Below are 44,211 nucleotides of genomic sequence, written 5' to 3'. Positions count from 1 at the left end.
CGGCAGGTCTGCGGTGCGGCTGTCCGCGGGAGGGGCGGCAGGTCTGCGGTGCGGCTGTCCGCGGGAGGGGCGGCAGGTCTGCGGTGCGGCTGTCCGCGGGAGGGGCGGCAGGTCTGCGGTGCGGCTGTCCGGGGGAGGGGCGGCAGGTCTGCGGTGCGGCTGTCCGCGGAACGCTCAGTCGGACTCAGGGCCCGCCTGGACGGAAGGTTCGCCCAGGCGGGCCAGGGCATCCTTGGCCTGACGCACCCGCGGTGGTGAGAACCACGGGTTGATCTGAAGCGCTTCCCTCAAGTGCCGCCGGGCGGACCCGTACCGCTCCAGCGACCGCTCGATCATCCCCCGGTGGAACACGTACAACGCACTCCGCACACCCCCGCCCTCCGTCCCCTCGGTCGCCCGCACGGCGAAGGGCAACGCCTCCTCGTGCTCCCCCGCCCGGTGCAGCGCCCACCCCAACGCGTCCGCCACCTCCGTCGACGGCCGCCGCTCCCACACCTCCCGAAGCCGCCGCACGGCACCGACCGCATCCCCGTGATCCGCCTCGAACCGCCCCAGCACCAACGACTCGTCACCCCCGTGCGCCGCGGCCACCCGGACCCGCTCCCGCACCACCCCGTACTGCACCCCCGCCGCCTGCTTCAGCCCCAGCGACTCGTACAGCTCACCCAGCTCCAGCGCGTACTCCGGCCGGGGCTGCTTCACCAGCGCCACCCGGTACGCGCTCAGCGCCTCCGTCGTCCGTCCCAGTGCGGCCAGCGCCCTGCCCTGCCCTGCCTGTGCCGCCCGCTGGTCGGGGTCGATCCGCACCGCCTCCCGGAAGTGCCGCAGCGCGTCCTGACGGTCGCCGCGCTCCCAGGCGAGCTGCCCGGCCCGCTCCAGGTACGCCGCCCGCTCGGCCGGCTCCCCGGCGGCCGACGCCGCGTCCGCCAGCTTGGCCGCCGCGTCCTCCCGCCAGCCCCGGTCCCGGTACACGGCCGCCGCCCGCGCCATCACGGCGGGGCCGGAGCGCAGCTCCTTCAGCCTCTCCAGCAGCTTCCCCGTCTCCTCGTCGTCACCGAGCCCGGCGGACGCCTCGATCAGCAGCGGGTACGTCGTCCACCGCTCCGGCTCCAGCTTCCGCGCCGCCTCGCCCCACTTCCGCGCCCCCGCGAAGTCCCGCCGCGCGTTCGCCAGCGCGGCCAGTCCCCGCAGCGCCGGGGCGTTCCCCTTCGCCCGCACTTCCAGCGAGGTGCGCAGCGCCTTCTCGGCCCGCGGCCAGTACGCCGGGTCCGCCAGCCGCAGCCCCTGCTCCACCCGGGCCGCCCCGAGCACCGCCCAGGCCTCCGCGTCCCCCGGACGCTTCCGCACCCGCCGCTCGCGCTCCTCGACCAGCGCCTCCAGGTCGGGCAGCGCGGCCGGCACCCCGCTGGTGACCGCCGCCAGCGCCCGCGCCCCCGGATCCGGCGCGGGCGGCGCCTGCTGCTCCCGGGGCAGCAGCACCAGTACCCCGCCGAGCACCGCGCACCCGGCGACCGAGGCGATCAGCGCCCGCCGGCGCACCCGCCGGCGGGGCTCAGGTGGCTTGTCGTCCGTGGCGCACACAGTCATGGCGCACACTGTGCGTCACACCCCGCGTACGTACGATGATCACACCCCGATGTGACGCACGTGCCTCCGTGGGGTTCACACCGATGGCCCCCGGTGCGACGCTGTGATCATGAGCCGTATCGAAGCGCGACGCGATGAAGACACGGTGGCGGCCGGCCCTCTCGTCGACCGGCTGCTCGGCGGCCTGCCCCCCGAGGCCGTCCTCACCGACCCCGACGTCACGGCCTCCTACGCCAACGACATGGCGAGCTTCTGCCCGGCCGGCAGCCCCGCGGTAGTGGTCCTGCCGCGCACGGTCGAGCAGGTCCAGCACGTCATGCGCACCGCCACCGGACTGCGCGTCCCCGTCGTCCCGCAGGGCGCCCGCACCGGCCTGTCCGGCGCCGCCAACGCCACCGACGGCTGCGTCGTGCTCTCCCTGACGAAGATGGACCGCATCCTGGAGATCAGCCCGGTCGACCGGATCGCCGTCGTCGAACCCGGCGTCGTCAACGCCGAGCTCTCCCGCGCGGTCGGCGAGCACGGCCTGTACTACCCGCCCGACCCCTCCAGCTGGGAGACGTGCACCATCGGCGGCAACATCGGCACCGCGTCGGGCGGACTGTGCTGCGTGAAGTACGGGGTGACGGCCGAGTACGTCCTCGGCCTCGACGTCGTCCTCGCCGACGGCCGTCTGATGTCCACCGGCCGCCGCACCGCCAAGGGCGTCGCCGGGTACGACCTGACCCGCCTGTTCGTCGGCTCCGAGGGCTCCCTCGGCATTGTCGTCCGCGCGGTCCTCGCCCTGCGGCCCAGGCCGCCCGAGCAGCTCGTGCTGGCCGCCGAGTTCTCCTCCTCCGCCGCCGCCTGCGACGCCGTGTGCCGCGTCATGGCCGGCGGCCACGTCCCCTCCCTCCTCGAACTCATGGACCGTACGACCGTCAAGGCCGTCAACGACATGGCCCGCATGGGCCTCCCGGAGTCCACCGAGGCCCTGCTGCTCGCCGCCTTCGACAGCACCGACCCGGCGGCCGACCTCGCCGCCGTCGGCGCGCTGTGCGAGGCCGCGGGCGCCACCCAGGTCGTGCCGGCCGAGGACGCCGCCGAGTCCGAACTGCTGCTCCAGGCGCGGCGGATGTCCCTGGTCGCCCTCGAAGCGGTCAAGGGCACGACGATGATCGACGACGTGTGCGTGCCCCGCTCGAAGCTCGGCGAGCTCATCGACGGCGTCGAGCGGATCGCCGAGAGGCACCGGCTCACCATCGGCGTCGTCGCCCACGCCGGCGACGGCAACACCCACCCGACGGTCTGCTTCGACGCGACGGACCCGGAGGAGTCGCGGCGGGCCCGCGCGTCCTTCGACGAGATCATGGCGCTCGGCCTGGAACTCGGCGGCACCATCACCGGCGAACACGGGGTCGGCGTGCTGAAGAAGGAGTGGCTGGCGCGCGAGATCGGCCCCGTGGGACTGGAGATGCAGCGGGCCGTCAAGCAGGTCTTCGACCCGCTGGGCATTCTCAACCCGGGCAAGCTCTTCTGAACGGGAAGATGCCCGAAAGGGGTGGGGTCCGGCCGGACGGGCGGTCAGGTCCCCGCTCGTCTGATAGATGTGGTTCCCCCCGACCCACCCATCGAGCAGATACGGGACGACGGACATGAGCGCCCCAACCCCGGCCCCCGGCGACGACAGGCCCCGCGAAGGGTATTACCCGGACCCGTCCATTCCTGGATACGTCCGGTACTGGAACGGTGCCTCCTGGGTACCGGGCACGAGCCGTCCGGCACCCAAGGACGGCGAGCTGCCGGCACCGCCGCCCGGCGCGGGCCCGGCGCGGCCCTCCGTCGAGGAGACCGGACCGCACTTCTTCGACGAGGACCCCGTCGGGGAACCGTCCCCGGCCGGGTCCCAGCACGGCAGCCGGCCCGAGCCCGCCTCGGCGTGGGGCGCCGACCGCTCCCACCAGACCGGCTTCGGCGGCGACCAGGACCGCAAGGTGTCCTGGGGCGCCGACCCGAGGGTGCGGCACGCGGCCCCGCCTGCCGCTCCGTCCGCGCCGGAGGCCGGGCCCGCGGGCGCGGACACCCCGGGCGAGCAGGCCGCGGCCGGTTCGGGCAACACCTTCGTGTTCCGCAGACCGGCGTCGGCGCCGAATCCGCGGCAGGAGGCCGGGGCCTCCGACGGAGAACGCGCGGACGAGGGCACGATGACCTTCCGGGCCGTCACCCCGCGCACGGGACAGGGGCCCACGGGGCCGCAGACGGGCTCCGCCGCCTCCGGGCGGCCCGGGTTCGGGGCCGGGAAGGCGGCAGCCGCACGGGCCGCCGCTGCCGCCACGGCGCCGTCCGGACCCCAGCAGACCACCGCCCCGGCCGTACCCCCGCAGACCGTGCCTCCACGGACAGCACCCCCGCAGGCCGTGGGCGCGCTCCTGACGAGCGGTGCCGGCGGGGGGCAGTCCTCCTGGGCGCAGCAGGTGCACCGGCTGGCCGGTGGCGAGGAGCCGCCCGTCGCGCCCTGGAAGCCGCCCGTCGAGGACGTGTTCCAGGCCGCCGCCCGGCGCCAGGCCGCGGCCCGCCCCGCCGCGCTCGGCAGGCGGCTGGCCGCCCGGCTGCTGGACACCGTCGTCCTCGGCGCCGTCACCGCCGTGGCCGCCGTGCCGCTCGGCATCCGGGCCATGGACCACATCGACGCGAAGATCGAGGCGGCCAAGCTGTCCGGCGAGACCGTCACCGTCTGGCTGCTCGACGGCACCACCTCCGTCCACCTCGGCATCGTCCTCGCCGTCCTCCTCCTCGCCGGTGTCCTCCTGGAGGTGCTGCCGACCGTCAAGTGGGGCCGCACGCCGGGCAAGAGGCTGCTGGGCATCGAGGTGCGGGACATCGAGGGGCACGAGGCGCCGGCCTTCGGCGCGGCCCTGCGCCGCTGGCTCGTCTACAGCGTGCCCGGACTGCTCGTCGTCGGGGTCGTCGGCGTCCTGTGGTGCCTGTTCGACAAGCCCTGGCGCCAGTGCTGGCACGACAAGGCCGCGCACACGTTCGTCGCCGCCGGCTGAGCCCTCGTCACCCGTACCGCCGCGGCTGCCGCCGAAGCCGCTACTCCGGACGGCCGCTCGCCGGATGCGGGTCCGGAGGGTTCACGGTCGACTCGGGGGCATGACCACCGAACCGCCCCCCGGCTCCGGCCGGCAGCCGCCGGACGACGACCCGTTCAGGAAACACCCCCCGCCGGGCGGCCCCGACACCCCGGGACCCGGCTCCCCGTACGACACCCCTGGCGGCCCGCCCCCGCCGACCGGAGGCGGCGGGCCCTACGGCGGAGGCGGCGGCCCCTACGGCGGTGGTGGGCCCTACGGGGGACCCCCCGGCCCCACCGACCCCCTCGCCGGCATGCCCCCGCTCGCCGACAGCGGCAGGCGCACGCTCGCCCGCGTCATCGACATGATCCTCGTCGGCATCGTCGTCTGGCTGCTCACCTGGCCGTTCGGGGTCAGCGAGTACGACGTCGACGGCAACGACATCAACGTCGGCAACTCCTTCACGCAGTCCCTCATCGCCGCGGCCCTCTACATCGCCTACGACACCTTCATGACCGCCCGGGGCGGCCAGACCCTGGGCAAGAAATGGCTGCGCATGCGGGTGGCCGACCTCGCCGACGGCTCGAACCCCTCCGTGCAGACCGCGCTGATCCGCGCCCTCGTGCTGTGGCTGCCGTTCGCGTTCTGCTGCGCCTGCGTGTGGACCGCGATCGCGGGCGGCTGGAGTTTCTTCGACCGGCCCTACAAACAGGGCCTGCACGACAAGGCGGCCAAGACCGTGGTGGTCAGCACCGGATGAGGGTCAGGACGCCGCGCGCTCCCGCACCGGCTCGCGGGCCGGAGGGGCGACGGTGGCCCGTACCGGCTGCACCGGCCGGCCCGGCTCCGGGGTGGCGGGCCGGTCCACCACGGCGGGCCGTACCACCGCGACGGGCCGCCGGGGCCCGGGGAGCGGGACCGTCATGGCCACCAGCAGTCCGAGGGCGAGCGCCGAGACGGCGACGATCGCGACGCCCACGACCGAACTCGCTCCGGACAACAGCAGCATGGCGAACGTCGAGAAGATCACGGTGCACGAACCGTAAGCGAGCTGAGCGACAGTCGGACGGGGCATGGCCATCGTGTCCTCGGGAGTCGGGGGGCTGTCCGCCTGGCTTTCCACCGGTTCAGGGCGGTTTTGCCAAACGACTCTAACCGCGAGCGTGCCCGAGGGGAACGGACGGTAAGCGTGACCTGACCGACAGGGCCGGTGCACAGGGGGCGCACGGATTCATGGCGTCCATCAAGTGGACGGTTGTACGCGCCCGTTCGGGTTCGGGCCGGTGTGTCCGGTAAGCGGACCACGACTCCGCATAGTGCAGTTGAACTGTTCAAGTCAAGGTCTGTTTTTTCTGGCGAACCTCTAGTCAAATGTCGTCACTTGACTACACGCGTTGATCACGTGCGTGCGGGACCTTCCACAGACGGAACCTCCTTCGGCCGCGCGTACGCACGCGGGAGGGGATCTCAAGTGATCAGTAGACCCTGGACGTTCAGAGCGGCCGCGACGGGCGTGGCCCTCGCGGCGGTTACCGCCACCTGCTCTGCGTTCACCGTGGCCCAGGCCGACTCGGCTGACAAGGCCGAGCGTCCCAGCGCCGTGGACCGGCACGACCCGGCGGAGCACAACCACGTCGAGCACGACCTCGAGGGGCCGCTCTCCAAGACGCAGGAGGCCCAGCGGGAAGAGGCGCTCAACCAGGTCATATCCGGTAAGGCTTCGGTCAAGAACCGCGACGGTTCGAAGGTCGTCCAGCTCAAGAGCAAGAAGGGCGACAGCAAGTACGTAGAGCTCGGCCGCGAGAAGACCGACAAGATCTTCACGATCCTGGTCGAGTTCGGTGACCAGGTCGACAGCCGCTACGGTGGCGACGCCGGCCCGCTGCACAACCGGATAGCCGAGCCGGACCGCAAGGTGGACAACTCCACGGCCTGGCAGGAGGACTACGACCAGCAGCACTTCGAGGACCTGTACTTCGGGTCCGGCAAGGGCGTCGACTCGGTCAAGACCTACTACGAGAAGCAGTCCTCCGGCCGTTACTCGGTCGAGGGCGAGGTCTCCGACTGGGTCAAGGTCCCGTACAACGAGGCCCGTTACGGCAACAACGCCTGCGGCGACACCAACTGCCCGAGCGTGTGGAACGTCGTCAGCGACGGTCTGAACGCCTGGGTCGCCCAGCAGCAGGCGGCCGGCCGCACCGACGCCCAGATCAAGGCGGACGTCACCCGCTTCGACGAGTGGGACCGTTACGACTTCGACGGCGACGGCGACTTCAACGAGCCCGACGGCTACATCGACCACTTCCAGATCGTGCACGCCGGCGAGGACGAGTCCGCGGGTGGCGGCGTCCAGGGCACCGACGCGATCTGGGCCCACCGCTGGTACGCCTTCGGTACCGACGCCGGCGCCACCGGCCCCGAGCAGAACCGGCTCGGCGGCGCGCAGATCGGCTCCACCGGCATCTGGGTCGGCGACTACACCGTCCAGCCGGAGAACGGCGGACTCGGCGTCTTCGCCCACGAGTACGGCCACGACCTCGGTCTGCCGGACCTCTACGACACCGCGGGCGGCGAGAACTCCACCGGCTTCTGGACGCTGATGTCCTCCGGTTCCTGGCTCGGCACCGGGAAGAAGGAGATCGGCAACCTGCCCGGCGACATGACCGCCTGGGACAAGCTGCAGCTCGGCTGGCTGAACTACGACAAGGCCAAGGCCGGCGTCGACTCCTGGCACAAGCTTGGTGTCGCCGAGTACAACACCAAGCACAAGCAGGCGCTGGTCGTCGAGCTGCCGAAGAAGGCCGTCACCACCGAGATCATCCCGCCGGCCGAGGGCAGCACCCAGTGGTGGAGCGGCAGCGGTGACAACCTCAAGAACACGCTGAGCCGTTCGGTCGACCTGACCGGCAAGTCGTCCGCCGCCCTCACCTTCGACGGCTGGTACGACATCGAGGCCAACTACGACTACCTCTACACCGAGGTGTCCACCGACGGCGGCGCCAACTGGACCGCCATCGACGGCACGGTCGACGGCCAGCCGATCCCGCGCGACGGCAGCGACAAGCCGGCCCTGCACGGCACGCTCGACGGGTACAAGAAGTTCGCGTACTCCCTCGACGCCTACGCCGGCCAGAAGGTCGACCTGCGCTTCCGCTACCAGTCCGACGGCGGCGTGGCCCTCAAGGGCTTCACGGCCGACCAGATCACGGTGACGGCGGACGGCACGCCGGTCTTCTCCGACAACGTCGAGAGCGCGGACGCCGCCTGGACGGCGAACGGCTTCACCCGCCAGGGCGCGTCCTTCACCAAGGACTACGCGCAGTACTACATCGCCGAGAACCGCCAGTACGTGTCGTACGACAAGACCCTCGAGGTCGGCCCGTACAACTTCGGCTACACGTCCCGCCCGGACTGGGTCGAGCACTACGCGTACCAGAACGGCCTGCTGATCTGGAAGTGGGACACCTCCCAGGCGGACAACAACACCAGCGAGCACCCGGGCACCGGTCTGGTCCTCCCGATCGACTCGCACCCGACCGCGCTGAAGTGGTCCGACGGCACGCTGATGCGCAACCGCGTCCAGACCTACGACGCGCCGTTCAGCACGTTCCGCACCGACGGCATGACGCTGCACAAGGCGGACGTGGCGAAGTGGATCCCGTCGTCGAAGGGTGTGTCGGTCTTCAACGACCGCACGAACACCTACTACGACCCGGAGAACCCGCGCGGCGGTGTCAAGGTCACTGACACCAACACGAAGATCAAGATCACCAAGGAGGCCAGGGACGGCTCGACCATCGAGCTCGAGGTTGGCCCTGCGGGTAGGTAAATAGCATCTTCGCAGGTCAGAGCGTGATCGGCGGTGACCCCCTGGCGGGTCACCGCCGATCCGTGTTTAGGTGCCTCCTGTGGCTCTCTTATTGACACCAGTGGACACGGGGGTATGACCGCATGGCCGCAGGAGGTTTCTGCAAACTGCCGAACGGCACGGTGGTGGTGGCACTGAACCTGCCCAGCCCCGCCGCCGACGCACCCGCCGGGGTCCGCGTCCTCGTCCACGCCCGGAACCGCGCCCGAGCCCTGACCAGGCTCCGCAACCTGGGCCTGCGCTCCGTCTACCTGCGAGGCAACGCCGCCCCACCCACCCCCGACGAGATCACCGCGGTCCTCCACCACCCCGACGGCCTCATATGGCGCACGACCCCCGACACCGCCGCCCTGACAGTGGAACTCTGGCACCCCATAAAAGCCCTGCTCAGACGCCCGGCGACCCCCGCGTAGCCGCAGGCAGCCGCACCGCGTAGCCGCGGGCAGTCGTGCCGCGCAGCCGCGGGCAGTCGCACCGCGCAGCTACGGGCAGTCGTGCCGCAGGGCGGCACGGGTGGGCGGTGGGGGTACCTCCCGCTCGAGCGAAGCCGAGAGTGGGGGAGGCACCCCGCAAACGCCGGGCTGCGCGACACCCCCCGGCCGCCCCCCACAGACCCTCACCGCACGACGGGCTTCCCCGACAACTCCACCCCCGCCGAGCGCAGCTCCTCCAGCGCACGCTCAGTGGTCTCCGACGCCACTCCGGCCGTGAGATCGAGCAGCACCTGCGTACGGAACCCCTCCCGCGCCGCATCCAACGCGGTCGCCCGCACACAGTGATCCGTGGCGATCCCCACCACATCCACCTCGTCGACCCTCCGCTCCCGCAACCACTCCGCCAACGGCACCCCGTTCTCGTCGGCCCCCTCGAACCCGCTGTAAGCGGCCGAGTACGCCCCCTTGTCGAACACGGCGTCGATCGCCCCCGAAGTCACCGCGGGGGCGAAGTTCGGATGGAACCCGACCCCCTCCGTCCCGGCGACACAGTGCGCGGGCCAGGACCGTACGAAGTCGGGGTCGTCGGCGAAGTGCCCGCCGGGCGCGACGTGGTGATCGCGGGTGGCCACCACGTGCTGGTACCCGCCGGCCGAGGCGGCCTGTCCGATCAGCTCGGTGATGGCGGCGGCCACATCCGCCCCGCCGGCCACGGCGAGGCTGCCCCCCTCGCAGAAGTCGTTCTGCACGTCAACGACGATCAGTGCGCGGCGCATGGTCGGTGTCCTTCGACTGTGGGATCGGGTGGGGTCGGGTGGGGGGCGGGCCCGGCCGGGTGAACCTCCGAGCCTATTGAATCGCGGACGGCGCGGACAGGGGCGCGGCAGGGCGGGCGGAAGCCCCCGCCCGCGAAACGGGAGCCACGTCCCGCGCAGGGGGGCACGCTTTCAACTACCCGACGGCCCGTGCGCGTACTCCGTCGGAAGGACGGGTTCCCCCCGGGAGAGCTGGGTCGCGGACAGCGGCAGACCCGCGCGGGCCGCCGCGTGCCGGTCGCGGACCACGTCCAGCGGCTCACGCGCGATCACCTCGCCGCCCTCGACCAGCGGTACCAGGAGCTGCCGCCCGGCCAGCCCGTCGGGCACCGCACCGGTGCCGACCACCTCCGCCTCGGCGACGCCGTACTCGTCCAGCCGCCGCGCGGCCCACTTGCGGCCGCCGACGGAGGTCTTCCCGCCGCTGGACTTCTTCGCCACCGGCACCAGCGGGGCCTTCGGGTCGGTGGACTCCGCGCGGGCGACCAGCTTGTACACCATGGAGGCCGTCGGGTGCCCCGAGCCGGTCACGAGCTGGGTGCCCACCCCGTACGCGTCCACGGGCGCCGCCGCCAGCGAGGCGATGGCGTACTCGTCCAGGTCCGAGGTCACGATGATCTTCGTACCGGTGGCTCCCAGCTCGTCCAGCTGCTGCCGTACCCGGTGCGCCACCAGCAGCAGGTCCCCGGAGTCGATCCGTACGGCGCCCAGCTCCGGCCCGGCGGTCTCCACGGCCGTACGGACCGCCTCGGCCACGTCATAGGTGTCCACCAGCAGCGTCGTACCGCTGCCGAGGGAGTCGACCTGGGCCCGGAAGGCGTCCCGCTCGCTGTCGTGGAGCAGGGTGAAGGCGTGGGCGGAGGTGCCCACGGTGGGGATGTTGTAGCGGAAGCCGGCCGCCAGGTCGGAGGTGGTGGCGAAACCGCCGATGTACGCGGCCCGGGCGGCGGCCACCGCCGACAGCTCGTGGGTGCGCCGGGCACCCATCTCGATCAGCGGCCGGTCCCCGGCGGCGGACGACATCCGGGAGGCCGCGGCGGCGATCGCCGAGTCGTGGTTGAGGATCGACAGGATCACCGTCTCCAGGAGCACGCACTCCGCGAAGCTGCCCTCGACCCGCATGATCGGCGAGCCCGGGAAGTACACCTCCCCCTCGGGATAGCCCCAGATGTCACCGGAGAAGCGGTAGCCGGACAGCCAGTCCAGGGTCTCCTCGTCGACGATGTCCTTCTCGCGCAGGAACCGCAGGACGCCCGGGTCGAAGCGGAAGTTCTCCACCGCGTCCAGCACCCGCCCGGTGCCGGCCACCACGCCGTAGCGGCGGCCGTCCGGCAGCCGCCGGGTGAAGACCTCGAACACGCTGCGCCGCCCGGCCGTGCCGCCCTTCAGCGCGGCCCGCAGCATCGTCAGTTCGTACTGGTCAGTGAAGAGTGCCGTCGACGGGACATCCACCGGCAGCCCAAGGTCCGCTGTGTTCATACCGGGGATGCTATCCCCATTTCGTCAGTTTGACGATTTCAGTTCACGGGGCCGGAACAGCGGGCCGGTTTGTGCGACCACCCCCCTGCGGTGGCAGCATGGGCTGTGTGACGTCACCCGCGCCCCTGGAGATCGAACGCACCGAATCGGCGGAGGAGGCCTTCGCCGTACCCGAGCCCGACGTCCCGTGGGTCACCATCGTCCACAACGACCCGGTCAACCTCATGAGCTATGTGACGTACGTCTTCCAGTCGTACTTCGGCTACAGCAAGGACAAGGCCACCAAGCTCATGCTCGACGTCCACCACAAGGGCCGGGCGGTCGTCTCCAGCGGTACCCGTGAGGAGATGGAACGCGACGTCCAGGCCATGCACGGCTACGGCCTGTGGGCCACCCTCCAGCACGACCGGAAGTGACCGATCCGGACATGACCCGCCCCCGCCCGCAGGACCGGAAGCAGCGAATCGCCGCCATGCCAGGAACCTTCGAACCGCTCCCCGGCGGCGGCGCGGCCGTCGCCCTCGACGACGTCGAGATCTCCATCATCCGGTCCCTGGCCGTGCAGATGATGGAGCTCATCGGCCCCGGACCCGCAGAGGACGCCTCCAGCGACCCGCTCGCCGAACTCTTCGCCGAGGGCCCGAGCGAACCCCCGTCCGACCCCGTACTTCGCCGCCTCTTCCCGGACGCCTACGGCGACCCCGAGGGCACCCCGGGGGCCAAGGAGGCCGAGGAGCGGCGGGCCCACTCCGCCGAGTTCCGCCGCTACACCGAGAACGACCTGCGGGCCGGCAAGCGCGACAACGCCCTCGCGGTGATCCGCTCCCTGGACGCGCTCACCCCGGCCGGGGAGGGCGGCGCGGTGCTGGAGCTCTCGCCGGACGCGTCCCGCCAGTGGCTCGGCGCCCTCAACGACCTGCGCCTCGCGATCGGCTCCCGCCTGGAGATCAGCGACGAGGACGACAGCGACCTCCTCTTCCACCTCCCCGACGAGGATCCGCGCAAGCCGATGGTGATGGCGTACCTGTGGCTCGGCGGACTCCAGGAGACCCTCGTCACCACCCTCATGCCGTAAATTTGCCCCATGTATCCGGAAAGATCCTCTGATCTGTTCGCTCAGAGGAACCTCAAGTCCGAATAACGATCCCGTCACCGCCCCTGCGGTTTTGCCCCGCAAGGGCGGTTTCATGTGATCTGCATCACTCGATGTCAGGTAAACGGCGTGGTAAGAATCGGCAACTCGCTTGCGGCCCACCCCTCGCCGTGATCGGGGAAGCCGGTCACCGCCGGTGTGTACGACCAGCACGACAAGAGGACGACGGCCCCGGTTCACGGGCCGCCGCCCAACGCCGTCGCCGAACGGGACGTGGGTCCCGCCCACATCGCCCCCCGCTCCGCTGCGCACGCCAGCACGTCCCCGCGCCACCGAGGAAGTTCGATGTCACTCGACTCCATCACCACCACCATTGACGACGCCGTCAGTGATTTCTTCGACCCTGTCGCGACCACAGTCGGCGACATCGTCTTCTACACCGTCCCGGTCGGAGGCGCGGACCTTCCGCTCATCGTCGCCTGGCTGGTGATCGCCGGTCTGGTCTTCACCGGCTGGTTCGGCCTCGTCCAGGCACGCAAGATCAAACTCGCCCTCGACGTCGTACGGGGCAAGTACGACGAGAAGGACGCGCCCGGCGAGGTCAACCACTTCCAGGCCCTGACCGCCGCCGTCTCCGGCACCGTCGGCCTCGGCAACATCGCCGGTGTGGCCGTCGCCGTCTCCATCGGCGGCCCCGGCGCCACCTTCTGGATGATCCTCTGCGGCCTGCTCGGCATGGCCACCAAGTTCGTCGAGGTCACCCTCGGTGTGAAGTACCGCGAGGAGCACGCCGACGGCACCGTCTCCGGCGGCCCCATGCACTACCTGCCCAAGGGCCTCGCCGAACGCTTCGGCCGCGGTGGCGCCAAGCTCGGCAAGGTGCTCGCCGTCCTGGCGTCCGCCATGATCCTCTTCTTCGGTCTGTTCGGCGGCAACCTGTTCCAGACCAACCAGAGCTACGCGCAGATCTCCTCCACCTTCGGCGGCGAGGACGGCTTCATGGCCTCCTCCGCGGGCGCCGTGCTGTTCGGCCTGGTGGTGGCCGCCCTGGTCGGCCTCGTGCTGCTCGGCGGCATCCGCTCCATCGCCTCCGTCACCAGCCGACTGGTCCCCGCCATGGCGATCATGTACGTCGTGGCCTGTCTGATCGTCATCCTGACGAACATCACCGCCGTGCCCGACGCGATCGGCAGCATCTTCCAGGGCGCCTTCGAGGCGGACGGCGTCGCGGGCGGCGTCATCGGCGCCCTGATCGTCGGCTTCCAGCGCGCCGCCTTCTCCAACGAGGCCGGCATCGGCTCCGCGCCCATCGCCCACTCCGCGGTCAAGACCAAGCACCCCGCCAGCGAGGGCCTGGTCGCCCTGCTCGAGCCGTTCATCGACACCGTCATCGTCTGCACCATGACCGCGCTGACCATCGTCATCGCGGCCCCCGCCAGCTGGGACGAGGCCCGCCAGGGCGAGAGCATCGGCGGCGTCACCATCACCTCCGACGCCTTCGAGACCGTCCTGCCCTGGTTCCCGCACCTGCTGACCGTCGCGGTGCTGCTCTTCGCCTTCTCCACGATCCTGACCTGGGGCTACTACGGCCTCAAGTCCTGGACGTACCTCTTCGGCCGGAGCAAGGTCAGCGAGATGACGTTCAAGGTGACCTGGAGCGTGTTCGTGGTCGCGGGCTCCCTGCTCTCCCTCGACTCGCTGATCAGCCTCGCGGACTCGGCGCTCTTCCTGCTCTCCGTGTTCAACATCATCGGCCTCTACCTGCTGGCCCCCGTGGTCAAGCGCGAGCTCAACTCCTTCCTGGAGTTCGTCCGCCGCCGCAACAGCGGCGAAGCGGCGGACACCCCGTCCGAGACGGCCGACTCCCCGGCGACCAAGTCGTCCTGACCCCCCGGACAGGACCTCTGTCCGTCCCCACCAGGACGCCGGCCGCAGGAAGTGCTCGTGGCACCCCCTGCGGCCACCCGCTCAAAGCGTCCGGCATACGGGCCGTTCCGTACCACCCCTCGGTACGGAACGGCCCGTCTGCTTATCCTGAGCCCCATGCTGACCATCACCCAGGCCCTGTACGACCAGATCGTCGCCCACGCGCGCGAGGACCACCCCGACGAGGCGTGCGGCGTGGTGGCGGGCCCGGTGGGCGCCGGCCGCCCCGAGCGCTTCATCCCCATGCTGAACGCGGCCCGCTCGCCCACCTTCTACGAGTTCGACTCCCAGGACCTGCTGAAGCTGTACCGGGAGATGGACGACAACGACGAGGAGCCGGTGGTCATCTACCACTCCCACACCGCGACCGAGGCCTACCCCTCCCGCACCGACATCTCCTACGCCAACGAGCCCGGCGCCCACTACGTCCTGGTCTCCACCGCCGACACCGACGACGCCGGCGAGTTCCAGTTCCGCTCCTTCCGCATCCTGGAAGGTGAGGTCACGGAGGAGGAGGTCAAGGTCGTGGAGGCCTACTGAAAAGGGCCCGCCGAACCGGCCGACACGGACCCGATCTCGCATCCCGGAAGAAAGGTGTCCGAAGCGTGAGATCACACTCCGGGGACCGGTCCGGGAATCGATACGATGACCGCATGGTTCTCCACGACGTGAGCGAAAAAGCGCCGGGCACACTGCTCGTGGCGCGGCTGCACGTCGACCTGTGCAGGCTGAACAGCGCCATCTGTTGATCTTCCGCTGCCGCCGTGGGCCGTGAGCCGCGGCGAACTGCCGCGCGCCCCCGCGTGCCCTGACGAACCCACGACAGACACTTCCGACAGGAGCCCTCAGCCATGGCCATCGAGGTCCGCATCCCCACCATCCTCCGCCAGTACACCGACGGTCAGAAGGCGGTGGAGGGCACCGGGGACACCCTCGCCGAGCTCTTCACCGACCTCGAGACCCGGCACACCGGCATCCACGCCCGCATCGTGGACGGCGAGCAGCTGCGCCGCTTCGTCAACGTCTACCTCAACGACGAGGACGTCCGCTTCCTGGACGGCATCAACACCAAGCTGTCCGACGGCGACAACGTCACGATCCTGCCGGCCGTGGCCGGCGGTATGGCCTGATCGGCGATGCGTTACGACTCCCCGCTGGCCGCGGTGGGCAACACCCCCCTGGTGCGCCTGCCGCGGCTCTCGCCGTCCGCCGACGTCCGGATCTGGGCGAAGCTGGAGGACCGCAACCCCACCGGCTCGGTCAAGGACCGCCCCGCCCTGTTCATGATCGAACAGGCGGAGAAGGACGGCCGTCTCACCCCCGGCTGCACCATCCTCGAGCCGACCAGCGGCAACACCGGCATCTCCCTGGCCATGGCCGCCAAGCTCAAGGGCTACCGCATGGTCTGCGTGATGCCCGAGAACACCTCGCAGGAACGCCGTGACCTGCTCGGCATGTGGGGCGCGGAGATCATCTCCTCCCCGGCCGCCGGCGGCTCCAACACCGCCGTGCGCGTCGCCAAGGAACTCTCCGCCGAACACCCCGACTGGGTGATGCTCTACCAGTACGGCAACCCGGACAACGCCGGCGCCCACTACGCGACCACCGGCCCCGAGATCCTCGCCGACCTCCCCTCCATCACCCACTTCGTGGCCGGCCTCGGCACCACCGGCACCCTCATGGGCGTCGGCCGCTACCTGCGCGAGAACAAGCCCGACGTGAAGATCGTCGCCGCCGAACCGCGCTACGACGACCTCGTCTACGGCCTGCGCAACCTCGACGAGGGCTTCGTCCCCGAGCTGTACGACGCCTCCGTGCTCACCACCCGCTTCTCCGTCGGCTCCGCCGACGCCGTCACCCGCACCCGCGAACTCCTCCAGCAGGAGGGCATCTTCGCCGGCGTCTCCACCGGCGCCGCCCTGCACGCGGCGATCGGCGTCGCCAACAAGGCACTCAAGGCCGGCGAGAGCGCCGACGTCGCCTTCGTCGTCGCCGACGGCGGCTGGAAGTACCTCTCCACCGGCGTCTACACCGCCACGACGACCGAAGAGGCCATCGACACCCTCCAGGGCCAGCTCTGGGCGTGACACCCCGCGCACGACGAGGGGCCGGAGAGCAGCGTCTCCGGCCCCTCACGCGTTCCCGGAGCCGTCCCGACCGCCGCCCCGCCGCCTCCGGGACCGGTGCCCCCGCCCCCACCCGTCGACGAGCGCGGAGACGAGCGCGAGCAGTACCACCGCGGCGAGCGCGAGCCACCAGGCCGTGTTCATGCCCCGACCGTACCGGCGCGCACCACCGCCGCGCGCCCCTCCCGGCCACGGCGCGCCCCTTCCAGCCGAACCGGTGACAGCACAGGTGAGTTCGCCCACAACGGACCCTGGCGGAGGAGCGACCACAGGTTTCGCGCCTTACGCTCGACAAACCGCACGACCCCCGTCTCTCCACACCCGCCAGCGGAGGTTTCTGCTTCATGAAGCTCACCGTCGTCGGCTGCTCGGGGTCGTTCCCGTCCGCGGAATCGGCCTGCTCGAGCTACCTCGTCGAGGCCGACGGCTTCCGGCTGCTCCTCGACATGGGCAACGGCGCCCTGGGCGAGCTGCAGCGCCACTGCGGTCTCTACGACCTCGACGCGATCTTCCTCAGCCACCTGCACGCCGACCACTGCATCGACATGTGCGCCTACTTCGTGGCGCGCTACTACCGGCACGACGGCGGCCGCTGCGCCCCCCTGCCGGTCTACGGCCCCGAGGGCACCGAGCACCGGCTCACCACCGCCTACGCCGACACCCCCTCGGCCTCCTCCATGAGCGAGGTCTTCGACTTCCACACGGTCAAGCCGTCCACCTTCGAGATCGGCCCGTTCCTCGTCCACACCGAGCGCGTCGCGCACCCGGTCGAGGCGTACGGCATCCGCATCGAACACGGCGGCAGGACACTGACGTACTCCGGCGACACGGGCGTCAGCCCCGCGCTCGACGACCTCGCCCGCGACGCCGACCTCTTCCTCTGCGAGGCCGCCTTCACGCACGGCAAGGAGGACATCCCCGACCTGCACCTCAACGGCCGCGAGGCGGGTGAGACGGCGGCCCGCGCGGGCGCCCGCCGCCTGATCCTCACCCACATCCCCCCGTGGACCGACCCCCGGATCAACCTCACCGACGCCCGCGCGGCGTACGACGGCCCGGTGGGACTGGCGGCGCCGGGGGCGACGTACGAGATCTGAGCACGCCGGGCGCAAAGGTGAGGGCCCCGGAACCGACTCGGTTCCGGGGCCCTCACCGTCGTACGGGGACGGCTCACGCCTTGGTGAGGTCCTCGACCTCCTCCTCGGGCTCGCGGCCCGGGGTGGTCAGGTTGAACTTGACGATGGCGAAGCGGAAGACCACGTAGTAGATCGCCGCGAACACCAGACCGATCGGGATGATCAGCCAGGGCTTGGTCGCCAGGTTCCAGTTGAGGAAGTAGTCGATCGCGCCGGCCGAGAAGCTGAAGCCGTGGTGCACGCCCAGCGCCCAGGTGACGGCCATCGAGATGGCGGTCAGCACGGCGTGGATGACGTACAGCACCGGCGCGATGAACATGAACGCGAACTCGATCGGCTCGGTGATGCCGGTGACGAACGAGGTCAGCGCGAGGGAGACCATCATGCCGCCGACGGCCTTGCGGCGCTCGGGACGGGCACAGTGGGTGATGGCCAGGGCGGCGGCCGGCAGGGCGAACATCATGATCGGGAAGAAGCCCGTCATGAACTGGCCGGCGGTCGGGTCGCCGTGGAAGAAGCGAGGCAGGTCACCGTGCCAGACGGCACCGGCGGAGTCCTTGAAGGAACCGATCTCCTGCCAGGCCACCGTGTTGACGAACTGGTGCATGCCCACCGGGAGCAGCGCGCGGTTGATCGCGCCGAAGATGCCCGCGCCGACCGCGCCGAGCCCGGTCATCCACTCGCCGAAGTCGGTGATGACACCGCCGATGGGCTCCCACACCAGGCCGAACAGGACACCGACGGCGGTGCCGATGAACGCCATCAGGATCGGCACGAGGCGGCGGCCGTTGAAGAAGCCCAGCCAGTCGGGAAGCTTGGTGCGGTGGTAGCGCTGCCAGACGACCGCGGCTATCAGGCCCATGATGATGCCGCCGAAGACCTTCGGGTCGTTGTAGGTGGCGGCGACGTCGGCACCCTTGGTGACCTTGGCCTCGGTGATCGGGAAGGCGGTCAGGACGTTCTTGTAGACGAGGAAGCCCACCAGCGCGGCGAGGGCGGTGGAACCGTCGGCCTTCTTGGCGAACCCGATGGCGATGCCGACGCAGAACAGCAGGGGCAGGTTCGCGAAGACGGCGTCACCGGCGGTGGCGAACACGTCCGCCACCTTGCCCCAGCCCAGGCCGTCCTTGCCGAAGACGTCCGGCTGGCCGAGGCGCAGCAGGATGCCCGCCGCCGGCAGCACGGCGATCGGGAGCTGAAGGCTGCGGCCGACCTTCTGCAGGCCCTGGAACAGGCCGGATCCCCGCTTCTTCGCGGGGGCCGCCGAGGCGGTGGCGGTGCTCATACTTCCTCCATCGGTGGTGGTCTACACCACTAGTGGTGTAGACCTGTTGTAGCACGATGAAGGCCACGTAAGGAACCCGCGAATCCCGCTACCGCCGGGCTACGCACGGTGCCCGCCCGGTACCGTCGGCCGGAACCTTCCGCAGGCACACCGAAGAGCCCCCGGACCGCGAGGTCCGAGGGCACGAACAGCCGCCTCCAGCCTAAGCAATCACGCCTTCGTCGCGTCCTCCACCTCCTCCTCCGGCTCCCGCCCCGGAGTCCTCAGGTCGAACCGCGTGATCGCGAAGCGGAAGACCACGTAGTACACCACCGCGAAGCACAACCCGATCGGAACGATCGCCCACGGCCGCGTCGCCAGGTTCCAGTTGATGACGTAGTCGATCAGCCCCGCCGAGAAGCTGAACCCGTCCTTCACCCCCAACCCCCACGTCACCGCCATCGACACACCCGTCAGCACCGCGTGGACCACGTACAGCACCGGCGCGATGAAGAGGAAGGAGTACTCCAGCGGCTCGGTGATGCCGGTCACGAACGACGTCAGCCCCACCGACAGCATCAGACCGCCCACCTCCTTGCGCCGGTGCGGCTTCGCACAGTGCGTGATCGCCAGCCCGGCGGCCGGCAGCGCGAACATCATGATCGGGAAGAAACCGGTGGTGAACTGGCCCGCGGTCGGATCGCCCGCCAGGAACATGTTGATGTCACCGTGCACCACCGTGCCGTCCGGCTTGGTGTAACTGCCGAACTGGAACCACATCGGCACGTTCAGGAACTGGTGCAGCCCGATCACCAGCAGCGCCCGGTTCGCCACACCGAACACACCCGCACCCCACGCGCCCAGGTCGCTGAGCCAGTCGCTGAAACTCTCCAGCCCGTCACCGATCGGCGGCCACACCCACAGACACAGCGCCGCGAACACGATCGCCACGAACGCCATGATGATCGGCACCAGACGCCGCCCGTTGAAGAACCCCAGCCAGTCCACCAGCCTCGTACGGTGGAACCGCTGCCAGAAATACGCCGCCATCAACCCGATGACGATGCCCCCGAACACCCCCGGATTCTGGTACGTGAACGCCGTCACCGTCCCGTCGGCCACCCGGCAGCCCACCAACGGCACCGCCTTCGAACCCTCCGGACAGTCCTCCGGGAACTGCCGCAGCACGTTGAAGTAGACGAGGAACCCCACCACCGCCGCCAGCGCCGTCGACCCGTCCGCCTTCTTCGCCATCCCGATGGCCACACCCACACAGAACAGCAGCGGCAACCCCAGCGAACCGTCCAGCAGCGCACCCCCCGCGCCCACCATCACCCTGGAGACGTCCGTCCAGCCCAGACCCTCGTCCCCGAACACGTCCGGCTGCCCCAGCCGGTTCAGGATGCCCGCCGCCGGCAGCACCGCGATCGGCAACTGCAGACTCCGCCCCATCTTCTGCAGACCCTGGAACAAACGGTTCCAGCGCTCCCGCGCGGGAGAGACCGCGCCCCCGGCCCCGGCGGCACTCCCGGCACTCATCCGGTCCCCCTCGACGAAAGCGGTGACGACGGGTTTGGCGGCAGTCCACCCGGTGGTGTAGACCAGTCCGAGGGACGGTTCCGCCGTCGTGACGCCATCGTCCGGCACCCACGACAGAACCGCTCGCAAAGATGGGCCAACTGTGGGTTACTGCGACAAAGCGGTTCGGATCAGGGAGAACGAACATGGCCACCAAGGCTGAGAAGATCGTTGCCGGGCTCGGCGGCATCGACAACATCGAAGAGGTCGAAGGCTGCATCACCCGCCTCCGTACCGAAGTCGTGGACCCCGCCAAGGTCGACGAAACCGCCCTCAAGGCCGCCGGCGCCCACGGCGTCGTCAAGATGGGCAGCGCCATCCAGGTCGTCATCGGCACCGACGCCGACCCCATCGCGGCGGAGATCGAAGACATGATGTGAAGCCCACGCTTCACCCAGGGGCCCCACCCCACCGAGGGAGGGGCCCCTTCCCCGTGCGGCGCTTGAGCACACACCGCTGACGCTAGGCTCAACGCCATGTCTCGAATCGACGGCCGCACCCCCGAACAACTCCGCCCGGTCACCATCGAACGCGGCTGGAGCAAGCACGCCGAAGGCTCCGTCCTCGTCTCCTTCGGCGACACCAAGGTCCTCTGCACCGCCTCCGTCACCGAAGGCGTCCCCCGCTGGCGCAAGGGCAGCGGCGAGGGCTGGGTCACCGCCGAATACGCGATGCTGCCCCGCGCCACCAACACCCGCGGCGACCGCGAATCCGTCCGCGGCCGCATCGGCGGCCGCACCCACGAGATCAGCCGCCTCATCGGCCGCTCCCTGCGCGCCGTCATCGACTACAAGGCCCTCGGCGAGAACACCATCGTCCTCGACTGCGACGTCCTCCAGGCCGACGGCGGCACCCGCACCGCCGCCATCACCGGCTCCTACGTCGCCCTCGCCGACGCCGTCGCCTGGGCCCAGGGCAGGAAACTCGTCAAGGCCGGCCGCAAGCCCCTCACCGGAACCGTCAGCGCGGTCTCGGTGGGCATCGTCGGCGGCGTGCCACTGCTGGACCTCCGCTACGAGGAAGACGTCAAGGCCGACACCGACATGAACGTCGTCTGCACCGGCGACGGCCGCTTCGTCGAGGTCCAGGGCACCGCCGAGGCCGAACCCTTCGCCCGCGACGAACTCAACGCCCTCCTCGACCTCGCCGTCACCGGCTGCACCGAACTCGCCGCCGCCCAGCGCGCCGCACTCGACACCGTCCTCGAAAGGTAAAAGAAACACCAAGGCAGCCGGCCGACGCGGGCAACCGCGCCGGCCGCCGCCGCGTCTGAAGGAGTACGGGCGCACGGATCGACCCCGGGCGCCCGGCCAACGACCAGGGCCGCCAGACGGCCCGACAAGGGGAGGAACCGTTCCATGGCCGCGAGCCGCCGACGCCGCACCGCAGCCGTCGCCGCCACCCTGGCGGCCGTCGCGCTGACCGCCGGACTCACCACCGGCTGCGACGCCGTCGACAAGGCACTGGACTGCGTCCAGACCGCCGACGCCATCGCCGACAGCGTCACCGACATGCAACAGGCCGTCGAGAACGCCGGCAACGACGTCACCCAGCTCGAGGAATCCCTCGAGTCCATAGACAAGAACCTCGGCGAAATCGGCGACAAGACCGACAACGCCGACGTCGGCAAGGCCGTCGACGACCTCGAGAAGGCCGTGGACAACGTCCGCACCTCCATCCAGAACGGCGACGAAACCCCCGACATCAGCCCGGTCACCGACGCGGCCGGCGAACTCACCAAGGTCTGCACGCCGTAAGGACCCGTGCACGGGCCCGGGGATACTGGGCCCATGACCCGCCTGATCCTCGCCACCCGCAACGCCGGAAAGATCACCGAACTGCGCGCGATCCTCGCCGACGAGGGCCTGCCCCACGACCTCGTCGGCGCCGACGCCTACCCCGACATCCCCGACGTCAAGGAAACCGGCGTCACCTTCGCCGAGAACGCCCTGCTCAAGGCCCACGCCCTGGCCCGGGCGACCGGCCTCCCCGCAGTGGCCGACGACTCCGGCCTCTGCGTGGACGTCCTGGGCGGAGCCCCCGGCATCTTCTCCGCCCGCTGGTCCGGCACCCACGGCGACGACAAGGCCAACCTGGACCTGCTCCTCGCCCAGCTGTCCGACATCGTGGACGAACACCGGGGCGCCCACTTCGCCTGCGCGGCGGCCCTGGCGCTCCCCGACGGCACGGAGCGAGTGGTCGAGGGCCACCTGACGGGCACCCTCCGCCACACCCCGGCCGGTACGGGCGGCTTCGGCTACGACCCGATCCTCCAGCCGGAGGGCGAGACACGCACGTGCGCGGAACTGACGGCGGCCGAGAAGAACGCGATCAGCCACAGGGGCAAGGCGTTCCGGGCACTGGTGCCGGTGGTGCGGGAACTGTTGGGCTGAGTACGGGAGAGGGGTCGTCCATATGACGACCCCTCTGTGTGTGCGGCCGATGGGAGTCGAACCCACATGGGCAAATGCCCCGAGGCACCTAAAACCTCTGCTTATACCATTCAGCAACGGCCGCGTGCCAGGACATGCTACCCGTGCTGAGCCGATCGTCTAAGCCGGTTCCCGCCCCTGCACCAGGTGCTGGTAATGGCGTGGCAGTTCGGACACAGCAATCGCAGGTTCTCCTGCCGGTCGTCCCGCCAGTCTCCGCTGATGTGATCGACCTCCAGTGTCATCGGCCGGCCATGCCACTTGGGTCCGATGCCGCAGCGGGCGCACTGTTCGGGAACACCGATTTCGAAGAGGGCGTGGCGTAGGAGCTTCGTCGTTGTCCGGCGAGTTCTGTTGTGCAGGACCAGAACCTCTTCAGGACGCTTGGAATTGGCGCTGCGCTTGCCCCGCTGATGCCCCTGGCCCAGAAAGTGCGATGTGGACAGGCCGGCCTCGGTGACCCAACGGCGCAGTTGAGCCTGCTGCGATCCGTTGACCGGTCGGTTCAGGCAACGCAGTACGTCTGCGAGGGAGACCGACTGCGCTACCGCCGTCCGCAGCTCATCCATAGTGGGGCAAGGTCTGCGGGAGTACCGGGAGAGCGCGGTCATTCGGTACCCCGTTGGGTAAGCCGTGCACCACGGCCTCGATAGCTATCGGTCGTTGAGTGACAGTTGGGGCACAGCAGTCGCAGGTTCTCGAGCCGATTGTTCCGCCAGTTGCCGTCGATGTGGTCGACCTCGAGCGGTAGGGGCTCTCCCAGCCACACGGCTTCGATGCCGCACAAGACGCAACGGTTTTCCGTACCTTCCCCGATCATTGCCCGCTTCAGGCGGCTTCCATCGATGCGCCTGGCTCGGGCGGGTGGTTGCTCAATGAGGATGCTCTTCGCCTTCCGGGCGCGACTGGAAGACCCCCTGAAGTGGGATGTGTCGATCCCGTAGGCCTTGATGCGGCGGCTGATGTGGGTGTGGTGGCCGCCGACGACATCAAGACCGAGGTGGCGCAGTACCTCACACATGTTTGTGGACACCGAGACCGCGGCCTGGAGGATGTCTCTGGTCCACTTGACTCCCTCCTGCTCGAAGTGGGACGTGTCCACTCCGAGGCGCTTCATCCGCTCCCGGATGTACGCCCGCGTCGAACTCCTCGGATCCACCCCCAACCGCACCAACGCCTCCGTCAGCGTCCGCGCCCCCCGAGCCGCCTCTTCCAGCCGCTCCCTGCTGTATGCACTGGCCCCCATGGAACCCCTCCGTCTCCCGGCCACCCGTTCGCAGCCTCGTACGGAGTAACGAACCGGATATCGGACAGTCACGCACGAAAAGCGGAACGGCCCGTACCGGGGTTCCGGTACGGGCCGTTCCGCGGGTGGGGTGGAGTCAGATGCCCAGGTCCTTGATGATCTTGGCCACGTGGCCCGTCGCGCGGACGTTGTAGAGGGCGTGTTCGACCTTGCCCTCCTCGTCGACGACGATCGTGGAGCGGATGACGCCCATGTAGGTCCTGCCGTAGTTCTTCTTCTCGCCGAAGGCGGCGTAGGCGTCGAGGACCTGCTTCTCCGGGTCGGCGAGGAGGGTGACCTTCAGCGACTCCGCCTCGCGGAACTTGGCGAGCTTCTCCGGCTTGTCGGGGCTGATGCCGATGACGTCGTAGCCGGCGCCGGCCAGCAGCTCCAGGTTGTCGGTGAAGTCGCAGGCCTGCTTGGTGCAGCCGGGGGTGAGGGCCGCGGGGTAGAAGTAGACGATGACCTTGCGGCCCTTGTGGTCGGCCAGGGACACCTCGTTGCCGTCGGCGTCGGGCAGGGTGAAGGCGGGGGCCTCGTCCCCGGGCTGGAGGCGTTCGCTCATCGGTCTGGTCTCCTCGTACGTACGGCGCTGGATGGATCGGGTGCCGGGATCGAGGGTAACCGGGGGTCCTGACAGTGCGCGGCGGCGTGGAACTGACAGACTGTCCGGCACAGGTACACGGGTATCAGTGGATTTCGGAGGCGGCACGGTGGCGGACACGGCGGACACCAGAACCCCGGCGCAGATCGAGGCGGACATCAGGCGCCGCCGCGCGGTGCTGGCCGAGACCCTGGACGAGATCGGTGTGCGGGTGCATCCGAAGACGATCGTGGGGGATGCCAGGGCCCGGGTCGTCTCGAACGTCGATCACACGCTGGGGCGGGCGTACGTCCGGGTCAACGGCGTGGTGAGTGACGTCAGGGCGCAGTTCGTGGACGAGGAGGGTTCGCCCCGGCTGGAGCGGGTCGTTCCGGTGGCGGTGCTGGTGGTGGGGGTCGTGGGGCTGCTGGCCTTCGGGTCCCGTCGGCGCGGGCGGTGACCCCGAGCGCGTGCGTTCGGGGCGGATGCAGGTAGGTTTCAGGACGTGAGCGCCAAGAGACACGAGCACGGTTCCCAGGACGACAAGCTGCCCATCCGGATGTTGCACGATCGCGTGCTCGTGCGGCAGGACACGAGTGAGGGCGAGCGGCGTTCCGGGGGTGGCATCCTGATTCCCGCGACGGCGGCCGTGGGTCGTCGGCTGGCCTGGGCCGAGGTGGTCGCGGTGGGGCAGAACGTCCGGACCGTGGAGCCGGGTGACCGGGTGCTGTACGACCCGGAGGACCGGGCGGAGGTCGAGGTGCGGGGGACGGCGTACGTGCTGATGCGGGAGCGTGATCTGCACGCCGTGGCCGCGGACCGTTTCGAGGGTTCCGAGGATTCGACCGGTCTGTACCTGTAGTTCGGTGGTGGGAAGGGGCTGGTGACCGTTGTCACCAGCTCTTTTTCCGTTTTCGGGCTAGGGTGGGGGGACCTGAGAGGGCCCCGACGAGACGCGCCGTACCGGGGTGAAGGCAAAGACGACGCACCCCCGTTTCCGTTCGTGTCCCGGAGGTGCCTGTCATGGCCTGGGTTCTGCTTGTCGTCGCCGGTCTGCTGGAGGTCGGCTGGTCGGTGGGGATGAAGTACACCGACGGTTTCACCCGGCTCGTGCCCAGTGTGCTGACCGGCGCCGGGATCGTGACGAGCATGCTGTTGCTGTCGTACGCCGCTCGTACGCTGCCGATCGGTACGGCGTACGGGGTTTGGGTGGGGATCGGTGCGGCCGGGGCGGCGGTGCTGGGCATGCTGGTGCTGGGTGAGCCGGTGACGGCGGCGCGGATCTTCTTCATCTGTTTGTTGCTGGTGGCCGTGGTGGGGCTGAAGGCGACGTCCGGGCACTGAGTGGCGGGCGGGGTGTGCCGGATCTCGCCGTGGGGCCGGAGGCCGGGACGAATGGTGGCGGCGGAGGCGGTGCCCGCGGTCGGCGGTATGGACACGAGAGCGGTACCGAGCGCGAGACCGGCAGCGGCACGAGTGCGCCGGGACTTCATCGGTTTCCCCCCATTCGTCAGGTGAGCTTGAAGGGTGGTTCCGGCGTGGTGGGCTTGAATTCGTGATGTCGTTTTAGGCGATCGGGGTTGCGGGTCCTCTAGTCCCAGCGGCCGTTCTGGGTGAGTGCGCCGGTGAGGCCGTCCGGGACGGGGCTGTCGTCCCCGTTGGCGTCGCCGTCGCCGTCGCCGTCGCCGTCGCCGTCGTCTTCGCCGGTGCCGCCCGTGGTGGCTCCGCTGCCGTCTTCCGTCCCGCCGCCGGTGGTGCCGCCGTCGGTCTGTCCCCGGGGCTGTTCCTCCTCGTCCTGGTCGGTGGACTCCTCGGCCGGTGCCTCGCCGCCGCCGCCGTCGCTGCTGCCGCCGTCGCTCGGGTCCCCGGAGGACGACGGTCCGGTGCTGGAGTCGCCGGGGGGCGGCTGGGTCTTCCAGGCGCCGGGCTGGAGACGGAGGTTGAAGGCCGTGACGGGGACGTCCTTGAGGGCTTCGCGGGTGTACTGGCCCCAGATCTCGGCGGGAGCGCCGCCGCCGTTGACGCGGGGCAGGCCCATGGCGCCGTAGAGGGGTTCGTGGCCGGCGGTGACGGGGTCCTGGCCCATGACGGCGACGACGGTGGCGAGGTCGGGGGTGTAGCCGGCGAACCAGGCGGCGGTGTCCTCCTCGGCGGTGCCGGTCTTGCCGGCGGCGGGGCGGCCCGCGGTCTGGGCGGCGGTGGCGGTGCCGCTCTCGACGACGCCGCGCAGGACGGAGGTGGTGGTGTCGGCGGCCTGGCGGCTGACGGCCTGGCGGGTGCGGCGGTCGGGCAGGTCGATGTCCCGCCCGTTCTGGGTGACCTTCTCGATCATCGTGTAGTCGCCGTGTTTGCCGTGGTTGGCGAGGGTGGCGTACGCCTCGGCCATGTCGAGGACGCTGGCGGTGGCGACGCCGAGGGCGATGGAGGGTCCGGCGTCGGAGAGGCTGGGGGTGTTCTCGGACAGGCCGAGGTCGATGGCGGTCTGCCGGACCTTGTCGGGGCCGACGTCGACGGCCATCTGCGCGTAGACGGCGTTGACGGACTTGTCGGTGGCCTCGCGGACGGTGATGTCGCCGTAGTCGTGGTGGTCCTCGTTCTCGGGGGCGTAGCGGTCGCCGGGCCAGCCCTGGACGGGGCGTTCGCTGGTGCCGTCGTAGACGGTGTTGGGGGTGATGGGGCGGCCGTCGTGGGTGCGGGAGCCGTTCTCGACGGCGGCGGTGAACACGAACGGTTTGAAGCTGGAGCCGACCTGGAAGTCCCGGCGGGTGGCGTTGGGGGTGTACTGCTTGACGTAGTCGATGCCGTTGTACATGGCGACGACCTTGCCGGTCTTCACGTCGATGGAGGCGCCGCCGGCGCGGACGTAGGTGTCGACCTCGCGGTTCTCCTGGTCGAGCCGGTCCATGAGTTTGTCGTTGACGGCGTCGACGAAGGCGTCCTGCTTGTCCTTGTGCAGGGTGGTGGTGATGCGGTAGCCGCCGGCGTCGAGGGCGTCCTCGTCGACGACGTCGTTCTGGACGAGCTGGTTCTTGACGATGTTCACGATGTAGCCGCGCTGCCCGGACAGGCTGGTGGAGACGGTGGTCCGCTGGGGCGTGGGGAAGGTCAGGCCGGCGCGTTCGGAGGCGCTGAGCCAGCCTTCGTCGACCATGCCGTCGAGGACGTAGTTCCAGCGGTCCTCGACGGTGTCGCGGTTCTCGGGGTGGGTGATGACGTCGTACTGGCTGGGGGCGTTGACGAGGGCGGCGAGGTAGGCGGCGCGGCCGGCGTCGAGTTCGGAGGCGTCGATGCCGTAGTAGGCGTGGGCGGCGGACTGGATGCCGTAGGCGCCGCGGCCGAAGAAGCTGGTGTTGAGGTAGCCCTCGAGGATCTGGTCCTTGGTCTGTTCGCGGTCGAGTTTGATGGCGATGAAGAACTCCTTCACCTTGCGGGTGACGGTCTGTTCCTGGCGGAGGTAGTAGTTCTTCACGTACTGCTGGGTGATGGTGGAGCCGGACTGTCTGCCCTTGCCGGTGGCGGTGTTCCAGGCGGCGCGGACCATGGCCTGGGGGTCGATGGCGGACTCGGTGTAGAAGTCGCGGTCCTCGGCGGCGAGGACGGCGTGCCGGGCGTCCTCGGAGATCTGGGAGAGGGTGACGTTCTCCCGGTTGACGTCGCCGTCGCGGGCGATGACGGAGCCGTCGGCGTAGAGGTAGAGGTTGGCCTGCTGGGTGGCGAGGGCGTTGGCGGCGGGGATCTGTACGAGGTGGTAGCCGAGGAAGAAGCCGCCGATGACGACCGCGGCGGCGATGAGGAAGCCGCCGAGGAGCATGCGCCAGGTGGGGAGCAGCCGGCGCCATCCGGTGCGTTCGGGCCTCTTCGTGGCGGCGGTCGCCTGGGGGTTTCTCGGTGCCCAGCCCTTTCCGGGCTGCTTCCCGGGCGGCTGCGGCTGCGGCTCGTCGCTCATGTCGTGCACGGACTCCTGTTTCGCCTGGCTTGTTCCACTACGCCGTGGTGTGTGCCTCTTATTGAAGACTGTCCCATCCGGTGGCGCGTCCCCGCCGACGCCGCGCGTGGCGCGCGTACACGGCTTGTCACACACATGGCCCCAACGAAAATGCGTGGCAGGGGATGTGGCGGGCGCACTAGGCTCCTGCGCTTCGGTGCCGGAGGCGGGAGGAGGGCGGGGCGTGGGCTCGGCGCGGTTGTATCTGGCCGTCGCGGCGGGGGGTTTCCGGCGGTACGCGTCGTACCGGCTGGCGACCGCTGCCGGGGTGTTCACGAACACGGTGTTCGGGCTGATCCTCGTGTACACGTATCTGGCGCTGTGGGACGAGCGGCCGGGGCTCGGCGGGTACGACCAGGCGCAGGCGGTCACGTACGTGTGGCTGGGGCAGTGTCTGTACGCGACGCTGGCGATCCAGGGCGGGGGCGCCGAGAAGGATCTGATGGAGCGCATCCGTACGGGTGAGATCGCCGTGGATCTGTACCGGCCGGTGGATCTGCAGTTGTGGTGGCTGGCGGGTGACGTGGGCCGGGCGGCGTTCCAGATGCTGGGGCGGGGGGTGGTGCCGTTCGCGTTCGGTTCGCTGTTCTTCACGATGGCGCTGCCCACGGAGGTCGCGCCGTGGCTGGCGTTCGCGGTGACGCTGCTGCTGGCGGCGGTGGTGAGTTTCGCGATCCGCTATCTGGCGGCGTTGAGCGTGTTCTGGCTGATGGACGGCAGGGGGGTCGGCCAGGTGCTGATGATCACGGGGGTGTTCTTCTCGGGCATGGTGCTGCCGTTGAACGCCTTCCCGGGCGGGCTGGGTGATGTCGTGCGGGTGTTGCCGTGGGCGGCGCAGTTGCAGGTTCCGGCGGATGTGCTGATGGGGGAGGCGGATCCGCTGGGGGCGTTCGCGTTCCAGGCGGCGTGGGCGGTGGCGCTGCTGGCGGCGGGGCGGCTGCTGCAGTCGACGGCGACGCGGCGGGTGGTGGTGCAGGGTGGGTGAGCGGGGTGTGCTCGTGGAGGGGGTGCGGGCCTACGGGCTGATCGCCGGGATGTGGGTGCGGTCCGGGATGACCTACCGTACGTCCTTCGTCTTCACGGTGTTCGGGAACCTGCTGGTGACCGGGCTGGACTTCGTGGGGATCCTGCTGATGTTCTCGCAGGTCGACTCGTTGGGCGGCTGGTCGCTGCCGGAGATCGCCCTGCTGTACGGGCTGTCGGCGACGGCGTTCGGGATCGCCGACCTGGTGCTCGGTTCGATGGACGTGCTGGGCGGGCGGATGCGGGACGGTTCGTTCGACGTCCTGCTGGTGCGTCCGGTGCCGGTGCTGGCGCAGGTCGGCGCGGACCGTTTCGCGGTGCGCCGGCTGGGCCGGATCACGCAGGGCGTGGTGGTGCTGGGCTGGGCGCTGGTCGCGGTCGACGTCGACTGGAGTGCGGTGAAGGTGCTGCTGGTGCCGGTGATGGTGGTCAGCGGCGCGGCGATCTTCTCGGCGGTGTTCGTGGCGGGCGCGGCGTTCCAGATCTTCGCGCAGGACGCGGCGGAGGTGCAGAACGCGTTCACGTACGGCGGGAACACGCTGCTGCAGTATCCGCCGAGCGTGTTCGGGAAGGATCTGGTGCGCGGGGTGACGTTCATGCTGCCGCTCGCCTTCGTCAACTGGGTTCCGGCCGCCTATGTGTTGGACCGTCCGTATCCGATCGGTCTGCCGGGTTGGGCGGCCTTCGCGTCGCCGTTGGTGGCGGTGGGCTGCTGTGCGCTGGCGGGTCTGGCGTGGCGGACGGGTCTCAGGTCGTACCGGAGTACGGGGAGTTGACGGACGGTGGATGACGCTTTCATCGAACTCGACGGCGTGGAGAAGGTCTTCGACGTCCGCCGGAAGACCGGTTTCCTGAAGCGGGAGCGGCACCGGGTGCGGGCGGTCGACTCGATCTCGTTCACGGTGGCGCGGGGCGAGATGGTCGGCTACATCGGCCCGAACGGTGCCGGGAAGTCGACGACGATCAAGATGCTGACGGGGATCCTCACGCCGAGCGGCGGCCGGCTGCGGGTCGCCGGGGTCGACCCGTCCCGCGAGCGGACCCGGCTGGCGCACCGCATCGGGGTGGTGTTCGGGCAGCGTACGACGCTGTGGTGGGACCTTCCGCTGATCGACTCGTACAAGCTGATGCACCGCATGTACCGCATCCCGGACGCCCGGTACCGGGAGAACCTCGACCGGTTGACCGAACTTCTCGATCTGGGGGAGCTGCTGGGTGTGCCGGTGCGTCAGCTCTCGCTCGGCCAGCGGATGCGCGGGGACATCGCGGCGGCGCTGCTGCACGACCCGGAGGTGCTCTACCTCGACGAGCCGACGATCGGCCTGGACGTCGTCTCCAAGACCAGGGTGCGGGACTTCCTGCGGCAGTTGAACGCCGAGCGGGCCACGACGGTGCTGCTGACCACCCACGACCTCCAGGACATCGAGCAGTTGTGCTCACGGGTGATGGTCATCGACCACGGCCGGCTGGTGTACGACGGTCCGCTCGCCGGGCTGCACGAGGCGGGGGAGAGCGAGCGGACGCTGGTGGTGGACCTGGAGCGGGAACTCCCGCCGATCGAGGCGCCGCCGCCCGCGCGGGTGGTGCGGGTGGAGGGGCCCCGGCAGTGGCTGGCGTTCCCGGCGTCGGCGTCGGCGGCCGAACTGGTGGCGCGGATCGCGGCACGGTACCCGCTGGTGGACCTGTCGGTGCGGGAGCCGGACATCGAGGCGGTGATCGCGAGAATGCTGCGTTCGTTGGGGGACACCCCCAAACCCCCGCAGGAGCGAGCCGGACGGGCCCTCTCGTAGCCGTGTGACGGAGACAACTCGTAGGCTGCTGGTATGACCGACGACGCAGCCGCCCCGGACCTCCGCGCCTCCGACGCCGACCGTGAACGGGTCGCCGAGATCCTGCGGGACGCCCTCGCGGAGGGCCGCCTCGACATGGAGGAGTTCGAGGAGCGGCTGGACGCGACGTACAGGGCGCGCACGTACGGGGACCTGACGCCGATCACCCGCGACCTGCCGGACCAGGGGGCGTCCGCACCGGCTGTGTCCCTCACGAAGCAGCCGGAGCGGGACGGCGCTTGGGGAGACAGGATCGTCGGCGGCGACGACGCGGGCACGTCGTCGTGGGCGGTGGCCGTGATGTCGGGCTTCCAGCGCAAGGGCAGGTGGACGGCGCCGCGCCGCTTCAACTGCTTCGCCTTCTGGGGCGGCGGGGAGATCGATCTGCGGGAGGCGTACTTCGCGGACCGCGAGATCGTCATCAACGCGGTCGCGATCATGGGCGGGGTGGAGGTCGTCGTCCCGCCCGGCGTCGAGGTCGTCGTGCGCGGCATCGGCGTCATGGGCGGCTTCGACCACCGCGAGGAGGGCGTACCGGGTGAGCCGGGCGCCCCGCGCGTGATCGTCACGGGCTTCGCCTTCTGGGGCGGCGTGGGCGTCGACCGCAAACTCCCCCGCGCGGAGAAGCAGCGCCTGCGCGAGGAACGCCGCAGGGAGAAACTGGAACGCAAAGAGGAACGCCGCCGAGAACTGGAGACCTCCCTCCAGGACCACCTGAACCCGCACCCCCGGACCCGCCAGGAGCGACACGAGCCACGCGGACGAGACGACCACTGACTCAGCCCGTCCGGGGCGGTCTCCGTCCGCCCGCCGCCCTCACCCGTCCCATCCCGGGGGCGCTGCCCCCGCTCCTCGGCTGAGACTCAGCCCCTCCGGCGTTTGAGGAGCGGGGTCCGGGGCGGAGTCCCGGGTTCGGGACGGGAAGGGGCGGCGGGGGCGGAAGACCACCCCCGACCCCCCTACAACCGCGCCGGAGCCCCACCCTTCAGGTCATCGAGATCGAAGACCTCCGCCATCCGGGCATACCCCTTGTCACTCGGATGAAGATGATCCCCGGAGTCGTACTCCGACCGGAACCGCCGCGGGTCGTACGGATCGAGCAACCCCTCGTCGAAGTCGGCCACCGCATCGAACACCCGCCCGGCACGAATCTCCGCATTGATCCGCTGCCGCACGACCTCCCGAGCATCCGTGTACCCCCGGTGCCCCCGAAACGGCATGAGCGTCGCCCCCACGACCTTCACCCCCCGCGCATGCCCCCGCGATACCAGCTCCTCCAGCCCCGCCACGATCACATCCGGATCAGCCACCCCCGGATGACGCAGAATGTCATTGATCCCGAGCACGACGACGACGACCTCGACGTTCGTCCGCCCCAGCACATCCCGCTCGAACCGGTTCAGCCCACTGGGATTCGAGGCCGGCCGCCCCAGCCCGTCGGCGAGCACCTGATTCCCGCTGATCCCCTCGTTGACGACGCTGTACCGCGGCAGGTCCCGCCCGTCGGCGACAGCCGACCGCAGCCGGTCGGACAGCACGTCCGGCCACCGGTTGTTCGCGCCGACCGTCGAGGTGACCCCGTCCGTCAGCGAGTCGCCGAGGACGACGACCGTCCCCTCCGCCTCGTTGCTCAGCACGTCCAGCGCGGTCACGTACCGCCAGAACGTGCTCTGCCCGGTGTACGCGGCCCCGGTCGCGTCCCGGGTGTGCTCGCCGTCGGCGACGTACGAGATCTGGCGCGCGTGCGGGTGGTAGGTGACCGGCCCGGACGCGGTGGGGGAGTACGTCGTGATCAGGACGTCCCCGTCGTGCGGGACGGCGATGCGCACGACGTCACTCACCACCTCCCCGCCCGCCGGGATGACGACCGCCGGACTCCCGGCGAAGGCCAGCGGCCGCACGGTCCCCGCGAGCGCCGCCGCCGTGCCCGTACCCGCGGACACCGCGATCGAGGCGTGCGTGACGGTCAGCGGCGACTGGCCGTACAGGTTGGACAGCGTGACGCGGGCGCTCGTACCGCCGGCGCTGGTGTGGACGACGTTGCGCACCGAGCGGCCCGCGAGCCCCGTCATCTCGGTGCCGGGCTCGCCCCCGGCCGGGGAGGTGGCCCAGGAGCCGACCCAGGTGCCGGTGGAGGCGGGCGCGGCCGGGTTGTTCCGGGCGTCACGACCGCCGGCGAGGCCGCCGGGCTCCCGCGCACCGTCGCCGACTCCGACGCCGGCACCGGCGTAGATGGCGGCGGAGACCGCCAGAATCGCGGCGACGACCGCGGCGAGCAGGGCACGCTGCTTGGCGGGAGGCGCCTGCGAGCCCCCGTCACGACCCCGGGTCATGCTCTTCTGTTCTCCTCGGAAGACGGGAGCGAGAGGCTCCGATCTGATGAACCCATGATGATCCACAGGTTGGGAAGGCTGACGCGAGGGACCGCTGCGGAACCCCTGGGTGATCCCCCTGGACGAACCCCCTCCGGACAGACGCCGGGAACTCCTGTCGCGTTCCAGGAGTCGGTCAGGAAGGGACAATGTGTGAGGGATCACCGAACGGGTGGAGCGGATGGAACGGACTGAAACGACAGAGAAGGCGAGAGCGGCGGAAGGTGCCGGCCGGAACGCCGAGGGTCAGCATGCCCGCACCGGAGCCTTCACCAACCGCGCGATGAACACGTTCAGCCCCGCGGACGAGGAGAAGCGGCGCGGAGTGCGCCGTATGAAGCTCACCGCCACCGGACTGCTGCTGTTCGTCGCCGTCGTCTACGTCCTCGCCAAATGGGCCTCCCACCAGGGAGCCGGCCCCTGGGCGGGCTATGTCGCCGCCGCGGCCGAGGCCGGCATGGTCGGCGCGCTCGCCGACTGGTTCGCCGTCACCGCCCTCTTCCGTCACCCCCTCGGCCTACGCATCCCGCACACCGCGATCATCCCCACCAAGAAGGACCAGCTCGGCGTCTCCCTCGGCGAGTTCGTCGGCGAGAACTTCCTCTCCGAGGACGTCGTACGGCAGCGGCTGCGCGCCGTCGGGATCGGCAGCCGGCTCGGCGCCTGGCTCTCCGTCCCGGAGCACGCCGACCGGGTCACCGCCGAGCTCTCGGCCGCCCTGCGCGGCGCGCTGACCGTGCTGCGCGACTCCGACGTCCAGGCGGTGGTCGGCGAGGCCATCACCCGCCGCGCGGACGCCCAGGAGATCGCGCCCGGCATGGGCAAGATGCTGGAGCGGATCGTCGCCGACGGCGGCCACGAACGGGCCGTGGACGTCATCGTCACCCGCGCGCACGACTGGCTGGTGCTGCACAGCGACACCGTGATGGACGCCGTCCACGGCGGTGCGCCCGGCTGGACCCCCAGATTCGTCGACCGCAAGGTCGGCGAGCGCGTCTACAAGGAGCTGCTGCGCTTCATCACCGAGATGCGCGACATGCCGTCCCACCCCGCGCGCGGCGCCCTGGACCGCTTCCTCACCGACTTCGCCTCCGACCTCCAGTCCGACACCGACACCCGCGCCCGCGTCGAACGCCTCAAGAGGGACATCCTCGGGCGGGGCGAGGTGCAGGACCTGATCGCCTCCGCGTGGACGGCCGTACGATCCATGATCGTCTCGGCGGCGGAGGACGAGCGCAGCGAACTGCGCCTGCGCGTGCGCGCCTCGCTGCTCTCGCTGGGCGCCCGCATGTCGCTCGACCCCAAGGTGCAGGGCAAGGTCGACGGCTGGCTGGAGAGCGCGGCGGTGTACGTGGTCACCACCTACCGCAAGGAGATCACCTCCCTGATCACGGACACGGTGGCGGGCTGGGACGCGGAGCACACGACGAAGAAGATCGAGGCCAACATCGGCCGCGACCTCCAGTTCATCCGCATCAACGGCACGGTGGTCGGCTCGCTCGCCGGTCTGCTGATCTACACGGTGTCACGGGCCCTGGGCGCGTAGCGCGTCCCGGTTGTCCACGCAGTTCCCCGCGCCCCTCGGGGGCGGCGGTCTGCCGAGAGCTGCCGCGGGTGCGTCGTGGTTGTTCGCGCCCGCGCGGCGGAGCCGCACGTCGATACAGCCCCGCGCCCCTAGGGGGCGGCCCGCCGTGGGTTCCTGCGGGTCTGTCGTGGTTGTTCGCGCAGTTCCCCGCGCCCCTGGGGGAGTCGCGGTCATCGTCGGCCGAGAACACGAGGGACCCGGGGGGACCCACGGCAGGGCCGCCCCCTGAGGGGCGCGGGGAACTGCGCGACCAGCCACGACGCACCCGCAGGGACACGGCGCGCCGCAAGCCCCGCGGACCACGCCGCACGCCCCGGCGCAAAAGGCGGGCGGGGCGTGAAAATCCCCGCCGGGGGGCATACGGAGGTTCGCTTCGCCAGGGAGGGAGCCCATGACCACCACCCAGTCCGGGACCGGACAACGCACGATCACCACCCGCATCCCCGCCCGCCTGGACCGCCTGCCGTGGTCCCGCTGGCACTGGACCATCGTCATAGGTCTCGGCACCGTGTGGATCCTCGACGGCCTGGAGGTCACGGTCGTCGGCAACATCGCGAGCCGCCTGTCCGAACCGGGCAGCGGACTGCCCATCACCTCCGGCGAGGTCACCGGCATCGCCGCCGCCCTCTACGTCGCCGGCGCCTGCGCGGGCGCCCTGTTCTGGGGCCGCCTGACCGACGTCTGGGGCCGCAAGAGACTCTTCATGGTCACCCTCGCGGTCTACCTCGGCGCCACCGCCCTCACCGCGATCGCCTTCGACACCTGGTGGTTCTTCCTCTTCCGCTTCCTCACCGGCTTCGGCATCGGCGGCGAGTACGCGGCCATCAACTCCGCGGTCGACGAGCTGATCCCGGCGCGCTACCGGGGCCGCGTCGACCTGATGATCAACGGCAGCTTCTGGCTGGGCGCGGTAGGCGGCTCCCTGCTGTCGATCCTGGCCCTGAACACCGACATCTTCCCGGCGAACGTCGGCTGGCGCCTGACCTTCGCCCTCGGCGCCGTACTCGCCCTGGTCATCCTCCTCGTACGCCGTCACGTCCCCGAGAGCCCCCGCTGGCTGCTGATCCACGGCCGTGACGAGGAGGCGGAACGCATCGTCGGCGACATCGAACAACGGGTCGAGGCCGAGCGGAACGAGCCGCTGCCCCGCGCCGAGGGCGAACTGACCATCCACCAGCGCGAGAACGTCACGTTCACCGAGATCGCCCGCACCGTCTTCGCCAAGTACCGCAGGCGCTCGGTCCTCGGCTTCTCCCTCTTCATCGGCCAGGCGTTCCTCTACAACGCCATCACCTTCGGCTTCGGCGCGATCCTGACCACGTTCTTCGACGTCCCGTCCGGCAACACCGGCTACTACTTCGCCGTCATCGCGGCCGGCAACTTCCTGGGCCCGCTGCTGCTCGGCAAGCTCTTCGACACGGTCGGCCGCCGGGTGATGATCTCCGGCACGTATCTGCTCTCGGGCATCCTGCTGTTCGGTACGGCCTGGCTCTTCGACCGGGGTTCGCTCGGCGCGGCGACCCTCACCGCCTGCTGGTGCGCCGTCCTGTTCTTCGCCTCGGCCGGCGCGTCCAGCGCCTACCTGACGGTCTCCGAGGTCTTCCCCATGGAGACCCGCGCGATGTCCATCGCCTTCTTCTACGCCATCGGCACCGCCGCGGGCGGCATCAGCGGCCCCCTGCTGTTCGCGAAGCTCACGGAGACGGGCGTGGTCGGCGACACGGTCCTCGCCTTCCAGATCGGCGCGGGCCTGATGTGCGCGGCGGGCCTGGTCGCCGCGTTCCTCGCGGTGAACGCGGAACGCCGCTCCCTGGAGGACATCGCCAGGCCGCTCACGGCGGCGGCGTCCAAGGCGGGGGCGAAGACGGAAACCTCCTCGGACCCGGACGCGGGCGGCTCGGAACCGGCGACGGCGTAGCAGAGTCGGACGTCACAGGACGCGCGAACCCGCCCGACCGACAGGAGCCACAGTCCGATGACCATCCGCCGGATCATGCCCGACATCCAGGTCGCCTCCGAGGAGGCGATGGACACCAGCCGGACCTTCTACGGCCTCCTCGGCTTCGAGGAGGTCATGGACATGGGCTGGGTCACCACCCTGGCCTCCCCCGCCAACCCCACCGCCCAGATCAGCTTCTTCACCGAGGAACGCACGGCTCCGGTGGTCCCCGACCTCAGTGTGGAGGTGGAGGACGTCGACGCGGTGTACGAGCGGGTACGGGCATCGGGCGCGGAGATCGTCCGCGAGCTGCGGGACGAGGAATGGGGCGTACGCCGCTTCTTCACCCGCGACCCGAACGGCCGAGTGGTGAACGTCCTGACGCACCGCTCCTGACGAGGGCGCCCCGGCCCGTACGACGGACGGCGGATCAGCCGCGCCGGTCGGCCACCGCCCAGGAGGCGAGCGCCACGGCCCCCGCCACCCCGAACACGGCGGGCCAGGCGCCCACCTTCTTCGCCAGCGGATGCGACCCGGCGAACGCGGCGACGTACGCCACCGACAGCGCCCCCGCCGCCCTGCCCCCGGCCCGCTCCCGCCACTGCTGCGCGGCGGCGGCCCCGGCGGCGGCGAGGACGACCCCGCCCAGCTGCCGCTTCCGGGTCCAGCGGGCCACGCCGTACCCGCCGACGAGTCCACTCGCGGCCACCACGGAACTGGGAACCTTCGTCATGCCTGCTGCCTCCTGCCACTGCCCCCGGCCCACCGGGCCGGGGTCGTCCGGACTCCGAGGCTAGCGCTCCGGGAGGCGGGCCCCGCGCCCAGGCCCGCAGCAGACCGTGTGACACAACCTGAGTCCCGGCTTGTCAACTTTCCTCCTCCGGGCTATATAAGAAGGGCAAGACCGTAAGGGCATCGCACCGATGAACCCACGGAAGGAGATGACCGTGATGCTCATGCGTACCGACCCTTCCCCAACTCTCGACTTCGCTCGAGCCCGGGGAGGCCCCTATCGCGAATTCGACCGACTCGCGCAGCAGGTCTTCGGCGCCACCCCCGCCGGCCGCCCCTCGGCGATGCCGATGGACGCCTACCGTTCGGGGGACGACTTCATCGTCCACTTCGACCTGCCCGGCATCGACCCCGGGACGATCGACCTCGACGTCGAGCGCAACGTGCTCAACGTGCGCGCCGAGCGCCGCTCCCCGGCACCCGAGGGCGCTGAGACCGTGGTCGCCGAGCGGCCCACCGGCACCTTCACCCGCCGGCTCTTCCTCGGCGACACCCTGGACACGGAACGCATCGACGCCTCGTACGAGTCCGGCGTCCTGACCCTGCGCATCCCGGTCGCCGAACAGGCCAAGCCGCGCCGCATCCGGATCACCGGCGGCGACAGCCGCAAGCAGATCGGCGGCTGACCCCCTCGCGCGGCCCGCGCACCCCGCTCACCCCGCGCACCTCGCGCACCCCGCGCGGCCCGCACCCCGCTCACCCCGCGCACCCGCGCACCCCGCGCACCCCGCGCGGCCCGCGCACCCCGCGCACCCCGCGCACCCGCGCACCCCGCGCACCCGCGCACCCCGCGCACCCCGCGCACCCCGCGCACCCCGCGGACCCGGACGGTCCGCGGGACGCGCCCCCGCGCACATCCGGCCCTCAGGGCGGCACATGCCCGGGAAGAACCGGGGCATTGGAGAACCGGATACCGGGGCACTGGAGAACCGGAGAAGGAGAGAAGTACCGGATGACCACGCTGACACCGCAGAAGCCCGCGACCGCGAAGCAGGCCGGGGGCGTCCCGGCCCCGGCCGCAGCGCCCCGGAACGACGGCTGGCACCGACTGATCGACGCCGTACGGGAGTCGGGCCAGTACGCGACACGGTCACAGGCGGAGAGCGTCACCCGTGTCGTCCTCTCCGCCCTCGGCGGCCACGTCGTCGGCGACGAACGCGTCGATCTGGCCCGTGCCCTGCCCGAGGAGGCGGCGAGAGCGGTCGCCTCCCAGATCCCGGTGACCCGCGAGCTGACCGCCGCGGAGTTCGTCGACTCGGTGGCGGCCCGCATCGAGGGCGCGACCCCGGCCACGGCCCGCTGGGACGTCAGCTCGGTCCTGAGCGTCCTGCCCGCCCTGGTCGGCGACGCCCTGATCACCCGTGTCCTGGCCCAACTGCCGCCGGGCTACGCCCTGCTCTTCGGCCGGGCGGAACTGTCCCCGGCGTGACGGCCGGGCCGCGCCCCCCACACATGTGAATACCGCCCGACGCGATCCGCCCCCGGACCCGTGGACGCCGTCGCCACATCCACCGGACGCCCGCCAGACACCCGTCTCGGCACCATGGATGGGAGCGTTTCTCCCAGCGAAACACCGCGTAAGCGGCGTCGGGCCGGGAGAAACGCTCCCATCACCGAACGGCGACGGGATCCGCCAACAGCATCCCCGTGTCCGGGGCCGGCTCACGTCCGGATCCCGTCACCGCCCGCCGAACGGTTCGACACCGCCCCTCCCCACCCGCCATCCTGCGGGCCGGAAGCCACACCGCACCCCTCCCGGAGGACCGTTGAACCCCACCATCCGCCACATCACCTTCGACTGCACCGGCGACCCCTACGACCTCGCCACGTTCTGGAGCGCGATGCTGGGCAACCCGCTCGCCGACGACGACAAGCCCGGCGACCCGGAGGCCCTGATCGAGGATCCGGACGGTGGTCCGGGCCTGCTGTTCGTCCGGGTGGAGGAGGGCAGGACCGCCAAGAACCGCCTCCACTTCGACCTGAGGCCGACGGGCCGCACCCGCGCGGAGGAAGTGGCCCGGGCCATCGCCCTGGGCGCCCGCCAGGTCGCCGACCACACCCGCCCCGACGGCAAGGGCTGGGTCACCCTGACCGACCCGGAAGGCAACGAATTCTGCATAGAACGGGGCGAACGGGGCTGAGGAAGCCCCGCCCGGAGTGTACGACCGTACGCTCCAGGGCGTACGATCGTACGCATGCCGACGGACGACCACTTCGCGAACGACCCGCGCACGAACCTCGAGCGCATGCTCGCGGGCGACCTCTACATCGCCGACGACCCGGAGATCGCCCGCCGCCAGCAGCGCGCGATGCGGCTCGCGGCCCGCTACCAGGCCGCCTACCCCGAGAACCCCACCGAGGCGAGGCCGATCCTGACCGAGCTCCTCGCCTCGGTGGGCGAGGACGTCGACGTACGCCCGCCGCTGTACGTCGACTACGGCAGCAACATCAGCATCGGCGCCCGTACCTTCGTCAACTACAACCTGACCGCCCTGGACGTCGCGCGGATCACCATCGGCGAGGACTGCCAGATCGGCCCGAACGTCCAGCTCCTCACGCCCACCCACCCCGTGGAGCCGGGACCCCGCCGCGACAAGCTGGAGGCGGCCCTGCCCATCACCATCGGCGACAACGTCTGGCTCGGCGGCGGCGCGATCATCTGCCCCGGAGTGACCATCGGCGACAACTCCGTCATCGGCGCGGGCGCGGTGGTCACCAAGGACATCCCGGCGAACGTCGTGGCCGTGGGCAACCCGGCCCGCCCGGTCCGCACCCTCTGAGCCCCGACCACGAGCCATGGCCACCGGACACACCGACCCCCACCGCCGCGAGCGCATCCTCGCGGCGGCGCTCGACCTGATCGCCGAGGAGGGCGTGGCGGGCGTCTCCCACCGCAAGATCGCCGCCCGCGCGAAGGTGCCGCTGGGCTCGATGACGTACCACTTCACCGGCATCGACGACCTGCTGCACGAGGCGTTCACCGGCTACGCCGGCCACGTGGTGACCGTCTTCGAGCACCACCTCGGCGGCGCCACCACCCCCGACCAGGCCCGGGAAGCGGTCACCGACCTGATCCACACCCTCTCCGAGGGCCCCCGCCGCGACCTGATCCTCGTCCAGGAGCTCTACACCCTGGCGGCCCGCCACGAGCCGTACCGCGAACTGTGCGCCCGCTGGATGCGCCGCAGCCGAGCCCTCCTGGAACAGCACTTCGACGCCGCCACGGCCCGCCAACTGGACGCCCTCATCGAGGGCCTGACCCTCCACCGCGCCCTGGACGACACCCCGTCCGACCGCGTACTGACCCGCGCGGCGGTCGCCCGCGTCACGGCCGCGCCCTGATCCGTGAAATACCGCTGGAGAAAAGGTGGTTGAGGGCAACATGACTCAACAACCGGCCCCTCGCGCCCTGTCCGACGAAGCACTCTCCACCCTGCTCGGCCGGCAGCGGTTCGGCACGCTCGCCACCGTCAAGCGCGGCGGCCACCCCCACCTGACCACCATGGTGTACAGCTGGGACCCCGAGGCCCGCGTCGCGCGCTTCTCGACCACGGCCGACCGCGTCAAGCTCAAGCACCTCCGCCACGACCCGCGTGCGGCGCTGCACGTGCAGGGCGGCGACGTGTGGTCGTTCGCCGTCGCCGAGGGCGAGGCCGAGACCTCCGGGATCACGACGGTTCCCGGTGACGCGGTCGGCCGCGAACTCCTCGGAATGATCCCGGAATCCGCGAGGCCCGAGGACGAGGACGCGTTCCTGGAACAACTGGTCGCCGAGCGCCGGGTGGTCATCCGGCTGAAGGTGGACCGGCTGTACGGGACGGCGCTCGACATCGAGGGTTAGGCCCGGCCGTCCTTCCTGTGGGTGAGCGACGTGTGCCGCATCGGCACACGTCCGGGTGAACGCGTGCTCTTCGCGCCGGCGCTCGGCGCGGCACCTCGGAAGAGCCCGGGGCAGCCTTGTCGCGGGCCGCGGAACGTCTGGTGATCACGCGAGGGTGCGGACCGCCCGGTACGGAAGCGCCGGACGCTTCGCCCGGCGTCGCTACGATCTGCGCTGCTGTGGGCCGATGCATCCGCACTTACCGCCATGCACGCGGTTGACCTGCTGATATGCAGCGATGCAGGAGGCGTGGACGCCCGGCCGTTCCGCAAGACGAACGGGGAGAGACACATGGCGCACGAGCCGGAGGCCCAGGACCGGGGGCAACGGCCGGGGGAGCGGCTGGCGCGGCTGCTGCGACGCTGGTGGGAGGAGGCCGGGAGCGCCGCGTCCGGCGGCACACGGCCCACACAGCAGGCACTGGCCTCGAAACTGGGCATCGACCAGACGACGCTCTCCCGCTACCTCAACCCGAAGCACGCGTCGACCGCACCACCGAGGGTGGTGGAGGCGCTCCACGCCCACCTGCGTGCTCCGGCGGCGGAACTGGAACGGGCACGGGAGCTGTACCGGGCGGTGCTGGAGGAGAACAGCGGCCAAGTGACCGTCGGCGACGGCCCGGAGCCCACCGGCGCGGCCGATGCCATGGGCGGGCGCGGCACCCCGGGCCGGCCGGGGCGCTCCCGGTGGGCGCTGCCGGCACTGGTGGCCGCGGTGACGGTGCTGGCCTTCGTCGCCGGGGCGGTCGTACGTGACCAGTACGCCCCCCACCCCCGGACCGCGGCCGACGGTGTGGCGGCCGGCGCCGTTCCGGCGAGCGGCGCGCCGCTTCAGTGGCCGCTGCTGAAGAAGCGGAAGGAGGACCACTTCACCCCCGGCCGCGCCCTGCAGCACCTGCTGAGGGCGCACGGCTACGAGGTGAGGACGGACGGGTTCTTCGGGGACGAGACCCGGGACGCCGTCATGGACTTCCAGCGCGGGAACAACCTGCCGTCCGACGGCAAGGTGGGCGAGGACACGTGGCCCGAACTGGTGATGCCCCTCGGACGCGGAGCCGACGGGCACGCGGTCCTGGCCCTCCAGGAGCTCCTGCACAACGCGGGCCAGGGCGGCACGGAGGTGTCGGGGGAGTTCACCGCGGCGACCGCCGAGGACCTGAGGTTCTTCCAGGACCGCCACGGCCTGCGGCCGAACGGCAGGGCGGACGTCGACACCTGGCTGGCCCTGCTGGTGTTCCAGCGTCCGCCGTCCGCCGCCCCCGCGTGCCAGGGGTCCACGAGCCCGCCGCCGTCCACGTCGGCGTGAGCGGGCCGGGCCGCCCGCCCCCACGCGGGGGCGGGCGGCCCGCATGCACACCGCCCGCCCCCGTGCCGCATGATGCGCGACTTGTTCTCCCGGCAGGCATAACCGCAGGCCGGGACCCCTCCCCGCAGGCTGCACGGAGCCTGCATGGATGCGCCTGTGCAGACCCCCCGGAATGTCTTCCCGCACCCCGTTCCCACGGTCAGTCTGGTTGCAGTGCCCGGCGCTCCCCGGCCGGCCCGACCCGCCCTCGTCGGCGGACAGCGTGCCCGGGGCGTGGCGCCGGTGCGCTTCCTGACAACTCTCCATCCGAAGGGGTACCTCCATGTCCGCTGTCCGCAAGTCCGTCATGTCCGCGCTCTCGACGATCGTCCTCGCCGGAGGGCTGGCCTTCGGCGCCGCCGGCACGGCGAGCGCCGCCACCTGCCCGTCCACGGCGTCCCCGAAGATCGACGGCGCGATCGCCGGCTGGTCCCTGAGCTGCTCGGGCGGCGCCGTGCGGGTGTCCGGCTGGCTCGAGGACACCCGTATGGACGGCAAGTGCGCCGTGGTCCGCATCGTCGGCGGCAACGGCGACTACCGCACGAAGCAGGCCTGCGGCTCCGGGGTCCGCGAGCAGTTCGACTTCACCTTCGCCGGGACGAACTCGGCCCAGGTGCGCCTGGCCATCGTCTGAACCCCGTTCCGGAGCGGGCGGTGACGCCCGCTCCGGAACGTCCGGGACGCGGCCCCCCCCCCCGGGGGGCCCCGGCGGGGGGGGGGCCCCGGCCCCCCCCGCCGGCGGGGGGGGCCCCCCGGGGGCGGGGGACCCGGGAGGTACGGGAACGCGCAGGGGAGGTCCCCCC

The 44,211-nt window shown here is 70.8% G+C and carries 48 protein-coding genes, 1 tRNA gene and 1 riboswitch; of the genes, 35 read left to right on the top strand and 14 right to left on the bottom strand.

Translation table 11 applies throughout. The features are described 5' to 3' along the window. Nucleotides 1-174: 174 nt before the first annotated feature. Nucleotides 175-1,587 carry a tetratricopeptide repeat protein gene (locus ACIA6T_RS31070; RefSeq protein ID WP_399449842.1) on the bottom strand — a complete coding sequence of 471 codons (1,413 nt, stop codon included), beginning with the start codon at nt 1,585-1,587 and terminating at the stop codon, nt 175-177. A gap of 103 nt (nt 1,588-1,690) precedes the next feature. Between ACIA6T_RS31070 and ACIA6T_RS31065 the strand changes: the two genes are divergently transcribed. The 3 genes from ACIA6T_RS31065 to ACIA6T_RS31055 all read left to right on the top strand — a co-directional run bounded on the left by ACIA6T_RS31065 (nt 1,691) and on the right by ACIA6T_RS31055 (nt 5,400). Beyond that, nucleotides 1,691-3,106, top strand: coding sequence for an FAD-binding oxidoreductase (locus ACIA6T_RS31065; protein WP_399449841.1), 1,416 nt, complete (start codon nt 1,691-1,693; stop codon nt 3,104-3,106). 115 nt (nt 3,107-3,221) lie between these two features. Next, nucleotides 3,222-4,619 (top strand): RDD family protein, encoded by a 1,398-nt coding sequence (locus ACIA6T_RS31060; RefSeq protein WP_399449840.1) that lies wholly within the window; start codon nt 3,222-3,224, stop codon nt 4,617-4,619. A 100-nt stretch (nt 4,620-4,719) separates the two neighbouring features. Further along, a complete protein-coding gene (locus ACIA6T_RS31055) occupies nt 4,720-5,400 on the top strand; it encodes an RDD family protein (RefSeq protein ID WP_399449839.1) in 681 nt (226 codons plus the stop codon). A 3-nt stretch (nt 5,401-5,403) separates the two neighbouring features. Here ACIA6T_RS31055 and ACIA6T_RS31050 read toward each other — a convergent pair whose 3' ends face one another. Continuing rightward, nucleotides 5,404-5,721, bottom strand: coding sequence for a hypothetical protein (locus ACIA6T_RS31050; RefSeq protein ID WP_399449838.1), 318 nt, complete (start codon nt 5,719-5,721; stop codon nt 5,404-5,406). A gap of 390 nt (nt 5,722-6,111) precedes the next feature. Here ACIA6T_RS31050 and ACIA6T_RS31045 point away from each other — a divergent pair, with 390 nt between their 5' ends. Together ACIA6T_RS31045 and ACIA6T_RS31040 are read left to right on the top strand one after the other, a co-directional pair. Further along, on the top strand, nt 6,112-8,469 hold the full coding sequence (locus ACIA6T_RS31045; RefSeq protein ID WP_399449837.1) for an immune inhibitor A domain-containing protein: 2,358 nt from the start codon (nt 6,112-6,114) through the stop codon (nt 8,467-8,469). Between the two features lie 122 nt (nt 8,470-8,591). Further along, nucleotides 8,592-8,921 (top strand): hypothetical protein, encoded by a 330-nt coding sequence (locus ACIA6T_RS31040; protein WP_399449836.1) that lies wholly within the window; start codon nt 8,592-8,594, stop codon nt 8,919-8,921. Nucleotides 8,922-9,124: 203 nt separating this feature from the next. On the opposite strand, the gene ACIA6T_RS31035 is transcribed toward ACIA6T_RS31040, so the two are convergent. Then, nucleotides 9,125-9,718, bottom strand: a complete 594-nt coding sequence (locus ACIA6T_RS31035) for an isochorismatase family protein (RefSeq protein ID WP_399449835.1) — start codon at nt 9,716-9,718, stop codon at nt 9,125-9,127. Nucleotides 9,719-9,889: 171 nt separating this feature from the next. Further along, a complete protein-coding gene (locus tag ACIA6T_RS31030; protein WP_399449834.1) occupies nt 9,890-11,236 on the bottom strand; it encodes a nicotinate phosphoribosyltransferase in 1,347 nt (448 codons plus the stop codon). Nucleotides 11,237-11,334: 98 nt separating this feature from the next. Here ACIA6T_RS31030 and clpS point away from each other — a divergent pair, with 98 nt between their 5' ends. The 7 genes from clpS to ACIA6T_RS30995 all read left to right on the top strand — a co-directional run bounded on the left by clpS (nt 11,335) and on the right by ACIA6T_RS30995 (nt 16,342). Then, entirely contained in the window at nt 11,335-11,652 is a 318-nt protein-coding gene (gene clpS / locus ACIA6T_RS31025) for an ATP-dependent Clp protease adapter ClpS (protein WP_073931623.1), read from the top strand. 56 nt (nt 11,653-11,708) lie between these two features. Continuing rightward, nucleotides 11,709-12,311 carry a DUF2017 domain-containing protein gene (locus tag ACIA6T_RS31020; RefSeq protein WP_399449880.1) on the top strand — a complete coding sequence of 201 codons (603 nt, stop codon included), beginning with the start codon at nt 11,709-11,711 and terminating at the stop codon, nt 12,309-12,311. 363 nt (nt 12,312-12,674) lie between these two features. Next, the gene (locus ACIA6T_RS31015; RefSeq protein ID WP_399449833.1) at nt 12,675-14,216 is read left to right on the top strand and encodes an alanine/glycine:cation symporter family protein; all 1,542 of its coding nucleotides are present in this window, start codon (nt 12,675-12,677) and stop codon (nt 14,214-14,216) included. Nucleotides 14,217-14,372: 156 nt separating this feature from the next. Continuing rightward, a complete protein-coding gene (locus ACIA6T_RS31010) occupies nt 14,373-14,795 on the top strand; it encodes a Mov34/MPN/PAD-1 family protein (protein ID WP_399449832.1) in 423 nt (140 codons plus the stop codon). Nucleotides 14,796-14,908: 113 nt separating this feature from the next. Beyond that, the gene (locus tag ACIA6T_RS31005) at nt 14,909-15,004 is read left to right on the top strand and encodes a putative leader peptide (RefSeq protein WP_324617155.1); all 96 of its coding nucleotides are present in this window, start codon (nt 14,909-14,911) and stop codon (nt 15,002-15,004) included. A gap of 102 nt (nt 15,005-15,106) precedes the next feature. Then, nucleotides 15,107-15,385 carry a MoaD/ThiS family protein gene (locus ACIA6T_RS31000; RefSeq protein ID WP_073931626.1) on the top strand — a complete coding sequence of 93 codons (279 nt, stop codon included), beginning with the start codon at nt 15,107-15,109 and terminating at the stop codon, nt 15,383-15,385. A gap of 6 nt (nt 15,386-15,391) precedes the next feature. Beyond that, nucleotides 15,392-16,342, top strand: a complete 951-nt coding sequence (locus ACIA6T_RS30995; protein ID WP_399449831.1) for a PLP-dependent cysteine synthase family protein — start codon at nt 15,392-15,394, stop codon at nt 16,340-16,342. A 45-nt stretch (nt 16,343-16,387) separates the two neighbouring features. Here the strand turns inward: ACIA6T_RS30995 and ACIA6T_RS30990 are convergent, their stop codons facing one another. Next, on the bottom strand, nt 16,388-16,525 hold the full coding sequence (locus tag ACIA6T_RS30990; RefSeq protein ID WP_399449830.1) for a hypothetical protein: 138 nt from the start codon (nt 16,523-16,525) through the stop codon (nt 16,388-16,390). Between the two features lie 200 nt (nt 16,526-16,725). On the opposite strand from ACIA6T_RS30990, the gene ACIA6T_RS30985 reads away from it, so the two are divergent. Next, nucleotides 16,726-17,478: an MBL fold metallo-hydrolase gene (locus ACIA6T_RS30985; RefSeq protein ID WP_399449829.1), complete on the top strand. Its 753-nt coding sequence runs from the start codon at nt 16,726-16,728 to the stop codon at nt 17,476-17,478. 73 nt (nt 17,479-17,551) lie between these two features. On the opposite strand, the gene ACIA6T_RS30980 is transcribed toward ACIA6T_RS30985, so the two are convergent. After that, nucleotides 17,552-18,802 carry a PTS transporter subunit EIIC gene (locus ACIA6T_RS30980; RefSeq protein WP_399449828.1) on the bottom strand — a complete coding sequence of 417 codons (1,251 nt, stop codon included), beginning with the start codon at nt 18,800-18,802 and terminating at the stop codon, nt 17,552-17,554. 210 nt (nt 18,803-19,012) lie between these two features. Continuing rightward, nucleotides 19,013-20,320, bottom strand: coding sequence for a PTS transporter subunit EIIC (locus ACIA6T_RS30975; protein WP_399449827.1), 1,308 nt, complete (start codon nt 20,318-20,320; stop codon nt 19,013-19,015). Between the two features lie 185 nt (nt 20,321-20,505). Here ACIA6T_RS30975 and ACIA6T_RS30970 point away from each other — a divergent pair, with 185 nt between their 5' ends. The 4 genes from ACIA6T_RS30970 (at nt 20,506) to rdgB (ending at nt 22,752) form a co-directional block, all read left to right on the top strand. Then, a complete protein-coding gene (locus ACIA6T_RS30970; protein ID WP_010039992.1) occupies nt 20,506-20,739 on the top strand; it encodes a glucose PTS transporter subunit EIIB in 234 nt (77 codons plus the stop codon). Between the two features lie 96 nt (nt 20,740-20,835). Next, entirely contained in the window at nt 20,836-21,573 is a 738-nt protein-coding gene (gene rph, locus ACIA6T_RS30965; protein ID WP_399449826.1) for a ribonuclease PH, read from the top strand. A gap of 144 nt (nt 21,574-21,717) precedes the next feature. Next, on the top strand, nt 21,718-22,116 hold the full coding sequence (locus ACIA6T_RS30960) for a hypothetical protein (protein WP_399449825.1): 399 nt from the start codon (nt 21,718-21,720) through the stop codon (nt 22,114-22,116). 33 nt (nt 22,117-22,149) lie between these two features. Further along, on the top strand, nt 22,150-22,752 hold the full coding sequence (rdgB, locus tag ACIA6T_RS30955; protein ID WP_399449824.1) for an RdgB/HAM1 family non-canonical purine NTP pyrophosphatase: 603 nt from the start codon (nt 22,150-22,152) through the stop codon (nt 22,750-22,752). Nucleotides 22,753-22,793: 41 nt separating this feature from the next. Here the strand turns inward: rdgB and ACIA6T_RS30950 are convergent. From ACIA6T_RS30950 to bcp, 4 genes are all read right to left on the bottom strand, one after another. Further along, nucleotides 22,794-22,876 (bottom strand) — tRNA-Leu (locus ACIA6T_RS30950). A 13-nt stretch (nt 22,877-22,889) separates the two neighbouring features. Then, a complete protein-coding gene (locus ACIA6T_RS30945; protein WP_399449823.1) occupies nt 22,890-23,360 on the bottom strand; it encodes an HNH endonuclease in 471 nt (156 codons plus the stop codon). A gap of 38 nt (nt 23,361-23,398) precedes the next feature. Continuing rightward, nucleotides 23,399-24,037, bottom strand: coding sequence for an HNH endonuclease signature motif containing protein (locus ACIA6T_RS30940; protein WP_399449822.1), 639 nt, complete (start codon nt 24,035-24,037; stop codon nt 23,399-23,401). Nucleotides 24,038-24,173: 136 nt separating this feature from the next. Then, nucleotides 24,174-24,641 (bottom strand): thioredoxin-dependent thiol peroxidase, encoded by a 468-nt coding sequence (bcp, locus tag ACIA6T_RS30935; protein ID WP_399449821.1) that lies wholly within the window; start codon nt 24,639-24,641, stop codon nt 24,174-24,176. 148 nt (nt 24,642-24,789) lie between these two features. On the opposite strand from bcp, the gene ACIA6T_RS30930 reads away from it, so the two are divergent. From ACIA6T_RS30930 to ACIA6T_RS30920, 3 genes are all read left to right on the top strand, one after another. Then, nucleotides 24,790-25,119 (top strand): DUF3618 domain-containing protein, encoded by a 330-nt coding sequence (locus ACIA6T_RS30930; RefSeq protein WP_399449878.1) that lies wholly within the window; start codon nt 24,790-24,792, stop codon nt 25,117-25,119. A gap of 45 nt (nt 25,120-25,164) precedes the next feature. Beyond that, entirely contained in the window at nt 25,165-25,521 is a 357-nt protein-coding gene (locus tag ACIA6T_RS30925; RefSeq protein WP_004930971.1) for a co-chaperone GroES, read from the top strand. 66 nt (nt 25,522-25,587) lie between these two features. Continuing rightward, nucleotides 25,588-25,649: riboswitch (guanidine-III (ykkC-III) riboswitch) on the top strand. 33 nt (nt 25,650-25,682) lie between these two features. Continuing rightward, nucleotides 25,683-26,003: a multidrug efflux SMR transporter gene (locus ACIA6T_RS30920; RefSeq protein ID WP_085574012.1), complete on the top strand. Its 321-nt coding sequence runs from the start codon at nt 25,683-25,685 to the stop codon at nt 26,001-26,003. 247 nt (nt 26,004-26,250) lie between these two features. Here the strand turns inward: ACIA6T_RS30920 and ACIA6T_RS30915 are convergent, their stop codons facing one another. After that, complete coding sequence (locus ACIA6T_RS30915) at nt 26,251-28,605, bottom strand: transglycosylase domain-containing protein (protein WP_399449819.1); 2,355 nt, start codon at nt 28,603-28,605, stop codon at nt 26,251-26,253. A gap of 223 nt (nt 28,606-28,828) precedes the next feature. Between ACIA6T_RS30915 and ACIA6T_RS30910 the strand changes: the two genes are divergently transcribed. From ACIA6T_RS30910 to ACIA6T_RS30895, 4 genes are read left to right on the top strand one after another with little or no spacing between them, the layout of a single operon-like run. Then, entirely contained in the window at nt 28,829-29,629 is an 801-nt protein-coding gene (locus ACIA6T_RS30910) for an ABC transporter permease (RefSeq protein ID WP_399449818.1), read from the top strand. After that, nucleotides 29,622-30,443, top strand: a complete 822-nt coding sequence (locus tag ACIA6T_RS30905) for an ABC transporter permease (protein ID WP_399449817.1) — start codon at nt 29,622-29,624, stop codon at nt 30,441-30,443. The genes ACIA6T_RS30910 and ACIA6T_RS30905 overlap by 8 nt, the downstream gene beginning before the upstream one ends. Nucleotides 30,444-30,449: 6 nt before the next feature. Further along, the gene (locus ACIA6T_RS30900; protein ID WP_399449816.1) at nt 30,450-31,457 is read left to right on the top strand and encodes an ATP-binding cassette domain-containing protein; all 1,008 of its coding nucleotides are present in this window, start codon (nt 30,450-30,452) and stop codon (nt 31,455-31,457) included. A gap of 33 nt (nt 31,458-31,490) precedes the next feature. Continuing rightward, the gene (locus ACIA6T_RS30895) at nt 31,491-32,273 is read left to right on the top strand and encodes a DUF1707 domain-containing protein (RefSeq protein ID WP_399449815.1); all 783 of its coding nucleotides are present in this window, start codon (nt 31,491-31,493) and stop codon (nt 32,271-32,273) included. 182 nt (nt 32,274-32,455) lie between these two features. Here ACIA6T_RS30895 and ACIA6T_RS30890 read toward each other — a convergent pair whose 3' ends face one another. Continuing rightward, nucleotides 32,456-33,829 carry an SGNH/GDSL hydrolase family protein gene (locus ACIA6T_RS30890; protein ID WP_399449814.1) on the bottom strand — a complete coding sequence of 458 codons (1,374 nt, stop codon included), beginning with the start codon at nt 33,827-33,829 and terminating at the stop codon, nt 32,456-32,458. A 220-nt stretch (nt 33,830-34,049) separates the two neighbouring features. On the opposite strand from ACIA6T_RS30890, the gene ACIA6T_RS30885 reads away from it, so the two are divergent. The 3 genes from ACIA6T_RS30885 to ACIA6T_RS30875 all read left to right on the top strand — a co-directional run bounded on the left by ACIA6T_RS30885 (nt 34,050) and on the right by ACIA6T_RS30875 (nt 37,788). Next, nucleotides 34,050-35,414, top strand: a complete 1,365-nt coding sequence (locus tag ACIA6T_RS30885; RefSeq protein WP_399449813.1) for a DUF445 domain-containing protein — start codon at nt 34,050-34,052, stop codon at nt 35,412-35,414. A gap of 430 nt (nt 35,415-35,844) precedes the next feature. Next, nucleotides 35,845-37,371 carry an MFS transporter gene (locus tag ACIA6T_RS30880; protein ID WP_399449812.1) on the top strand — a complete coding sequence of 509 codons (1,527 nt, stop codon included), beginning with the start codon at nt 35,845-35,847 and terminating at the stop codon, nt 37,369-37,371. Nucleotides 37,372-37,428: 57 nt separating this feature from the next. Further along, nucleotides 37,429-37,788 carry a VOC family protein gene (locus ACIA6T_RS30875; RefSeq protein WP_399449811.1) on the top strand — a complete coding sequence of 120 codons (360 nt, stop codon included), beginning with the start codon at nt 37,429-37,431 and terminating at the stop codon, nt 37,786-37,788. 34 nt (nt 37,789-37,822) lie between these two features. On the opposite strand, the gene ACIA6T_RS30870 is transcribed toward ACIA6T_RS30875, so the two are convergent. Further along, a complete protein-coding gene (locus ACIA6T_RS30870; protein ID WP_391789062.1) occupies nt 37,823-38,125 on the bottom strand; it encodes a hypothetical protein in 303 nt (100 codons plus the stop codon). 217 nt (nt 38,126-38,342) lie between these two features. On the opposite strand from ACIA6T_RS30870, the gene ACIA6T_RS30865 reads away from it, so the two are divergent. The 8 genes from ACIA6T_RS30865 to ACIA6T_RS30830 all read left to right on the top strand — a co-directional run bounded on the left by ACIA6T_RS30865 (nt 38,343) and on the right by ACIA6T_RS30830 (nt 44,042). Next, entirely contained in the window at nt 38,343-38,810 is a 468-nt protein-coding gene (locus ACIA6T_RS30865) for an Hsp20/alpha crystallin family protein (protein ID WP_399449877.1), read from the top strand. Nucleotides 38,811-39,136: 326 nt separating this feature from the next. Beyond that, entirely contained in the window at nt 39,137-39,613 is a 477-nt protein-coding gene (locus tag ACIA6T_RS30860) for a DUF2267 domain-containing protein (RefSeq protein WP_399449809.1), read from the top strand. A 337-nt stretch (nt 39,614-39,950) separates the two neighbouring features. Further along, nucleotides 39,951-40,325 carry a VOC family protein gene (locus ACIA6T_RS30855; protein WP_399449808.1) on the top strand — a complete coding sequence of 125 codons (375 nt, stop codon included), beginning with the start codon at nt 39,951-39,953 and terminating at the stop codon, nt 40,323-40,325. A gap of 54 nt (nt 40,326-40,379) precedes the next feature. After that, complete coding sequence (locus ACIA6T_RS30850) at nt 40,380-40,964, top strand: sugar O-acetyltransferase (RefSeq protein ID WP_385052710.1); 585 nt, start codon at nt 40,380-40,382, stop codon at nt 40,962-40,964. Between the two features lie 16 nt (nt 40,965-40,980). Then, on the top strand, nt 40,981-41,526 hold the full coding sequence (locus ACIA6T_RS30845; RefSeq protein ID WP_399449807.1) for a TetR/AcrR family transcriptional regulator: 546 nt from the start codon (nt 40,981-40,983) through the stop codon (nt 41,524-41,526). Between the two features lie 40 nt (nt 41,527-41,566). Further along, entirely contained in the window at nt 41,567-42,025 is a 459-nt protein-coding gene (locus ACIA6T_RS30840) for a TIGR03618 family F420-dependent PPOX class oxidoreductase (protein WP_399449806.1), read from the top strand. Nucleotides 42,026-42,355: 330 nt separating this feature from the next. Beyond that, complete coding sequence (locus ACIA6T_RS30835) at nt 42,356-43,369, top strand: peptidoglycan-binding protein (protein WP_399449805.1); 1,014 nt, start codon at nt 42,356-42,358, stop codon at nt 43,367-43,369. A 322-nt stretch (nt 43,370-43,691) separates the two neighbouring features. Then, nucleotides 43,692-44,042: a hypothetical protein gene (locus ACIA6T_RS30830; protein ID WP_399449804.1), complete on the top strand. Its 351-nt coding sequence runs from the start codon at nt 43,692-43,694 to the stop codon at nt 44,040-44,042. Nucleotides 44,043-44,211: the final 169 nt, after the last annotated feature.

It is taken from the genome of Streptomyces sp. NPDC051740, assembly GCF_044453165.1.
GTDB lineage: Bacteria > Actinomycetota > Actinomycetes > Streptomycetales > Streptomycetaceae > Streptomyces > Streptomyces atrovirens.
The sequence above is the reverse complement of the archived record's forward strand: the minus strand, read 5'-3'. Positions and strand labels throughout refer to the sequence as shown.

Coding starts and splice junctions, on each gene's coding strand:
- ACIA6T_RS31070 (WP_399449842.1), bottom strand. CDS start 1,587: ATGACTGTGTGCGCCACGGACGACAAGCCACCTGAGCCCCGCCGGCGG.
- ACIA6T_RS31060 (WP_399449840.1), top strand. CDS start 3,222: ATGAGCGCCCCAACCCCGGCCCCCGGCGACGACAGGCCCCGCGAAGGG.
- ACIA6T_RS31055 (WP_399449839.1), top strand. CDS start 4,720: ATGACCACCGAACCGCCCCCCGGCTCCGGCCGGCAGCCGCCGGACGAC.
- ACIA6T_RS31050 (WP_399449838.1), bottom strand. CDS start 5,721: ATGGCCATGCCCCGTCCGACTGTCGCTCAGCTCGCTTACGGTTCGTGC.
- ACIA6T_RS31040 (WP_399449836.1), top strand. CDS start 8,592: ATGGCCGCAGGAGGTTTCTGCAAACTGCCGAACGGCACGGTGGTGGTG.
- ACIA6T_RS31035 (WP_399449835.1), bottom strand. CDS start 9,718: ATGCGCCGCGCACTGATCGTCGTTGACGTGCAGAACGACTTCTGCGAG.
- ACIA6T_RS31030 (WP_399449834.1), bottom strand. CDS start 11,236: ATGAACACAGCGGACCTTGGGCTGCCGGTGGATGTCCCGTCGACGGCA.
- clpS (WP_073931623.1), top strand. CDS start 11,335: ATGGGCTGTGTGACGTCACCCGCGCCCCTGGAGATCGAACGCACCGAA.
- ACIA6T_RS31020 (WP_399449880.1), top strand. CDS start 11,709: ATGCCAGGAACCTTCGAACCGCTCCCCGGCGGCGGCGCGGCCGTCGCC.
- ACIA6T_RS31015 (WP_399449833.1), top strand. CDS start 12,675: ATGTCACTCGACTCCATCACCACCACCATTGACGACGCCGTCAGTGAT.
- ACIA6T_RS31010 (WP_399449832.1), top strand. CDS start 14,373: ATGCTGACCATCACCCAGGCCCTGTACGACCAGATCGTCGCCCACGCG.
- ACIA6T_RS31005 (WP_324617155.1), top strand. CDS start 14,909: ATGGTTCTCCACGACGTGAGCGAAAAAGCGCCGGGCACACTGCTCGTG.
- ACIA6T_RS31000 (WP_073931626.1), top strand. CDS start 15,107: ATGGCCATCGAGGTCCGCATCCCCACCATCCTCCGCCAGTACACCGAC.
- ACIA6T_RS30995 (WP_399449831.1), top strand. CDS start 15,392: ATGCGTTACGACTCCCCGCTGGCCGCGGTGGGCAACACCCCCCTGGTG.
- ACIA6T_RS30990 (WP_399449830.1), bottom strand. CDS start 16,525: ATGAACACGGCCTGGTGGCTCGCGCTCGCCGCGGTGGTACTGCTCGCG.
- ACIA6T_RS30985 (WP_399449829.1), top strand. CDS start 16,726: ATGAAGCTCACCGTCGTCGGCTGCTCGGGGTCGTTCCCGTCCGCGGAA.
- ACIA6T_RS30980 (WP_399449828.1), bottom strand. CDS start 18,802: ATGAGCACCGCCACCGCCTCGGCGGCCCCCGCGAAGAAGCGGGGATCC.
- ACIA6T_RS30975 (WP_399449827.1), bottom strand. CDS start 20,320: ATGAGTGCCGGGAGTGCCGCCGGGGCCGGGGGCGCGGTCTCTCCCGCG.
- ACIA6T_RS30970 (WP_010039992.1), top strand. CDS start 20,506: ATGGCCACCAAGGCTGAGAAGATCGTTGCCGGGCTCGGCGGCATCGAC.
- rph (WP_399449826.1), top strand. CDS start 20,836: ATGTCTCGAATCGACGGCCGCACCCCCGAACAACTCCGCCCGGTCACC.
- ACIA6T_RS30960 (WP_399449825.1), top strand. CDS start 21,718: ATGGCCGCGAGCCGCCGACGCCGCACCGCAGCCGTCGCCGCCACCCTG.
- rdgB (WP_399449824.1), top strand. CDS start 22,150: ATGACCCGCCTGATCCTCGCCACCCGCAACGCCGGAAAGATCACCGAA.
- ACIA6T_RS30945 (WP_399449823.1), bottom strand. CDS start 23,360: ATGGATGAGCTGCGGACGGCGGTAGCGCAGTCGGTCTCCCTCGCAGAC.
- ACIA6T_RS30940 (WP_399449822.1), bottom strand. CDS start 24,037: ATGGGGGCCAGTGCATACAGCAGGGAGCGGCTGGAAGAGGCGGCTCGG.
- bcp (WP_399449821.1), bottom strand. CDS start 24,641: ATGAGCGAACGCCTCCAGCCCGGGGACGAGGCCCCCGCCTTCACCCTG.
- ACIA6T_RS30920 (WP_085574012.1), top strand. CDS start 25,683: ATGGCCTGGGTTCTGCTTGTCGTCGCCGGTCTGCTGGAGGTCGGCTGG.
- ACIA6T_RS30915 (WP_399449819.1), bottom strand. CDS start 28,605: ATGAGCGACGAGCCGCAGCCGCAGCCGCCCGGGAAGCAGCCCGGAAAG.
- ACIA6T_RS30895 (WP_399449815.1), top strand. CDS start 31,491: ATGACCGACGACGCAGCCGCCCCGGACCTCCGCGCCTCCGACGCCGAC.
- ACIA6T_RS30890 (WP_399449814.1), bottom strand. CDS start 33,829: ATGACCCGGGGTCGTGACGGGGGCTCGCAGGCGCCTCCCGCCAAGCAG.
- ACIA6T_RS30885 (WP_399449813.1), top strand. CDS start 34,050: ATGGAACGGACTGAAACGACAGAGAAGGCGAGAGCGGCGGAAGGTGCC.
- ACIA6T_RS30880 (WP_399449812.1), top strand. CDS start 35,845: ATGACCACCACCCAGTCCGGGACCGGACAACGCACGATCACCACCCGC.
- ACIA6T_RS30875 (WP_399449811.1), top strand. CDS start 37,429: ATGACCATCCGCCGGATCATGCCCGACATCCAGGTCGCCTCCGAGGAG.
- ACIA6T_RS30870 (WP_391789062.1), bottom strand. CDS start 38,125: ATGACGAAGGTTCCCAGTTCCGTGGTGGCCGCGAGTGGACTCGTCGGC.
- ACIA6T_RS30865 (WP_399449877.1), top strand. CDS start 38,343: ATGCTCATGCGTACCGACCCTTCCCCAACTCTCGACTTCGCTCGAGCC.
- ACIA6T_RS30860 (WP_399449809.1), top strand. CDS start 39,137: ATGACCACGCTGACACCGCAGAAGCCCGCGACCGCGAAGCAGGCCGGG.
- ACIA6T_RS30850 (WP_385052710.1), top strand. CDS start 40,380: ATGCCGACGGACGACCACTTCGCGAACGACCCGCGCACGAACCTCGAG.
- ACIA6T_RS30845 (WP_399449807.1), top strand. CDS start 40,981: ATGGCCACCGGACACACCGACCCCCACCGCCGCGAGCGCATCCTCGCG.
- ACIA6T_RS30840 (WP_399449806.1), top strand. CDS start 41,567: ATGACTCAACAACCGGCCCCTCGCGCCCTGTCCGACGAAGCACTCTCC.
- ACIA6T_RS30835 (WP_399449805.1), top strand. CDS start 42,356: ATGGCGCACGAGCCGGAGGCCCAGGACCGGGGGCAACGGCCGGGGGAG.
- ACIA6T_RS30830 (WP_399449804.1), top strand. CDS start 43,692: ATGTCCGCTGTCCGCAAGTCCGTCATGTCCGCGCTCTCGACGATCGTC.